Below are 56,971 nucleotides of genomic sequence, written 5' to 3'. Positions count from 1 at the left end.
AGCGCTGTCAGCAATCGTGCCACTTGACCGTGCTGAATGGGACGAGCCAGCTTGTCATTGCGCAGGTCGACATCCCTGATGGTGTGGGTTTCAGCGTTAAGCTCGGCAGTAAACTCGACACGTTGAGATCCGCGTCAGGTCGAGTTCTGCTGGCATTTCGAGATGAGGCCGAGGCTTCGCACTTAATTGCACAGTCGCGCGAAACAACTAATGTCGAAGAATTGAGCTACACCGACGAAGCTCTCGCGTTGATCCGTAGCAGAGGCTTCGAAGATATGAAAAGCAACCAGTTCAGCGGCGTTCGTGCGCTTAGCTATCCGATATTCGACACGAACAGCCATGCAATAGCCGCACTCACCGTACCATACCTCGCGCGCCTGGACGATTTTGAACGCCCGGCGGCATCGGCAGTACAGGCGATCTTGGCTGACGCGGCGGCGCAAATCAATTTGGCGATGGGAACGAACAGCGTTCTTTCATTATAGGGCCCCGCATTCCGCATCCAGTGACGCCAGGCCTTCGCTAATCGTCGCGCGGTTGCGGCGAGGTTGTTTTTATTGCAATAGATCCGGATGGCTGATGTGAATGTTTTGGCTGAACGGATGGGATCATGAAGGCACCCGATAAGATTGCAAAGAGTGACGGCCTCCTTGAAAAAACATCGGGTCCCGCATACTCGGCTCCCGCGCTAGAGAAGGGGCTCGATATTCTCGAGACCCTGTGCAGCAGCAATGTCGGGTTGTCGCAGGTCGAGGTTGCCGAACGCCTCGGACGCAGCGTCAGCGAAATCTATCGAATGATGGCATGTCTGGTGAACCGTAATTACATTGCTAACTCCGGCGAGACCTACGCGATCACCACCAAGCTTTTCGAACTTGCCCACAGCAACCCACCCACGAACCGGTTGCTGTCGGAAGCCGCGCCGATCATGCAGGAGTTGTCCTCAGAGGTCGCACAGGCATGTCATCTGACTGTCTATAACGATGGTCGACAAGTGGTGGTCGCCAAGGTCGATAACCCGAGTTGGGTCGGTTTCAGCATCCGCGTCGGAGCATTTCTTGATGTCCTCGTATCTGCATCAGGTCGGGTTCTTCTTGCGTTTCAGGACGCAGGGATGACGGATCTGCGTGTTCGCGAGGCTTTACGGCAAATGCCCAAAGGCGCTGATGTCGACATCGGTACGGTGCTCGACGATATCCGAAAGCGGGGATATGAATCCGCAGCCAGCATGCAGGTGAGGGGCCTGCACGCGATTAGCTTCCCGATCTTCGACACACGAAATCGCGCGTTAGCCGCTTTGACCGTCCCCTATGCGGAGCGCCTAGACGAGCCGGAGCGGAAAACGATTGCTGATGTCGAACGCGCGCTCGGCCAAGCATCCCGACGTCTTTCCGAACGGATGGGCTGGCGGGAAGGCGCGGCTCAAAGCAATGTCCCGGGTCTGTCAGACCAACGGCCTGTTTCTGATATGCAGCCAAGACGAAGGCGACGTAGCACTCAATCACTCTAAGCCCGTGCATAGCTCCCTTTTTAGAGTGGCCGGGCGCCGTCGATCATGAAAATTGCTTTCGGCGCTTAAGATGCTTCGTCCAGTGCAATCCAAAGCAAGGGGATACGCCAGGTTAGTCCTTTCGGCCCGACGTTTTAACACAGAATTTTAAACCATTTCGGTGACCTGTTCTTTGCCGAAATGGGTGACGTGAACGGCGTACGGGTAGATCAAGGGCAGATCGAATGGCCTGCATACAATTCGCCCCCCTCCCCATACCAGTTTCCCTGTCAAAATTATCGGGGCAATCGCATTATCGGTCGCCGGCCCCTGCTGCCGTAAACGGCATCCCAAATGTGTATTAAGTTCAACTGAAAATTACGCCTGACTGCTGCCAACAGGTTGAGACACCCCAAGGAACGACAGTAAGCCGCGCCTGCTCCCATATCGATATTCTAGACGTGGCTGGGTTGGGCGTCAGAGGAAGGCAGGCCCGAGTGTCGAACTGATTGAAACATGCTGGGTCGGCAGCGCTCTTCAATTTTTCTCGGGCATGGGCTGCGACAGTTTTTAGCATTGGCCATCGGTGGCGATACGACCGCCACCGACATTGATCATTGCCGGCTATAGCTAAGGTTAACCTGCGGCTGCCGTTTTTCTCCGCTTCGAAAGTATCAAAAAGATCGTAGCGGTTATCACGAGCAGGATGCTGATTACGATTACTGGCAGGACGAACGGTTGCGCCTTCGCCAGTAAAGGGATCGGACCACCCGCTCGAGCCACGGCGACGTCCTTGAGTGTTACCTGCGCATCCGAGATGCCGTAGTGCTCAAGCACGTAATTCGAGATATCGACAATCTGTTGGTCGGTCAGAGCCTGAACAAAGGACTGCTTACCAAATGCTGGCATCAGCACTTCGTTACCGCCCGTCTCGCGCTCTACGCCATAGAGAATAGTCGAAATCAGGTTTGCTGTCTGGTTGGCACCGGTGGCGGTGTTATGAAACAGGGATGGATACGCCTGGTTCTCGCTACCGGCACCGTTTGGTTGGTGGCAGCTCGCGCAATAGCCAGCGTAAAGGTCGGCACCTGTTTTCAGGCTATCATGCGCGTTGAACGGTGACGCACCGCGTATCGACGCTTCATCGCTGTGCGGTGTCCCGTAGCCGTGGGCTGGTTGGTTATCCGCTGGATCGCGAATAGGGGGAACGCTCTTCAAATAGGCCGCAAGTGCCTTGAGGTCGGTGTCGGGAAGATATTGGAGGCTATTCTGTACGGCCTCTGCCATGCCGCCTGCTGCCTGGTTTTTACCATCCGCATGGCCTGTGCGAAAATATTGCACCAACTCGTCATTGCTCCAATCGCCGATGCCGCTGATTGGATCAGACGTGATGTTGGGTGCATGCCATGGTCCAACCGGACCGCCGGCCAGATTTCCGGATGAATCCTCACCCATCAGCGGGCCACGGGGCGTGTGGCAGGAGGCGCAATGGCCAAGGGCGCCGGCGACGTATGCGCCGCGATTCAATTCGTCGCTCTTCGAGGGATCAGGCTTGAACGGTTCCTTGTTGGCATAAAGCATGTTCCAGAATGCCATCGAGAAGCGCATGTTGAACGGGAACGGCAGTGAGGTCAGATCTGCCGGCTTGTCGTCGACAGGTGCCACGCCCTTCATGAAATAGGCGTAGAGTGCGTGGACGTCAGAATCCGTCATTTCGGCATATGCGTCATAGGGCATGGCTGGGTATAGGTGACCACCGTCCTTGCGGATGCCCTTGCGTACTGCTTTGCTGAAATCTTCTTCTGTGTAGGTGCCGATGCCTTGAGTTTTTGATGGCGTAATATTGGTGGAGTAGATCGTGCCGAGCGGCGATACGATCGGATAGCCACCGGCAAACGGTTTTCCCTTATGCGGTACCGTATGGCAGGCCATGCAGTCTGCTCCCGTGGCGACTATTTTCCCACGGTCGATGAGCGTCTGCATCTCGTTTGGTGTGGCGGACTGTGCGAGAGCCGAAGAACAAACTCCAAGAAAGCCGGCGGCGAACGTCATGGCGGTCGCAGTAACGCGGTGGAACAAAAAATTCCGCATTGTCTTCAACCCCGCAACGATTTCGAGATGCTGTCGGCAGCCTTGATGCCAAGGGCAGCCATGCTCAAGGTACTGTTAACGACGCTTGCGGAGGGCATCGCAGCTCCACCTGGAATCCACAGATTGCTATGATCATGCGCGCGACAGTCGCCATCAACGACCGAATCTTTTGCGTCGTTGCCCATAATGCAGCCGCCCATGATGTGATTGTTGGCATTGAGCGATGTGGTGATTCGCAGATCGGCAGCATTAAAGAGTGCGGCGATCTGATTGATCTGAACGACAGCCGCGTCATATCCTTTGCGGACGTAGTCGCCGACGTCATAATAAACGTCAGGACAGGGAATGCCGTGTGGATCGACGCGCGTCTTGCTGAGCGTCACGCGATTGTTCGGATCCGGCAATGGCTCGAGGCTGATAGACAGGTCGACACCATGGGTGGCAAGCTTGCGGATCTCGGCATCGAGCTCCGCTCCCACAAGTCCTTTTTTCAGTGCCGTGGTGGTTGCTGATGTCACTTGCGTGATATTGTTCAGGATCATCTTATTGGCCGAGTATTGCGACCGGAAGGCGCCATCGCGTGGCCCGACTATGCAACTGCTCTGCGCTGGGCCCCGGCCGGTCCATAGGGGTTCGTCTGCCTGGAAAAAGGCGTGAAAGCCGGAATGATCCATCATGTTGCGTCCGACCTGGTCAGACGAGTTGGCGATGCCGGCGGGGTTGCGCTCGTTGGCGGCGGCCAGCAAAAGACGCGGGGATTCAAGCGAATTGCAGGCGATCACGAACGCCGCACCCGTTGCCTTATGGGAATTGTGCTCGCTGTCATACCAGTGGATTGCCGTGACGCGGTTGTTCTCGTCGGTATCGATCCGGTAGACCACGGATTCGGCCAGAACAACTGCGCCTTTCTGCTCAGCGGAAATAACCGAGTGAATGCCGTTATACATGGCACCGATTGGACAGATCGGTTGACAGTTGTTGTTGCCGCAACAAGTGGGTCGGCCATTCCAAGGACGCGTGCTGCGTCCCTGCGGGATCGGGACCGATCGGAAACCATGTGGATTGACAATCTCGGCGAAACGCTTGTCGCCGTAGCTCCATGGCACCATATCCATCGGATAAGGCTTGCTCCGTTCGGCTGGCGATTGCAGCGCGGGATCGTTTGGTCCAGCAACGCCCATCGCTTCTTCGGCGCGGCAGTAGTATGGCTCGAACTCGTCGTAGGAAATCGCCCAGTCGCGCCCGACGCCGTAGGCTGAGTGCATCTCCAGGTCGACCGGAAGATGGCGCCAGCTTGACGCCGCCCAGTGCCAGGTTGTGCCGCCGACTGTCTTCAGATAGCCTTGTTTGAAACCCTTGCCATCCGGACCTGATAGCTCAACGAAATTGTTCTCGGGCCAATAGAGTGGGGCAGGCGCCATTTTCGACTGGGGGTAAAGGCCCTGGAAGTCGGACCCGGCGCGGTTTTTGAACGGCATGTTTCGCCAGTTCTCGACAGCTTGGGCGCGTTCGATGCGTAGGCCTGCATCGAGCATCAGAACGGAACGGCCTTCTCCGGCTAGTTGGTCGGCAATCAGCGCACCGACTACACCGGAGCCCACGATAACGACGTCGGCCGTGACGTCGCCGTTTTCAAAGACGGGAGACTTCATATTACAGCACTCTAGGATTGTTGATTGGCATGCGGTTGATTTGTGGTGGGAGACCCGTCCACCACATCGGTCCCTTGTTACAATAGGTCGGCACCGTCATTCCGTCGGCGACAGGGCGATACATGAGCGCCTCCTGGTACGATAGCACCACCGGACCGTTCGGCGTTTCAATCGTACCGGTGTACCAAGCAGTAAGCAGGCGCATGAACTCGGCCTCGAGACCTGCAGCGGAGGCTGCGGCTTTGAGCGAAGCCGGCGTCTGCATCGCGTCAGCCAACGTAACCAGCGCAAACAAACGCTGCTGCCCAGGCTCGTCGTCGCGGCGAAGCACCTCAAACATCCGCTTGGATGTGACAGGCGAAAGATCATCATGACCTGTAAGCGCGACTGATAATCGATGGAACGCCTGCTCATCGGGCGTAACAAGTGTTTCGGCCATCGCTTCATTGTTTGCCGAAAGTCCAAGGATGGCCAGGGCAGTGCCGCCGAGAAGTGCTCTCCGCGTAATCAGAGTGGAATTGGATTTAGCCGCGTCAGGCGGTGAAGTGCTCAAGTGTGTCGACATGGATGTTTCCAAGAGATGGACGTCAGGAAGGGCAATTGCCCGAAGGCGATTGCTGCGGCACTACGCCGCGCCATCGTCTTGAACATGTCTTTAGTCAATTAGATCGATCTAAGTCAACGAGAATTTAGATCGATCTAAATCTTGCCCGCCCTTGGCTAGCCATGACGCTGTACCTGCTGTAAATGGTAGGATCAGGAAGGATCTTGACGTCGATAGGGATTCGATCAAGCGAGAAGGCTGTCGCCGTTGAACCAAGGTTATCCCACCGATAAGCGCGTCACCTTGATTGACGTGGCGAAGAAAGCAGGTGTGTCCCGCGCAACAGCATCCCTCGTGATCCGCGGCAGTCCGCTCGTTTCGGATGCGACGAGACAAAACGTTGAATCGGTGATCGATGAACTGGGTTATGTCCGAAACCTTACCGCAGCACGCTTGAGAGCAGACCAAAGCAGGATTGTGGGTGTTGTCGTTCCGGAGCTTGCCAACCCATTTTTTGCCGAATTCTTGACGGGGATTGAAGCCGTATCAAATGATGCAGGGCTGGCAGTGCTTGTGGCCAACAGTCACGACGATCCCGTACGTCAACTTGACGTCATTACCCGAATGACAGAACATGGCGTCGATGGACTTTTGATTTGCCCGGCGGAGGGAACGAAAGTCGGGACGTTGTCTGCCAAGCAACTGCTCACAACTCCCGTTATCCAGGTTTTGCGTCAAATTCGCTCTGACCTCGATTATGTCGGTCCCGACTATTCAGGCGGTGTTGAAGCAGCGATTGATCATTTGGTCGAACTCGGTCACCGTCACATTGCATTCGCTGTCTACCGTGTGCATCACTCAGCGTATCGAGATCGTCTTGACGGATTTCGAAAAGCTATGACGCGGCATGATTTGGACCCCTCACTCATTTTCGAAGTGCCTCACAACGTATTAAACGTTCCGGCCAGCGCATCTGCAATTCTATCGCTCTCACCAGAACCTACAGCAATCGTATGCTTTAATGATCTCGTTGCTTTGGGAATGTCTGCCGGTTTGTATGACCTTGGCCTCGCGGTTGGACACACCCGCGCTCTAATAGGTTTCGACGATGTCATGAATACCGAAATAACTCGTCCTCGCTTGACGTCGGTAGCTACGCACCCCAACCATGTCGGCGAAACTGCAGCACGCCGACTGCTGCTCAGGCTCCAGGATCGACAGGCGCCTGCAGGTGCTATTATCACCCGCACTAATCTGATCGTGCGCCAATCCAGTGGCCTTCCAAAATTGTAAGGTACAGCACGGCCGGATGTGACAGTTACCTTCCATGCATCCCGCACAATCATCTTTAACTGCGAGAGCTAGAAGAGGAGTTGGCCCACTAGCAGCATGCTTCGCTGGGCCATGTTTCTCGTGAATCGATCGGTTGAATCATAAAAGAACTAAGCTCCTTGCAATGTACAACGATCGTTGTATATGTGCTAGGATGCAAAAACGTGCTAACATCATTAGCGCCGCCGAGCGGGTGTTCGAGGTTCATGGATTTCACCGAGTCGGCGTCGATGCAATCCTTGCTCCCTCCGGCACTTCCACCCGAACCCTTTACAAGCATTTTGGATCACGTGACGGGCTTGTCACCGCCGTTCTTGAAAAGCGCCATTTCGCTTTCATGGCGCGGCTCCAAGAGCAGCGAGCGTTAGAAGACCCTATTGGTCATCTCTTCGACGTCCAAGAGAAGTGGATGGCGGAGCACGGTACGAGAGGCTGCATGCTGCTGCGTGCCTACAGTGAGTATGCTGGTGCGAACGAGGAGATAGCGGCCATCGTCCACCAACATAAACGAGAATTTCGCGAAGAAATAGGTAGACGCGTTGAGGTCTGCGTAGGCCGAGTGGATGCTGAGCTGAGCGTTCAGGTATGGCTTCTATTCGAGGGCGCTACTGCCGCCGCCAGTGTTTATGATAGCACTCCAATCGGCTCTGCCAAGCGAGCGGCGCGTGCTCTAGTGGCATCTGCAAGAGAGCCTTCGTGACGAGGGGACACGTGAACTTTGTTGCCTCGGCCTTTTGTCTGACGGCGCTGAGTTACGGGCTAGCGCGCTTCGCTTACGGTCTTCTACTCCCGTATATCCGTGACGACCTCGACCTTACTGCCGCAGCCGCGGGGTGGATTGGCGGTGGTGCCTTCGCCGCTTACTGTCTCGGAATAGCAGTCGCTCTTCTCTTCGAGGTGCCTATGGGTGAGCGGCGGGTGGCGGGATTGGCAGGCCTGGCGGCCACACTTGGAATGTTCCTGGTGTCGTCGTCTCAGACGACTTGGCAACTTGGTCTAGCGATTGCTGTTGCTGGGCTTAGCACGGGCCTCACGTCACCGCCGCTAGCTGTCGCGGTCGCGAAAGGCTTTGACCAAGGCAACAGGCCGCGTGCGAACGGCGTCATCAACTCAGGCACGGCGGCAGGCATAGTTGTATCCGGTGTCGCTGTCCTAGCGTTTCCGGGAGGATGGAGGGAACTCTATGCGGTCTTCGCCGTATTAGGGGCAGTCGTAACCGTGTGGCTCTGGTTTGTAATGCCCACAACCCCTGCAATCAAGGCCAACGTCTACGACCAGTGGTCGATCAATTATGTGTTTCGCACAGGAGCAGGGCGGCTTTGCACCAGCGCGTTTCTCGCTGGCAGCGCCAGCACTGCGATTTGGACCTTTGGCGCGAATTTTATGCGAGATGAGGTGGGTTTTTCAGACAGGTCGATTGCGTTGGCATGGATAGCGCTTGGCATCGGCGGGTCAGCCGGTGCAGCGACGGGCCTTCTAACTGATTATCTCGGCATACGTTTCGCCCACCGATTGTCAGTGTCGTGCATGGCGCTGATCTTGGTCAGTTTGGTGGGAGCAACGGTTTACCCGCCAGCAGGCTTTGCCATTATGGGATTGTTCGGCGCGGCCTACATCGTCGCTACAGGCACTTTTCTGATGTGGGGGATCGCTTTATACGAAGATCGCCCCGCGCTCGGCCTCGGTATTCCGTTTCTTATTCTGGCGCTTGGCCAAACCGCTGGGGCGCCGTTATTCGGAGCAGTTTTGGACTACGCTGGAAGCGCCACAGCGCTCATCTCATTTGCCATCATCATGGGGGGCGCCGCATTGTGGAGTGCTTCACCTGGAAAGGGCGGCCCTGAGACGATCCTAGACTGAAGCCTTTCAATCCGAAAACAGTAGCGGGTTTAGCGTGTAACGAGAACTAGATGAGCGCTGCAGATTGCGTGACCTCGCAATGGGTAAACGTCATATCGAATATAGGGACGGAATTTTCTCCTGGTTTTAGAAGTATGCCGATTTCAGGACATCCGGGGATGCGCTAAGGCAACCAGTTCCTGCCCGGCGGCCTGAAGCTTGGCTATCCCTGGTAATCCACGGATGGGAAGAGCAGGCTTGGAGCGTGCGGCCCGTGCCTCCACATAATTGTAAGCGGTGTTTTCCTCGCACGTTGACCAGGCGCGGTGTGCCGTCCCGAAAGCTACCGCGGCGACGTGGATGACAAGAATGCGCCAATAGCGCTCATCGAGCGTCCGGCAAGGCGACGAGATTTATTATCCCCGATAGCGAAGCGCGTCGAGGATCAAGGAAAACGCAGGTGTAGGTTGGCGGCGGCTTGGATCGTAGAACGAAAGGCCTAGACATAACGGACGATTCGCTCGAGCGATTGAGGAAAGCCTGCGATAGTTTCTTTCTTTAGCCGCAACAGTCGCTGACGTCGCGTTGTACGGCGGGCGTGGTGTTTTTTCTGAGGCACTTTTCGTTAAGTCAAGCGCTTGAGGTCAAGGTCGATCCGTGCCAACGATATTCCTAAAAAGGAATGCTCGTGGATCGCTTTTCATCGCTCAAGCTGTTCGTTCGGGTGGTCGAACGCGGAAGCTTCACCCATGTCGGGCGAGAGCTCGGTATTGGTCAACCTGCCGTGAGTAAACAGATCGGTGCACTTGAAGCGCATCTCGGTGCGCAACTGCTCAGCAGGACCTCCCGCGGGCTACAGCCGACGGCGGCGGGGCTTGACCTCTACGAGTCGGCGATCCGTATCCTCGAAGAACTAGAAGAAACGGAGGGCCGTATCGGACGGAAAAGTGTCAAGCCGAGCGGTATGGTTCGCCTCGCAACGCCCCCGGCACTGGGAAGGATGTACATCATTCCTAAACTTCCCGACTTCTTTGAGCGCTATCCTGAAATCTCCATCGACATCTCAGCCTCCGAACGCCGCGTCGATCTGGTTCGCGACGGTATTGACGTTGCGCTCCGCGTCGGGGCGTTGCCAGATTCAACTCTGATTGCCCGCAAGATCGGTGATCTGCACATGATGATCGTAGCAACCCAAGCGTATCTTGAGCACCACGGCACCCCCGTCAGTCCCACGGACCTGCGCTCCCACAATCTCATTGTCGGGCAAACTCAAGGTGCTGTGCAGCCGTGGAAGCTGAATGGCCCCGATGGGGTTGTTATGCTGGACCCCGAAGGAAATATCAGGTCGAACGACGTTGAAGACCAGAGAGCGGCCGTCTTGGCAGGACTTGGTATCGGATATGCCGGGCGAGCCATGTTCTCGCAAGATTTAGACGCCGGAACCGTGGTTTCCATCATGGAGGATTACGCGCCCGAACCGTCCCCGATCCATGTCCTGTCCGTGAGCGGAAAAAGAATGCCGCAGCGCTTCCGCGTCGTGATCGATTTTCTCGCAGAGATATGCGCAAGGGAACCCGCCCTGCGTCTCACGCGCTAGTATCATTCTTGCCAGGAATACTTCCTAGTCCCGTCAGCCGTCTCGGCTCATACGCGATCTGCGCTTATTTCCGTTCAACGCTGCACTGATGCAGCTCAGGCGGAAGGAAGTATTAGCATGGGGAAACTGGACGGAAAGATCGCGGTTATCACGGGAGGTAGTACGGGAATGGGCTTGGCCACCGCTAAGCTATTCGTGTTGGAAGGCGCACAGGTCGTTATAACGGGGCGCGATCAGGGTGCTCTGGACGTGGCGGTTCGAGATATCGGAAAAGGCGTCCAGCCATTCTGCGGCGATATTTCCAAGCTTGCTGACCTCGACGCCCTGCGTGCGTTCGTAGAGCATCGATACGGTCGGCTCGACGTCCTGTTTGCCAACGCCGGGGGTGCAAAGCCAGGGATGTTCGAAGACGTCAGCGACGAAGACTTCGATTTCACTGTCGGAACGAACTTCAAAGGCACCTTCTTCAGCGTTCAAAGGCTCATTTCGCTGATGTCTACAGGCGGTTCGATCATCCTCAACACCTCGATTCAGGGAGTCAGAGGCACGGCCGGACTGTCGGTCTATTCGGCTACGAAGGCTGCGTTGCGGTCGCTGGCCCGCTCCCTGACGGCGGAATATGGTTCCCGGGGTATCCGGATCAACGCGATGGCACCCGGCTACATCGATACAGATATCATGCGCAAAACCGGGTTGAGCGAAGAGATGATCCGCGAGATGAACGTTCAGGCCATCGACCACACGCCGCTAGGGCGCAAGGGCACTGGGCACGACATCGCAAAGACGGTGCTTTTCCTGGCATCCGATGATTCTGAATTCATAACAGGCGTGGAGCTGACCGTCGATGGTGGTTGGGCACAGGTCTAACCAGCACTGGGGTCGCCTTGTTGGGCGGCCCTCCCTTCGGTTCTTACCTACAGTCTTAATAACTAACTGGACGAGCGCCGCCGGCTGCGTCAGCAATGAGTTCCAGAGACCGTATCCTAGCTCTATGTTCGAACACGTCGGACACGATCATCAACTCGTCAGCTCCGGTCTCCGCATTCACTGCGTCGATACACCTCCATTGGGCATTGGTTTGACCGACGTTGGCATGACACTCGGACAACCCATCTGATGACTGGCAAAACCCAGAATTTTCGGGCGTTTCGCGTTTTGGGAAATTTAGCCCTTCGTTTTGCAGTTGCTCTTCGGCGAACTGGGAAACTGGCAGGTGCTTTTCACAATCGAGGCTACGCTGCATTCGCTTTAGTTCCATAATAGCACCTTACGCGGACATTGAGCCCCCGGAATTTCAAAAAAGCGTACGTGTTCAGATGCTTATATATTTAAAGTGCGACATGTTGATGGTTCGATTCCGTTCAAGACCGCCGGTCGCTTGTGGCCCTGATCGAACGGACAATGTTGATTACCACTGCGAACTGACCGGCGAGTCCTACTAATTTTCGTTGTGATTTCCACAGCATTCAACAGTTTGGCGCAGGGAAGAGATTGAAGCGACCAGCGGATGCCAATCAGATTTGCGGGGCATGGCAATGAAGGCTGTTCGTCCAGGCCGTGCCGCTTTGGCGAGATTGATTTGTTCGACTCGGTGGGAAACATTGCTGTCCGTAGGACACCGTGGACGTCCTGCGGGTGCTGATTGGAGCGATGCGGCGACGGCATCCCCCGTCGCCGCATCATCAAGTTTGCCTTAGGCGGCGTGATTGGCTTTTTCAGGATTGAACCCGTCGGCGTTGTCAAACACGCCCATGAAACCCGGAACCGTGGCTTCGCGCGCCCAGTCACGCTGGAGTTCGCAATACATCTGAACGCGGCTGATCAATTTGGCTCCAGCCCGTTCGACGCGTCGCAATGCTGCCTCGTGTGCAGCCAGCGAAGTGCCGCCGACCGCATCCACGGGAACATAGACCTCGTAGCCTTCCTGTATAGCATCAAGCGCCGGGAAGGTCAGGCACGCTTCCGTCCAAAGTGCCGTCATGATCAGTTTGCGGCGACCGACCGCCTTGACGGCCTGCTTGAATTCGATGTCCTCCCAGCTGTTGATCGAGGTTCTGTCATATGTCGGCAGATGCCCGATCACATCCTGCAGTTCCTGGATCGGTGGCCTGTTGCGACCGGTTTTGATGTTCACGGTCGAATGGATGATCGGGAGGTTGTAGTTCACTGCTGCCTTGACCGTGCTGACGATATTGAAAACCAGTTCGTCGCGCGGCATCGACCGGATCGACGAAACCTGGATTGGTTGATAGTCGATGATGATGAATGCGGAATTTTCCGGTGTCAGTAGGGTATCGGTGTTCGGGTTGCGGATTGTTTCGCTCGTCATGATAGATCCTCCTTTTATATATTCGCTCTGAAAATGGGCGAGATGCATTATCAAGTGAAAAGGCAAGCGCGTACGTTTCGCGGGAAACGGCGCTGCCGCAAAGATGCCCCAAGCCTCCTCTGCCCGAAAACGGTAGCGCGGCAGCAATGACCGCTGTAGTCGCGAGATCTGGATAACTGTGTAACGTGAACAGGAACGCGCGCAGGGCGTCGCTGCGCTTTGCAAGCCGAGCCTTGCACATCGATCGATATGACGCCGTTGGCATTGCCTGCTAACCCAACAGCTGAGAACGCTTCGATACAGGTTCTGCGTTCCCGGATATGAGACACACTGTTGCCGGGGTCCTCGCTAGCGGGGGCCGGACAGGGATGGCAGTGTCGATTAGATCAGGCAAGCGCGGTCGATCATTGATCGGCGAGATCGAAAACCACGGAGGAATTGGCATGGAAAACAAGGCCGAGGAAAGACAGGTCGATGTCGAGCGGGAAGATGGCACTGCAAAGGGGCGATATCGTGTTGCGATCGGCCACGACGAAGCCGAGATGACCTACAGTCGTGCAGGCAAGGGTCGCATTATCATAGATCATACCTTCGTTCCCGCCGCTCTGCGTGGCCAGAAGGTCGGTGAACAACTGGTTCGCCGGGCGGTGGAGGATGCCCGACTTGAGGAGATTGTCATTATCCCCCTGTGCCCGTTCGCGAAGGCGCAAATGGAGCGCCATCCGGAATGGCAGGACGTCCTTTCGCGATAATCGCAGTCTGGAATGATGAAGTGCAGAGGCACGCGGTCCCATGCCATTGCGCAGCTGCAAGCACCGGATTTTCAGCCTCGGCCCGATAGCGGTGTGGCGTCCGTTTGCGGCTCGAAAACAGATTGGCAATCTATGGTTGCGAGCGCAGTTTTCGCATATGATCGGGAAAACCGGCTTGTATGACTTTGTCCAGGGAGAGGACGTCAGTATTTGGATACCGATGATCTGCGGACATTTCTCGAGGTCGCCGATGCAGGTGGCGTTGCACCTGCGGCCCAGCGGCTCGGCATCTCGAAATCGATGGTGAGCCGCGGGTTAGGCCGACTTGAAACGGCGCTCGGTGCGCCACTTCTGGTGCGCACAACACGTGGCATGTCGCTAACCGATGCCGGTGTGACATTCTACCAGCACGCAACCAAGGTTTGCGACGAAATTGATTTCGCCAAGCAAACCATCCTGCCTGCCGGTGAATTGCGCGGGCTTTTTCGTGTGGCAGCGCCGTTATCGTTTAGTCCAACGCATTTTGCGCCGGTACTGGCGGAGATGGGGCGGAGACATCCGCAGCTCCACATTCACACATCCTATGGTGAGCGGTTCGTGGACTTGGTTGCCGAAGGCTTTGATTGCGGCATCCGTATGGGCTTTCTCGACGACTCGAACCTGATCGCGAGACGCATCGGCCCGCTGCACGGCAAGCTCGTTGCCAGTCCAGATTATATCAGGCGGCATGGATCGCCGGAAACCCTGGAGGAACTTCTCGCGCATCAGGCTCTGATGGGAGGGTCCGAGACATGGAAACTCATGGATGGCGACAAGCTGATCACCGTCAATCCCAAAGGCCGTTTCAAGGTGGATAACGGAACGGTCCTTGCCGACGCCGCCGTCGCCGGTCTGGGGATTGCAGCACTGGCAAACCAGTTTATTCGCGATCACCTTTCTGCTCGCAGGCTGGTCCCGGTCATGACCCGTTACCCGCTGCCGCAAGCGGGAATATATGTTGTCCGGCCTCCCGGTGAGCAACCCAATCGAAAAGTTCGGGTTCTTTGTGAAATGTTGATCGAATATCTTGAGCCAGATTTGAGCCGTGAGGCCGAAGGGCTCTGAGCCGGAAAGCTCGCCTACGTCATTTTTCGGCATCCGGACAGAGCGAGCCGGCTTTCACCCGCCCGATACGGGGCCGGCGTCAAAACGTTTAATCAGCATTTCGGCAAGCATCCGTACCTTGCGGGCAGGATAGGGCGCTTGAGGGCAGACGATATACATGCCCGCGACAGGAACGGGGTGGTCTGTCATGACCGGAACCAGCGCGCCTGATCCAAGGTGTTCCCGAATGAGGCCGGTGGGAAGGAGCGCCACGCCGAGCCCTGCAAGGGCGGCTGAAACAAGCGCTGTTCCATTGTCCGCCTTGAAACGTCCCTTGGGGCTGACGGCAACGATCTTGTCGCCATCCATCAGCTGCCACTTTTCGGTGCCCTGCATCACTGCCTGATGCTCGACCAGTTCCGCCAGCGTTTCAGGCGCGCCGTGTCTTTTGATGTAGTCGGGGCTAGCAACCACCGTGCCAAAAACGGGCGCGATGTGGGTCCATTCGAGATCGGAGTTTTTCAGGTAACCGAGGCGGATGGCACAATCGAAACCTTCGGCAGCCAGGTTGACAGCGTGATCGCTGAAGCTGATATGGACCTTAAGGTGTGGGTGGCGTCTGGCCATTTCGACGAGCACCGGTGCAAAGTGCGTCGGGCCGAAGGAGAGAGGTGCTGCAATTCGCAGTAGACCGCGGAGTTCACCATCCGGCAGGATCGTTTCCTGCGCCACATCGATCTCGGCACACACTCTGGCTGCGTGATCGCGAAATGTTGCTCCAGCTTCGGTAAGTGACGCGCCGCGTGTCGTCCGGGCCAGAAGCTGTACGCCCAGTTCCGATTCCAGTCGGTGCAATTGCCGGCTGACCATCGACTTTGAGATGCCGAGCCGCCGTGCAGCGGAGGTTATTCCTCCCGCATCGGCAACCTCCACGAATGTCCTCATGTCCTCCACTTCCAAGCTGCGTTCCCCATTCCGCGACATTGTTTGGCGTTGCGCAGCACTATCGTATTGCGTGCACGAGTGACAAGCTCTGTATCGAAAGCCGGCATACAAGCATGACCGTGCTTGATCCCGATTTGAGGTTTTACGACACGTTGGTTGTCTGTACGTCTGCCGGCAAGTCCTGAACGGAAAAGGTTATCACCGACCCATGCCCACACTTTATTACGCCGTAGGTGCATGTTCGCTCGCACCCCATATCACGCTCGAATGGATCGGCGCTCCATACGAGGCCATCAAGGTGCAGTATGGCTCTGAAAAACTGCTGGCGATCAATCCTGCCGGCGCAGTCCCGACCTTTCGCGAAGATGATGGCTGGCTTCTGACACAGGCCGGCGCGATCCTCGATTATCTGGCGCACAAACACCCCAAGGCTGCGCTTGGCGGCGGTGATAATTTACGCGCAAAGGCAGAGGCGCACCGTTGGTCGGCCTTTTTTACTTCGGATGTTCACGCTGCATTCTGGCCGATCTTCCTGCCTGATCGTTACACAGCGGACAAAAGCGAGAAAGCTCTGAGATCTGTCGTCGAGGCAGGACACAAGCTGGTGGCCAAGCAGTTTGGTATTCTGGAACGTCATCTGAGCGGCCGTGAATTCATCCTTGATGGCGGGCGCTCGATCATCGATGCCTATTCCTTCCCCATGATCCGGTGGGCGACAAAACTCCTGCCAGGTGGCCTGACGGACTATCCCAACATACAGGCCCTGCACGACAGGCTCAAAGCGGATCCTGCTGTCGCAAGAGTGCTTGAGCGAGAGGCTGGCGACCGTTAAGGCGTGCCGGAAATTTTCCAAACGAGCGCATTCTTTTACTAATGGCGACCCGATATGACCGGCGTCAATCGGACGGTTGGTGAGCGATCGGGTACTCGGTTCCGTCAATGCATCATGCTGTCAGTCCCGTTCTCTCACACATCCAGTGACATTGGTTTCTGTCCGCCTTTGGGAAGGCCGAAAAGACCTCTGACCCAGTTCAGGAACACACCATATGGCGCTCCGAGGACCAGCATCATGATCGCCGCGCCGAGAATTCCGCTCAGCAAGCCGCCGCCTTTCGCACCGCTGACCGCGATGATTGCTGCATAAATCGGCACCTGGAACGTCATAAGCGCGGTACTATCCCAGACCAGCCGGGATAACCGCGTCTCGCTGGCATGCCGCATCAGCCAGTCACGCCAAAGGCCATACGGCCGCGCCACCGGAACCATAAGAGTTGCTCCCAGCAGCCGGGCCTTGAAGACTTCTTCCCACGTCATCCCGGCAATAAAGCGCTCGTTGATGATGCCGGATGCCGTGAAAAACAGGATAAGTGCCAAGGTGTCGGCGATGAAGGCGCGTCGACGGGAAGTCTCCCCGGTGGCTTCGTTGGCCATGATCTGGTTCTCCATGATCGCGCTGTCCCGGCGAATGTCGGGCAGTGCACTATTGTGCGGCATTCTCGATAACATCTGTCACGATCGTCGGTTTCGAGATCGTGGCGACATGTGATGCTCTTTCCACAACGACAGTCCGCTGCGAACCCGCGCGTTGCGCCATGAAACGAGTGCCTCGGCCGGAATATTCTTGTCCCATCGCCATTCTGTTTGCAGACTTTCAGCGCGGCAGCCAGCGATTTGGCGTTCCGCCAACTGCGACAGACTTTTGCAGAACAAGCGACTGTCCGTCTTATGATTGCAACGCTAGCTACGGTCATCGGATACAACGGACGGCGCAACATCCGCGGCTGACTTGGTCCCATCTAACTGGGCCGGATCGTTGGCTGACACCGATCGCATGAAGACAGAAAATCGGAGACGAATGCATGGCCGAAGCGAGTTTGGGGCAGACGATCGGACCGGCGATCGTCCTGATGGGGGCGGCCGTGGTCGCTGTGCCCCTTTTTCGGCGGCTCGGGCTCGGTTCAGTTCTGGGATATTTCGCAGCCGGTGTGCTGGTAGGCCCCTCGGTGCTGGGTCTTTTTACCGATGCTCTGTCCATGCTGCATTTTTCCGAGCTCGGCGTGGTGATGTTCTTGTTCGTCATCGGGCTGGAACTCAGACCGCACAAGCTGTGGGCCATGCGCGGCCAGATTTTTGGGCTTGGCCTTGTGCAAGTGGCGGCAGCGACGGCGGCACTGTCGCTCGCGGGCATGCTCGCCTTCGGCTTGCCGACGACGGTGGCCTTTGTCGCGGGCGCCGGTTTCGTGCTCTCCTCGACCGCCGTCATCATGTCGGTGCTGCAGGATCGCGGCGAAATTTCGAACCCCGAGGGGCAGAAGTCGGTCTCCATCCTGCTGTTTGAGGACCTGATGATCGTGCCGCTTCTGGCGGTGGTCGCCTTCCTGTCGCCGCTGTCGCAGGGACAATCGGGATGGATAGAGGTGCTGATGGCGCTTGGTGCGCTGCTCGTTCTTCTTGGCGTGTCGAAATGGGGGCTGAACCCGTTCTTTGCGCTTCTGGCGCGGGCGAGAACGCGCGAAGTGATGACGGCCGGCGCGCTGCTGGTGGTGCTGGGCGCGGCCTTGCTGATGGCCGGTGCCGGGCTATCCATGGCGATGGGCGCCTTTCTGGCTGGCGTGATGCTGTCGAGTTCCAGCTACCGGCACCAGATCGAAAGCGATATCGAACCGTTTCGCGGCCTGCTGATGGGGCTGTTCTTCATGGCTGTCGGCATGTCTCTCGACCTTTCCGTCGTGGCCGTCGAATGGGGGCTGCTCATCGCCATGCTGGTCGCCTTCACCATTGCGAAAGGCGCGGTGGTCTATGGGGTTGCCCGCCTCTTCGGCGGCTCCAGCCATCAGGCGCTGCACCGAACCTCGATGTTCCTGCAGGGCGGCGAGTTCGCCTTCGTGCTTTATGCCGCAGCAACCGCCGGCGGGGTGATCGATCAACGCGAAAATGCGCTGTTCACCACCGTTGTAATCTTCTCCATGGCGCTGACGCCGCTACTGATGATCGCCGCGGACCGGCTGCTGCGCAGCGATGTTTCGATGGACGGTGTGGAAGCGGCGCGCAACCTGAGCGGCAAGGTGCTCATCATCGGCTTCGGCCGTTTTGGCCAGATCGCCTCGCAACTTCTTTTGTCGAAAGGCGTCAATCTCTCCGTCATTGATATGAACCCCGACCGCATCCGGGAAGCGGAGCGCTTCGGCTTCAAGGTGTTTTTCGGCGATGGCACGCGGCTCGACACACTGCACCACTCCGGCGCCGGTTCGGCCGAGGCCTTGTTGATCTGCATCAACGACCCAAAGGCCGCCCTGCAGATCGTCGAACTGGCGCAGCACGAATTCCCCCAGACGAAGATATTGGTTCGCAGCTATGACCGTGGTCATGCCGTGGACCTGATCCGCGCCGGCGTCGACTACCAGATCCGCGAAACGGTGGAATCCGCCTATATGATGGGTGCGGAAGGCTTGCGTGCCCTTGGCTATGCCGAACTTGACGTGGAGGAGGCAGCAGAAGACGTTCGCCGGCGGGATAATGAACGGCTGTCCGAGCAGGTGCAGGGCGACGTCATGTCGGGTCTCGGCCACCTGCATGTCCGGCCGGCTCCGGAGCCGCTGAGCCCGGTGCCGGCGAAATAACGACGAGAGCGAACGATGACAACATTCAGGGTAGCGATTGCAGGTTTCGGCGGCGTGGGGCGGGCAACGGCAAAACTGCTCCTGTCCCGGCGGGCACGATACCGCGACGTCTATGGCGCGGATGTGCGGCTCGTGGCCGTCTGCGGATCTCGTTCCGGGGCAGCGAGCACGGACGGGTTGGAAGAGGCGCAACTTGCCACGCTTGAGGATGGCTTGTCGGGTCCGGCCTTCATCGAGGACAGCGGCGCCGATATTCTGATCGAGGCGGGGCCGAGCGATTTTCACACCGGGGGGCCGGGGCTTGCCTATCTCCGGGCGTCGCTTTCGGCTGGGCGGGACACGATCGTGATCTCGAAGGGCGCTCTGGTTCATAGCGGGCGGGAACTGCGGTCGCTTGCCGAAGGCTCCGGCGCGATCCTGAAGCTCAGCGGCGCGGCGGCGGCCGCCCTGCCAACGATCGATCTGATCCAGCATAGTCTCAAGGGCTGCGAGGTGCTGGAAGTCGAGGGCATCCTCAATGCCACCACCAATTACCTGCTCGACGCGATGACGACACGTGGTGTGGGCTTCGACGAGGCCTTGCGCGAGGCGCAGCTTGGCGGTTTTGCCGAGGCCGATCCGCACAACGACACGGAAGGCTGGGATACGGCCTGCAAGCTGCTGCTCATCGCCAATTTCGGCCTCGGCGCCGACCTTGCGATGGATGATCTTACCGTCGAGGGCATCCAGTCGGTCACCGCTGAGCGGATCGAGGCATGGCGCGGGCAAGGGCTTATGCCGAAACTCGTCGGCCGCCTGTGGCGCGAGAGCGGCGCAATCCGCGCCGCGGTCGGCATCCGGACCTATCCAGCTGATAATCCGTTCGCCAATATCCGCGGCAAGGACAAGGCGATCCGCATCGTTACCGATGCGATGGGCGAAACGCTCGCGACCGGATCCGGCAAGGAACCACTGGCAACGGCAGCCGCGGCGCTGAAGGATTTGGAACATGTTCTGGCGGCGCGGAGGGGCTGAGGGGCGGTATCGCGCCGACGAGACCTGCCTGTCCGTGGAACGCACATCCTGACCATGCATTCTGCCTGTCGAGCTGAGTAAAAGCCCCACGCATTGCGGAGGAAACGCACATGAAGGCTGCGGTCTATGACAATCCCGGTCCCCCGACAGTCCTGAAATATGCCGAGGTGCCGGATCCGGTTTGCGGGCCGCAGGATGTGCTGATTGCCGTCGAGGCGATCTCGATCGAGGGCGGTGACCTGATCAATCGCCGCTCGACGCAGCAGCGATCCCGGTGGATCGTCGGTTATGCGGCGGCCGGCACCATTGTCGCGGTCGGTGACGAGGTCAGGGACCGCACGGTCGGCCAAAGGGTGACGGCATTCGACATGCAGGGATCGCATGCCGAACTCTGGGCGGCACCAGCCGCGCGCACATGGCTGGTACCCGATGGGCTGGGCATGGCCGAGGCGGCGGTGCTGCCAATCTCGTTCGGGACGGCCTATCACTGCCTTTTCACCAAGGGTGCGCTGCGAGCCGGCGAAACGGTGCTGATCCAGGCTGCCGCCGGTGGCGTTGGCCTGGCGGCGGTGCAACTGGCGCGTAGCGCAGGGGCAAACGTAATCGCCGTCGCGCGCGGACGCGAGCGGCGGGCGCGGTTGACCGGGCTTGGTGCATCTCATGTCATCGACCGCATCGAGAATGATGTCGTTGAAGAGGTGCTGCTGCTGACAGATGGCAGGGGCGTAGATCTGGTGATCGATCCAGTCGGTTCTACCTTGCAGGCCTCCCTGTCGGTTCTCGCCCCTGAAGGACGCCTCGTCTTTGTCGGCAATGTGGGCGGCGGAAGTCTTGCTGTCGATCTGTGGCAGGCGATGCAGAACAACCAGACACTGCATGGTGTGTTCATGGGCGCCCTGTTCGAGCGGCCGGCGGTACACAATACGGTCGACGACCTTCTCAAGGCCGTGCTCGAAAAACGGCTGAAGGTCGTGGTCGACCGGGTGTTTCCGTTGAAGGATGCATCGGCAGCGCATGCACATGCTGAAACCGGAAACCCATTGGGCCGCGTTGTGATGAAGCCCTGACGTTGGGATGCTGAAAACCATTCGAGGATAGGAGGGCAAGCGACATGAAACGCATTTCGTTCAGGAGCAGAGATATCGAAGTTGTCGGCAATCTACATCTGCCTCCCCGTTTCAATGAAAGCCGAGCCTATCCGGCTCTTGTACTCGTCACCCCCGGCAGCAGCGTCAAGGAGCAGATCGGCGCGATTTACGCCGAAAGGCTCGCGGCGAAGGGCTATCTCGCCCTCACATTCGATCCTTCATATCAGGGCGAAAGCGGTGGTGAGCCCAGAGATCTCGAGGACCCGGCTGCCCGCGTTGAAGATGTTCGTTGCGCCGTCGATTATCTCATGACCCTGCCTTATGTGGGCGAAGAACGCATTGGCCTTTTGGGCATCTGTGCTGGTGGTGGCTATGCCATCAATGCGGCCCTCACGGAGCGGCGGTTCAAGGCGGTTGGAACGGTCGTTGCAAACGATATCGGTGAGGCGTTGCGACGATTGCTTCCGGATTATCGCCAAACTCTGGCGGATGTCGCAGCCCAACGAACAGCGGAAGCCCGTGGCAGCACTGCGCGCCGGGATCCGTGGATACCGGACAGTTTGAAGGATGCCGAAGAAGCGAGGATCACGGATGCCGATGTGCTCGAAGCGGTCAAATTTTACCGCGAGTCGCGGTATCGTCACCCGAACTCCACGAACCGCCTGCTCTTCGTCAGCTATGGCAATATCCTGAGTTTCGACGCGTTCGGACTTGTGCCCGATCTTCTGGTGCAGCCGCTTCAGGTGATTGTCGGCGGACGTCGCGGGACGACCGGACAATATGAGGCAGGAGAGCGGCTTTATGAGCGCTCACCGTCAAGCGAGAAGCACTTCCTGGCTGTTGAAGGCGCTGGTCATTATGACATGTATTACAAGCCCGAATATGTGGGGCAGGCCGTCGAGAGTTTAGCGCAATTCTATTCAAGACACCTTGCCGAATAGGCGCACAAAACCCGCTGCCCGTGGTGAGGCATTGCCCTCCACAGAAGAGATTTCTTGCAGTCTGCCATTCATCGTGGTGGGTGACGAAACGATTGAGGACGGTGCGCTGTCGGGCATCGGTTCGCCCGATAGCCTGTGCCGATTTTGTCGTGGACCTTAGCTTTCCGGGGTGACGGCCTGACCAAAACACTCGGTCAGTATGTCGGTGAGAACACGCACTTTTCTGGTCGGATATTGTGCCGGTGGCCGGACAACATAGATACCTGCTGGCGGCGGCGGGTGGTGGGGCATGAGGGTCAAAAGAGCCCCTGAAGCAACGTATTCCTCGGTTACGCCATTGGGAACCAGTGCAATCCCCACACCGGCAACGGCGGCGGCCACGAGAGCGACGGCATTGTCAGCCTTGAAGCGGCCGCGTGGATTGACGGTCACTGTTTTCTCGCCATCCAGAAACTGCCATGTCTCCGTGCCCTGCATCAGTGCCTGATGGTTCATGAGGTCTTCCGGCCTGTCGGGAGCGCCGTGCCTGGCCACATAATCGGGGCTCGCAACCAGTCTGCCGAACAGCGGGCCGATACGCTTCGCGATCAGGTTTGAATCCTGAAGACGTCCCAGCCTTATGGCGCAATCATAGCCTTCCGAGATGAGGTCGACGAGTTGATCACTGTAACAGGTCTGGACCTGCAGCAGCGGATAGCGTTGCGCCATTGTTGCAATTACCGGCGCGAGATGGGTCGGCCCGAATGACAGAGGAGCGGAAATACGCAGGCGTCCGCTTAACTCACCTGCGGGCAGAAGGATCTCTTTGGCGCTCTCGATTTCGCCGCTGATCCTTGCCGCATAATCCCGGAATGTTGTTCCAGCCTCAGTCAGCGAGGCGCCGCGGGTGGTCCTTGCCAAAAGCTGGACGCCAAGCTCCGCCTCAAGCCGGGCCAGTCGACGGCTGACCATGGATTTCGATATGCCGAGCCGCGACGCGGCAGCCGAAACGCCGCCGGCATCTGCCACTTCGACAAATGTCCGCAAGTCTTCGGTGTCCAAGCTGGCGTTCCCTATTTTGCAACACAGCACAACATGGACGAGCACTACCGCATTGCGAGCCGGGATGACAGTCTTTGTGTGCCCGCAGCTCAGCTGTCAGCTGCTGCCTCTGGCAAATCAATCATTTTGACGAAATGACAATGGAGGATTTATTGATGACGTTCCGCAATGGCCTTGACTCGCTTCTTCGCCCGGAGGATTCGGTTCTCGTTCTGATTGACCATCAGCCCTACCAGCTCACCAATGTTAACAGCCATGATCCGCACATGGCGGTGAACAATGCCACGGGCCTCGCGAAAGCGGCCAAAGCCTTTGATGTCCCGACCGTTTTGACCAGTGTCCTCGCCGACCGTGGTGGCCTCATCTTTCCGCAGATTACGAATGTTTTTCCGGGTCAGGAAGTGATCGACCGAACCTGGGTCAATACCTGGGAAGACGAGAAAGTTGTCGATGCTGTCAAAGCCACCGGGCGCAAGCAGCTGATCATCGCGGGCCTCTTTACGGAAATCTGCGTTGCCATGCCGGCAATTCAGGCCGCCGGCGAAGGTTGGGATGTGACCGTCATTACCGATGCCTGCGGTGGTGTGTCACTCGAAGCGCATCAGGTCGCCATTCAGCGCATGATCGCGGCGGGCTGCAACATGATGACCTGGTTTGCACTCGTCGCCGAATGGCAGCGCGACTACCGTCGGACAAAGACGGCTCCCGCTCTCGTCGAACTCCTCAAGGATCATTTGGCCGGCAGCGGCATTGCCTACCTTTGGGAACAGCAGCTGTTGAATACACCCGTGCCCACCTCCAATGCCGTTGGGCACTAAACACAGGACCGGTTGACGGGCTTCCAGGAGCGCGTTTCCGCCACGTGCTCTTGCCGCGCGAACCCGTCATTCCGGTTCCAATGCCGCGCCGGCGATCTTCAGTCGTCGGCGTGGATGAACACTTATTGCGACCATCATTCAAAGGGCCATGCATGGAAATCGGTATCGACAGTTTTGCAGCCATCCTTCCGGATCCAGCCACAGGCAAACCGCCATCGGCGACCGAGCGCATGGCAGAACTGATAGAGGAGGTCGTGACCGCAGATCGCGTCGGACTCGATGTCTTCGGCATTGGAGAGCATCATCGCGGCGAGTTTCTTGATTCCGCGCCAGCGGTCATCCTGGCTGCCGCGGCGGCCCGGACCGAACGGATCAGGTTGACGAGCGCGGTCACCGTCTTGAGCGCGGCGGATCCTGTGCGGGTCTTCCAGGAATTCGCAACGCTTGACCTGATCTCGAAAGGCCGTGCAGAAATTGTCGTCGGTCGTGGTTCTTTCGTTGAAGCTTATCCCCTGTTCGGTCTCGATACGCGCGATTACGACGACCTTTTCGCCGAAAAGCTCGGCCTGTTGCTGGAGCTTGGCGAAACGACGCATGTCACCTGGAAAGGGCGGTTTCGACCGTCATTGGCGGGGCAAGGGGTCTTTCCGCGCCCGCACCAGCAGAAGCTTCCGGTCTGGATCGGGGTCGGCGGCACACCGCAATCCTTTGCCCGCGCCGGTGCACTTGGCCTGCCGCTGATGGTCGCAATCATCGGCGGAAACTTCGAACGGTTCCGTCCGCTGGTCGATCTCTATCATGAAGCCGGCCGACGCGCCGGACACGCTCCGGAGGTATTGAAGGTTGGTGTCCATGCGATGGGTTTTGTCGGCGAAAGCAATGACGCCGCCAGGGACGCCTTCTTTCCGGGATGGGCGCATCTGACAACAAATATCGGGCGCGAACGCGGCTGGTCGCCGCCGTCGCGCCAGCAGTTCGATGCCATGGCTGGGCCTGACGGCGCGTTTCTCGTCGGGGATCCGAAGACCGTTGCGGAGAAAATGCTAAAGGCGACCGAAACACTCGGCGGCATTGCCCGCATCACCTTCCAGATGAGTACGGCCTCCCTGGAAACGTCAGCGATGAAGAGATCGATCGAACTTCTGGGCACGGAAGTAGCCCCGATCGTCAAGGCAGCAGGAAACACCTAGATCCCAGGCTATCGCGCTCAATGGGGCCAGCAATGGACATCGAAGATCTGCACACGTTTGTCGAAGTCGCCGATTCCGGAGGCATTTCCTCTGCAGCGCGACGATTGCGGATTTCCAAGTCGATGGTCAGTCGGCGGCTGGCCCGGCTGGAAGCGGAACTTGGCGTCCGGCTCCTTGCCCGCTCCACCCGTGGCGGAAGTCTGACGGAGGCTGGCGTCACTTTTCGCGAATACGCCGCAAAAACCTGCAAAGAGATAGAGGTCGCTCGCAAGGCAATATTGCCGGGCGAGGAACGGCAATGGCGCACATTGGTCGCCGTGCCGAACAGCTTGAAAATTGAACATATGGTCGGGCAAGGGGGGATGCCGGAGCAGGAGGATAATATGCAGGAAATGAATCAATTGATGAAGGAAGCCGACGCGGCGCTATGGGCAGACGTAAACGAAGCGATCGATCGGGCCGTGAATGCCGCGGGGCATGAGCTTCAATCGCTTGGCCTGGTTAGAACACCGCATGACTACTTTGCAGAAGGCGTCCTTCGCCACCTTTTTCTGCGGCTATGCGGCGCCGACCCCGAAACCTATGCCGGGGGCGATCCTGAAACCGCATGGAAAATGCTTTACGTCGGCCGCAGCATCGCTCGTCGTTGGGAGAGAGAGCTTGGACGTTCTGGCGAAAATCGGAAAAGGAAGGACCGGCGGGAGGACATTGAAAAAGATGAATCCGAACGGCGGGAGTTGATACTTTCCGCGCGGAATTTTGCGCTGAAAACCGCAATCAGCATCCTGGTGGACCATGCACGTGCTTCGGATCCGCAAATCGCTGATCGAATGGAGGCGGCTGTAGAAGCGCGCCATGCGGCGCTCGAAAATGTCTCGGACACGGATCGCGAATTCACAGAGAATGCCCGCCGATACATGTCGCTTCTCACTGTCGTGCCAAGGCAATCGCGATGACGGCAGACATGAAAAAATCAGCTTCACATGAGGTAACACGATGACAGAGGAATGTCCTGTTCTCACGCCGGCACAAAGGCAGATCGCCGATATTATCGGACGTGCGGACGAAGCACTGGCGGCTGCCGTCTCCCGCGCTTTGGAAGAGGCCAGCCGTCAGGCTGCTGACGAGATGAAAGCAATTGGGCAGGAAGAAACCACTCCGCCGCCGCAATATTTTGCGAGCGTCGTTCATCAGCGCATGTATTGCCTGATATGCGGCGCGAACCCGGAGACTTTTGAAGGAGGCGATCCGGATATCGCCTACCATGTCATCCGCAACAGCCAAGGTATTGCCAAAGAATATTGGTCGGCCGATATCGAACCCTACCCACCAAGGTGACTGATGCCGCATCGCGCACGACGCATTCGCTGAAGTATAAGTCCTTAACAGCTGAGCTCAGCGGCGTTGCCAAGGGTCAGCGTTGCAGGTCGGTTACCGGAGCACTGCCGAACACGTTCTTGTACTCTCGGCTGAATTGCGATGGGCTTGCGTAGCCCACCTCATATGCCACATACGATACGTTGGTGTTTCCGGCGGCAAGAAGCTTTCGCGCCTCCAGCAAACGCATCTGGCGCTGAAAGGCGAGCGGGCTGAATCCCGTCACGTCCTTGAAGTGCCGGTGAAACGAGGTGACGCTCATGCCGGATGAGGCCGCCAAATCGGGAATGACGACGGCCTCGCGGTAATTGTTCGCAAGCCAGTCCGCTGCGGCCTTAAGCTGCTGGAACCGCCCGTTGCGCTGGTTGACCTGACTGAGCGTATCGCCCATGGAGCCTTGCAGCAGACGGTAATAAAGCTCGAATTCGTAATGCGGTGCCAGCGCGCTGATGTCGTCGGGTGTGTTTACAAGCCCGACAAGGCGTCCGAATGTTTCGCCGATCTGACCGCTCAGGTCGCCGGCCGCTACCGCACATGTCCAGCGATTGTGGCGTTTGGGCATATCGAGCATGACTCGAGTGAGCAGGTCGACATCAATATGGAGACTGACACCGACATAAGGGAGGTCGGTCTTCGCGCCTGCCAGTTGATGACTGTAGGGTAAGCCGAAGGATGAGGCAGCGCAGTTTCCCGCCAGAAGCTCGAAGCGATTGGCACCCATGGTCAACACCTTGGTGCCGCGTAAAACAGCATAGAACATGGGTTCGAACACTGCCGAGATCGGTGGCGTGTCGACCGTGCTGGTCCAGACTGTCAGGCGCGGAACCGGAGTGGGAATGCCGGTCAGCCTCCTGTCTCCACCGGTGAAGGGCGCCACGTCCTTGAGGAGGATATCTGTCGGGTTCGCAGTCTCTCTCATATCTGATCAGGTAGTGCGTTTGGAAGGATCAGGCAAGTCTTTGGGCAAATCGGGAATGTGACCTCCCGCGTGCCTCCCTACCTTCATGTTCAATGACAGAAACGGCCCGGATCATCGGCGTCGGCAGCAACAGGCTTCCGAGCGACATCAGGGTCACATCAGCTTGAAAGGGTTTGGATCATGCAGGAACTTGCAGGAAAGAGCGCGTTGGTGACAGGCGGATCGCGCGGCATCGGAGCAGCAATCGCGCGCGCACTGGCTGAAAAGGGTGCGAATGTCGCGATTACCTATGACCGGTCTGGCGACAGCGCGCGGCAACTTGTTCGGACAATCGAAGAAAGTGGAGGCAAGGCCGTGGCGATCCAGGCTGACAGTGCCGATCCGGACGCGATCAAGCGATCCGTAGACGAAGCTGTCCGCGCCTTGGGTAGCCTAGATATTCTGGTCAACAATGCCGCGATTGCGCGATACAACACCATAGCCGACTTCAATGTCGACGACTTCGACGCGCTGTTTGCGGTCAACGTGCGTGGGCCGGTGCTTGCGTCCAAGGCTGCCATTCCGCACCTCAAGGAAGGTGGTCGCATCATAACCATCGGCTCGGCGGGTGCAGACCGCAACGTGGGTGAAGGCAGCACGGTCTATTACATGACCAAAGCCGCGCTGCAGGCGTTCAACCGCGGTCTGGCGCGCGAACTGGGGCCGCGTGATATAACGGTCAATCTCGTCCAGCCGGGCTCGACGAATACCGATGCCAATCCAGAAACAAGCGAGTTTGCTGATTTCCAGCGCAGCCTGATCCCTCTTGGTCGTTTTGGCCAGCCGGAAGATGTTGCCGCTGCAGTTGCGTTCCTCGCGACGCCTGCTGCCCGGCAGATCAACGGGACGATCCTGACGGTGGACGGCGGCGCCCTTGCGTGATTGCGGTTTGATATATTGCTCGAAAGCGCGCGTGATAAAATGTGCCGCGGCTCCTTCTGCCGCGGCGGTGAATTGAGCTCACGTGTTCAACCAAAAGCATAAGGTGCGGCGGATGGTTAAGGCATGGTCGGTGGAATGGCCGGAAGGACTGTTGCCGGGCGAGGCGGACTGGGAGGAGATTGCCGGGCACCTCGTCGACGCAAGGAATGACATTCTTGTCACGAATGAAATGCCATTCGGTTTTTGGCAACCGACAAAGCGGCCTTTCGACATTGATGCTGCTCGAGAATGGGCGTCACTTCACGAGCGCGCTTTGGACAGTCTGTCGCGCCTTCCGGTCGCGGCGGTTATCTCATCGCGTCCTGTGTTGTCCGGCAATCGCTTGGTGAACGAGGGGTTCGTGCTGACGGAGGGTCGTTACGAATTCACTCACCAGAAGCACTATTTTCCATCTGAACCAGGGTGGGAGGAAGAGGCGTGGTTCGAGCTTCAGCGTCCCGGTTTTGATGTGGTCAAAGTCGCAGGGCTCACGGTCGGTGTTTTGCTTTGCACGGAACTGATGTTCGTGGAAAAAGCACGCCACCTTGGCAAGCTTGGGGCCGACCTGATCGCCGTGCCGCGAGCAACCGGCACGGATCATCGTTTATGGAAGACTGCGGCGAGCATGGCTGGCATTGCGAGCGGTGCCTGTATTGTCAGTTCCAACCGCGCCGGAAATCGCTCCGGAAGCAGTCTGGTCTTCGGAGGCGGCGGTTTCACCGTCGATGCCGACGGCTTCGAAATCGCTTCGACATCACCCGAAAATCCGGCGATCGCCTTGGAAATCGATACCGCCATTACCTCGGCCGCCAAGGGCAGGTATCCGGTCTATGTGAAAGAACCTCACCTGGCATCGTAGATGCAGTGAGATGATGGACTGCGTGTCTGTCGGCAGCCGCAACACACACATTCGGTGGTTCAGGCGGTGAGGGACCTGATTGGACGGTTTGCCGAAATACGAGTGTCGGCAGTTGTCTTTGTTATCCGGCGAAATTCGCGCGGCAATAGGCGCCGGGAGAGGTGCCGACGTGCCGCCTGAATGCCACGCTGAAGGCACTCGCCGAGCCATAGCCGACACGCCTTGCGACCTCAGCGGTTGCGACGTCGTCGCGCAGCAGCTGTTTCGCCAGCGCCATCCGCCAACTGGTCGAATATTCCATGGGGGCGACGCCAACCTCCCGGCGGAAACGCTGAAAAAAGGACGAGCGCGACATCGCGGCATCCTCGGCAAGGCTCTCCACGCTCATCGCGTGGCTGGGATCCTCGTGTATGCGACGCAATGTCGGCGCCAGTTGTGGATCGGCCATGCCGCGCAGAAGGCCGGGAGGCCCTGCGGTGCCACCGGTCGATCGCAATGCCTCGATCAACAAGACCTCGAGCAGTCTGGTCAGCACGATTTCGCGGGCAGTGCGTTCGTGCCGGGTCTCGTCGTTTATCATCTCGACCAGTCTCGACAGTCGGTCCTCGCCACGAAGATGGATGATTTGCGGCAGGAGCGACACGAGAAGGGCTTTGTCATCGGAGCCGAAGGTGCAATGTCCGACCATTGCCCGGACATCTGCAGATGCATCGGGATCGCCCAGCCGAAACACGCCGGGACTGGTTTCAAGGCGCTGTGCAGGTGTTCCGCGCGGCGGCGGGTCCAGACTGCTCATCGTGAACGAGAAAATCTCCGGGACCAGAACAAAATCGCCTGTGGTAAGCAGTATCGGCTCGCGGCCGCTGATGGTGATCAGGCAGCGACCTTCTACCAGCGCGCAATAAAACGGGCTGCCAAGCTCCTTGCGCTCGACAAGCCACGCCCCCCCGGCCGTCACCAGTTTGCATATGGATGGGCGTGGTTTCAGCAGGGAAACGACTTCAGCAATCGGATCGGTCATGTTTTGGACGAACGCTCAATGAATACGGACAAATGAATATAGATAGTCCTGAGTCAGTCGTCCATCTCTATAGGCCATTCATCAGGAGAACGAACATGCCAAAGATACTTATCACCGGCACTTCCTCCGGTTTCGGGCTTGCCACGGCGCAGGCCTTTCTCGAGGCTGGCTGGGATGTCGTCGCAACCATGCGAACCCCGCGTCCCGAACTGCTGCCGAATACCGAAAAGCTAAAAATTCTGGCGCTGGATGTAACCAGCGAAGAAAGCATAACGAAAGCTGTCGAGGCCGCGGGAGAGATCGACGCTCTGGTCAACAATGCCGGTGTCGGCATGTTGAACGTGCTGGAAGGCTCGGAGATGTCGAAGGTCCGCGATCTCTTCGAGACCAATCTCTTCGGCGCAATTGCCATGACAAAGGCGGTTCTTCCGCAGATGCGCGAACGTGGGGCGGGCGTGATCGTCAACGTCAGTTCCAGCGTGACCATTAAGCCGCTGCCGGCGCTGTCCGTCTATAGCGCCTCCAAGGCGGCATTAAACGCTTTCACCGAAAGCCTCGCGCTTGAAGCCGCTCTTTTCGGCGTGCGCGTCCGGCTCGTTTTGCCCGGCTCGGCTCCCTCAACCGCATTCGGGAAAAACGCAGTGGCGCGCATGGGAATGGATATTCCTGCCCCTTACGAAACATTCGTCCACGGCTATCTCAACAGGTTGCGTGCGGGAACCGAGGTGACGACGGCCGAAGATGTGGTCCAGGCCGTCATGCGCGCGGTAACGGATCCGGACGCGCCGATGAAAATTGCGGCAGGGGCCGATGCGCAGACCTTGTTTCGTGAAGCAGGGCAGTCGGAAAGCCAGTCAGTTGTCGGACCCTCTGGACATGAATAATCTCATCAATCTCGCCCGGCACATTCCATCGCCCGAGGCGGGGCTGACGGTGGCCTATACGCCCGTCCGCCTGCCGATGGAGGGGCGGACACCGCTTGAGCTGCGCGTTACCGCACCCGCCGTCGGTGAAAACCTGCCCATTATACTGCTGTCGCACGGTTTCGGTCCGTCCAGCTATATCCCCTCGAAGGATGGCTATGCGCCTCTCGCGCAGTTCTGGGCGGAGCGCGGTTTTGTTGTAATCCAGCCGACGCATGCCAGTTCTCGTGTCGGCGGACTGCCTGCTGACGCGGTCGGCGCGCCTTTTTTCTGGCGCGAGCGCGTGGCGGAATTGCGGGTCATTATCGATTGGATCGGCGAGGTGGAGGGGCAGGCGCCCGCCATCGCCGGCCGGCTGGATCATGCCCGGATCGCGGCTGCCGGTCATTCCTTCGGAGGGCACACGGTCGGGCTCCTTCTGGGCGTGCGCCTGAATGGGGAGGATTTTTCGGACAGCCGGATTTCGGCGGGTATTCTGCTGGCGGCTCCAGGCCGTGGTGGAAAGGACCTGACCGCAGAGAATGCAACCCGGTTTCCTTTTTTCGACGTGGATTTTTCCGGCCTGACCACCCGCAGCCTCGTCGTCTGTGGTGATGCGGATGATCCGCATTTTACCACGCGCGGCCCGCAATGGCATGCCGATGCCTTTCATGATGGGCAGGGTGCTGACGCACTGGTGATGCTGCGCGGCGTTGGACATGGGCTTGGCGGCATTGCCGGGCTGGACGCGCGCGAAACCGAAATAGAGGAGCCGGACGTTCTGGAGGCAACCAAGCGACTGACGCTTGCCTGGCTGCAGACGGCATTGGCGGTGGATGTCCATGCGTGGTCCGAGACGTGTGCTGCCCTTCGGGGTGAGGCTGCTGCGCTGGCAACCGTCATGACTCGTGCCGGCGGTTCAGTTGAACGTTGCAAATCGACAGATGCAACTTGAAGCGTCTCAATGTTTTTGTGACATGGCGCATGTGCCGACCGAACGTCCGTTCCAAGGACGGCTCTTGCCGTCTGATGACGCTCACAGTTGTCCATGCCGGAGTGCTGAGACAGTCTGCATATTGACATATCGAAAAATATCGATATATAGGGCGCATGGAATTGCTCGAGATATTCAAAGCCCTCTCAAACCAGACACGCCTTGAGATTCTGAAAGGCTTGAAAGATCCTGCGAAGAATTTTCCTCCACAGGATGAAGGTGACGTTGATGTCGTTGGGGTCTGTGTCAGCAGCATCCAGGAAGGCGTCGGGCTGTCACAGTCGACAGTGTCCGGTTATCTTGCCACCCTCCAGCGAGCCGGGCTTGTCGAAGTCCGGCGCATCGGTCAGTGGACCTACTACAAGCGGAACGAAGCAACCATCAGTGCGCTGGCCGAGATCATAGGCAAGGACCTGTGATTTTTAACTAATTATATCGAGATTTCTCGATATCCATTTTTCTCGAAGTGAGGATGTGTGATGAAAGCGATGACCCTTAAATCTTTCGGCGGCCCGGAAGCCTTCGAACTTCAGGATATGCCAAAACCCGTTGCGCAGGCCGGACAAGTTCTGGTGCGCGTCCATGCAACCTCGATCAACCCCTTGGATTACCAGGTGCGGCGTGGCGACTACCTCGATCTGGTGTCTTTGCCGGCCATTACCGGTCATGACGTTTCCGGCGTTGTCGAAGCCGTCGGTGCGGGTGTCACGACATTCTCTCCCGGAGACGAGGTCTGGTACACCCCACAGATATTCGACGGTCCGGGAAGTTATGCCGAATATCACGTCGCGAATGAATCCATCATCGCAAGGAAACCCGCCAACCTGAGCCATCTCGAAGCGGCGAGCCTGAGCCTTGTCGGCGGCACGGTATGGGAGGCGCTGGTCGGGCGTGTCGCTCTGAGGGTTGGAGAGAGCATCCTGATCCATGGCGGTGCGGGAGGTGTCGGACATGTGGCGATCCAGGTTGCGAAAGCCATCGGTGCGAAAGTGTTCACGACCATTCGCGAGGATAATTTCGACTTTGCACGGAGTATGGGGGCGGATGTCGTCATCGACTATCGGAAGCAAGATTATGTCGATGCCATCATGCGGGAAACCGGTGGTCGCGGTGTTGATGTGGTTTTCGACACGATTGGAGGAGATGCCTTGTCTCGCAGCCCACACGCACTCGCGCAACTTGGTCGTGTCGTTTCGATCGTCGATATCGCGCAGCCGCAAAACCTCATTGAAGCATGGGGCAAGAACGCAAGTTTTCACTTCGTCTTTACACGGCAGAACCGCGGCAAGCTTGATGAGTTGAGCGCATTGGTCGAGCGGGGGCAGTTGCGGCCACATGTGGGTGCAGTCTTTTCTCTCGCCGACCTTCCGCTTGCCCACGCGCTCCTCGAGAAGCCCAACAACGGTGTTCGAGGGAAGATCGCCATAACAATCGAACCGTCGGCTCATTTTGAAAATGAGACTTCCTGACCGTCGGGTTCCTTAAAGCAACGTCATGATATGCGAGATGCGCAACTCCTCGGTCGCCGGGAGTTGCGCACCAGCCGGTAAGCGCACTTGGAATTGTGGGAGCCCGATCACGGTCCGCCTATTACGACCGAGCAGTGCGGCAGTATACCGAACCCATAGATGGCTTCTCCCCTCTCGCGTAGCCTCTGGAAAGAGGCGTGCATTCACGCAAATCCTGCAGAATTTTTATGTGTTCCCACACAGGCCTCCGGTCTGAACTCTGCTTTTTCCAGTGTTCGACCGTCTGTGGCGATTGCTGTACCAGGCGAAATTTCGATCCAGCCGGTTTCATCCTCATCCAGTGGCTCGGAACACACGACAATGCCGTCGTCCTGAAGACGATAGAATAAGCTTGGAACGAAACGATCTGAAGCATAGCGAGCCGCATACACTTTCTCTCCGTCGCTCCAGCATGCCGAAAAGCGCATGTGTGGGGTGTGCCCGCCTTCCCGAGCCAGCATTTCAACCTGTCCGACGGCCTGCTCCATCGCAGCTATGGGAGCCCGATCCAATCCCAGGCCGACTGCAATCAGGAATATCGCCTCGCTGTCGGTGGCGCCATATCGCTGATCGTAACACTCCACGGGTATCATGACATCAAGCTTCTGGCGCAGTTTCAAATGCCCGCCCAACTGGCCGTTATGCATAAAGCTCCAGCGCCCCTTGCTGAACGGGTGGCAGTTATTTCGTGAAATTGCCGTCGATGTTGATGCACGCACATGTGCCAGAAACAATCTCGCCTTTGTATGGGATGCGATTTGTTTCAGGTTTTCGTCTGACCATGCAGGATGCACATCCTTGTAGACGCACGGCAGATCTCGATCTCCATACCACGCAAGACCAAAGCCATCCGCATTGAGGGATGTTTTCCCGATCAAAGCGGAACGGCTTTGGGTCACAAGGGATTGGCCGGCATTGAGTACGAAATCATCGAGAAAGCGCGGGTCTCCAATCCAGGCAAGGAAGCGGCACATCAGATGATCATCCTTATGGTGCGAGCGGTGGAAGCGGCGCGGTGTATTCAGTTGGCCACAACGGAAACCCTTCCAGGGTCAGGCGTCATTCTCAATGAAGACGTAAAGCGACTGAATACGTCCTTTGATGAAATGGGCTATATCCATCCCCTTAACCACGGCTGGGCCGTTCGGCGGACCGGACTGCCACCGCAAGCGCCCTAAAGAATGATGGCCGATGGCTGGTCCAATAGCGGTAAATGCAATTTCTGGCGGCAGGCTACCAAGAAGCTCGGTTACAGCGTTCGAGATCGCCTCGTGCCCGGTTGCGGACGCTTCTGGTTCGTTTAACACGGCATCCGAATTGTAAAGCTCACGGATGACTTCCAGACGTTTTTGCGGATCACGCTCGTTGAAAACATGCGTGAGATTCCGTTGCATAAGTTTGTTATAGTCTGAGGCCTGCATCAACTCGCTCCGCTGCTGATAAACATAATTCTCGTTATCGTCCGCGCCGTAATGGTCGGCATTCAGGTTTGCTGCGGCTTTAAGGCTGCACTGCTGATTTGATTAGAGGCGATCGCCACTGGACACATCGTGAAGGCCGATGTCTCCAGCCGCGTGGAAATCTGCAATGCGCGTGGCCGTCAGCTCCACAAAAGGCCAGAGACAGTGATTGGTAGCGAGGCAAAGAGCGACCGAATAGCCGCAGCGCCTGCAAAACAGTGTCGCAAAAACCGCAACGCCATAGCCATGCTAGAGCGTGTCGCAGCTAATCTGCGTCATTCTGCCGGAGCAGGTTTTCGTCAGGGCAGAGGCGATCGGCGAAGGGCATACCCGAAGGTACGGTCGAGCCGATCGCCTCTGATCCTGGCGCAAAGATGCCCGGCCCCTTCGGGGTTGGCTGATACGGGCCGCCTATTCGTTCGGCCGGCTTGGCCGTATGCTGTGGCTACGACGCGCGCCGGCCGAACGAATATCCGACTCCGTCTAAGCCAACAGAATGGCGCAGATTAGCTGCGACACGCTCTAAATCTTGTGGATCAAGCTTCGAGCGTCCGGAGCAGCTCTTCGAGCCGTCGTTCGCCGTCCTTGGTCTGCGCGCCGGCAGCAAGACCGCCTCTGATGAGCCTTTCGGCGGCGGGGCGCGCGAACAGTCCTGCCCAGGCATCATGTTCGCGGCGAAAACCTTCTCGCAAATCCGTTTTCGGAAACGCACTTTTTGCTGCGGCAATGACACCTTCCGGTAATGCGGCGATGTTGCGCGCCAGCCTGTCGACAAAACTGTCGAGCTCGTCAGCCGGCAATGCCCGGTTGATCCATCCGTAGCGTTCCGCGGTCGTGGCATCCATCAGATCAGCGCCGAGGATCACTTCAAGTGCCCGACCAGGTGTCATGCGGCTGGACAGATATTGCGTTGCGCCACCGCCGGGGGTGATCCCCATCAATGCTTCGCATTGGGCAAGTCCTGCCCTGCCTTCTGCCGCAAACGCCATGTCGGCTGCCGCGACGAATTCCGCGCCACCGCCGCGCGCCAGGCCCGCAAGCTTGACGATCGTCACCTGAGGTTGTTCCCGTATAAGCTCACCAAAAGCCTGAAATGGATTGAGGCCCTCTGGAGCCTCGCGGGCAAGCGCATCAAAGGCGTGCGGCTCGTCGATCAAGGCCATGTCGACATGGGCGATAAAGAATTCGGGGTCAGCGCTCTCGAAAATCAGGACGCGTGTATCCGGATCGTCACGAACTGAAATCAGGAACTGGCGTATTTCGCGCATCAGCGGCACGTCGAGGACGTTTACTGGTGGGTTTTCGATCCTGATTGTTGCAACGGCGTTTACCCTTGAAATCCGAAGCCGTCGAAAGTCTGCATTTGTCATAGCTAAACTCCATGCTTTGAGCTGTCAGTGATGATGTCGCGCATCGTTGACGGTAAGGTATTCATCGAATACCTAGCGTCAATTACGCACCGCAAGCATCCCAGGGATGCTGGAGGATACCGATGGATGAGCAGGTCACTGAACATGATCCGATCTACAGGGCCGATTGTCCAAGCCGGGTAATCCTCGACCAGATTGCCGACAAGTGGTCGATGATGGTGCTGGCAGTGTTGAGCGAACCAAGGCGGTTTAATGCAATCAAGCGTCGCCTTGACGGTGTCACGCAACGTGTATTGACGCAGACTTTACGAAAGCTGGAGCGTAACGGCATGGTGACGCGCAGAGTTCTGCATGGTCGCGTGCTCGGTGTCGAATACGCGCTGACGTCGCTCGGCCGATCGTTGCAGGGGCCATTCTCGATCTTGTTCGATTGGACCTTAGAGAATATCGACGAAATCCAACACTGCCAGGGCAGTTACGATGCTCGCCAGGATCAGGAGGCAGCCATATCTACCGCTGAGAGGGGAGCAAGCTAAATCCCGTCGCGTCGGCGAAACGAGAGATGCTCAAGACGGATTGGCAGCCGAAACGCCAATGACTGTGGCATCACTATAATTGTAAGCGAGCCAGTCCGCTGCCGTCTTGAGTTACTGAAATCACCCGCTGCGTGGGCTGACCTGATAGAGCGGATCGCCCATCGAGCTTTCCAGCAGGCGGTAATAGATTCGTACTCGTAACGCGGTGCTACGCTGATGTCTTCGGGCGTGTTCAGCGGCCCGACTAGGGGCCAGAATGTTGGCGGACGGGCGACTCAGGCCTATTTTCGCGCCAGTCAACTCATGGACTTAACGTCATCAAAAGAAGGTTACGCAGCTTTCTTGTTACTGTCCCAAAAGCGCCGATTGCTGGTGAAATATCTGCTGAACATTAGAGAGCGAATTCGGGTTCTGTGTAGAGCTAACAACTGGGTCGTCGGTTCGTGTCCCATCAAGGCGAATGTCCCCACCATTGCAAAGACCTAAACCGAAAAACTTCTGATAAAGCTCTCGATGCCTGCCTGAGCACATTCGGTATCCTGCGCCGGTGTGCCGGAGCTGACGCCGATCGCGCCGATTACCTCGCCCTCCGCGATCACGGGAAGACCGCCTGCGACGACGAGCAGGCGCCCACCGATTGCGGAGTTGATGCCATAGGCCGGGTTGCCCGGTTGACTGGCCACACCATAGCTCTCGGTCGTGCGCTTCGCACCGGCGGCCGTATAGGCCTTGTCCTGGGCGATGATCGTACTGGTGATCTTCCCGCCATCCATCCGCTCGAACGCGATCAGCTGACCGGACTCGTCCGAAATCGCGATGCACATCGGCACGCCGATTTCGACGGCCTTGGCGCTGGCACCTTCGATCAGGATACGGGCGTCGGTCAGGCTGAGCCTCTTGATCGTCAACATAGTGGAACCTCTGATTTCAATTCGACTGGGTATGGTGAGTGCTTTGGTCATCGGGCGCTGGCGCCAGAATGCCCTGCTCGATCGCGCTCGCGACGAGCTGTTTACAAAGCTCGCCGAGACTATCTGACGAAACGGCGATCGGGGCTGTGCGGCGCTGAACATCGGCCGACGTCACGCCCTTCGTATTCCAGGTGCCGCCCTCGGTGAAGAAATTGTGCAGTGTCGGCTGCAACCGGTCCATCGCATTGGCAAACCGGGATTCCGCCGTCGCTTTGAGCTCGAACTCGTCCCAGAGCGCACGGAATTCGGCCGCCTGGTCCTGTGGCAGGATCGCAAAGATACGATCGGCAGCCTTGAGCTCACGTTCGGCCTGGCTGACGCGGGCGACATGATCGTAGGCAAAAGTGTCGCCGGCATCGATCTCGACGATGTCGTGGATCAGCAGCATCTTGATCACGCGAAGAAGGTCGACCGGCTCGCGCGAATGCTCCGACAACACCATCGCCATCAATGCCAGCTGCCAGGTATGCTCAGCGTCGTTCTCAACGCGGGAGCGATCGAGGAGCGGCGTCTTCCTCAAAATTGTCTTCAGCTTTTCGACTTCGAGGATGAAGGCCAGCTGCTCCATCAGTCGCCGGCTTCCGAACTGGCCTTCCAATGCGTCCGCGGTGATCGGTTCCGGCATATCAGGCCTTCCTGTTCGACTGATTGATGACGGCTTTCGGGATCATCACATGGGCGCCCTTCTTGATGTTGACGACCTGCGTGATGGAGGCATCGGTCGCCATGCTGCATAGGCTATAAGCCTGCGGCTCTGTAAGCCCGGTTCGATCAACGATCATCCGGATTGCCGCGCGAAGGGCCGACTGCATCGCCCGTTCCAGATCTTCGTCGAAACCCATCGTGATCAAGTGATCTGGCGTTTCCGCGTAGGGCACCGACAGAGTGGCGCCCTTGATCACGTCGATCCTGAACGTGCCGCTCAGCCCGGTCTCTACTGCGGTAAGGCATACCTCGCCGTCGCCTTGCGATGCGTGACCGTCGCCGGCGGAGAACAGGGCGCCTTCGACCGATACGGGGAGGTAGAGAACTGCACCGGCGCCAAGATGGCGATTATCCATATTCCCCCCGAAATATCCCGGTACGATCGAGGTCAGGCGTCCGTCTTGTGGCCTTGGTGCGGTCGCCATGATCCCGAAGAACGGGCGGGCGGGAAGCACCATGCCCCACGGGGTGGTGATGGTCCTTGCCTGCCGATCGATCGTCAAATGCATCATGTGATCGTCGGTAAAATCGTCCGGCAGGGCGCCCTTGCCGGGTCGGATGATATTAAAACCCCAATCGTCACGCAGCTGGATGTCGACGATCTCGACGCGCAACGTATCGCCGGGTTCTGCTCCACGAATGTAGACCGGTCCCGTCAGAATATGGGGGCCGGGTGAAGGCGATAGCGCCTGATGGATTGCGCTGAGCTCCGGGCGCACGACATGCGCCGGGTCGCGCGAGACCTCTGCCGGCGAGCCGCTCACGCTATGGATGGTGACGGTGTCGCCGGAACCAATCTCGACGACTGGTTTCAGGGAGGCATCGAGACTGCCCCAGTGCACGGTCTCAGGGGAGGGAAAGACGTCGTGATGGGGCATGTCGATCAGACCAGTTCGAAACGGATATTCTGGGCACCTTCCCAGAGCGTCAGGTTGCCGAGGGTTTTAAGGTTCTCGAGCCCCGACGTCAGGGTGATGAAGTGATTGCCGGCAAGCTGCCCCATTTTCGAGGAGAAGTCGACGCCGCCATAGGCCAGCAGGATTTCCGTCTCGCTGATGCCGCCCGGATAAAGAATGATGTGGCCGGGGGCCGGGTGGCTCGTGTGGTTCTCGTATGTGACCCCGAAATCCTCGTCACCCAAGGGAACCCAGACACCTTCACCGCTCCAGCGCACATGGACGATCTTGCTCTCATAGGGCAGGCGCTTGAGGAAGGCGGCGCAGGTTTTTGGGGCATCTTCGGTCTCCAGCCGGGCATCGAAGGTAAATGGGCCGGCGGTGATTTTGAGCTTGGTCATGGTATTTCCTCTGTCTGATGGAAGAGTAGTGGCAACGGCTTCAGCCGCCCGCCGAAAAATTGTCGCCGCGCCTGGCCCAACCGGTCACACGCCCTTCGATGACGGAGAAGATCACATAAAGGGCGACACCCAAGGCGGCGAGAATGAATAGGCCGGCAAACACCAGCGGCACGTCGAAGCTGGAACTTGCGATCATCATCACGTTGCCGATGCCCCGATTGGAGGCGACGGTTTCCGAGATGACCGTCCCGACAAAGGCCAGCGTGGCCGCGACCTTCAAGGAGGCGAAAAAGTACGGCATGGTCCGCGGCAAGCCGATGTTCCAGAGGATTTCCAGCTTCGTCGCCTTCAGGGTCCGCATCACATCCTGCAGTTCCGGTTCTGTCGAGGCGAGACCGGCGGCGACGTTGACGACGATCGGGAAGATGCACATGACCATAGCGGTCAGGACGGCAGGTACCGTGCCGGAGCCGAACCAGAGGACCAGGATGGGCACGATCGCCACCTTCGGAATGGACGAGAAACCGACGAGCAGCGGATAGGCCACATCATAGGCAAGCCGCGATGATCCAATCAGCATGCCGAGTGCCAGCCCGAAGACGATACCGAGGCCAAGGCCGAGCAGTGTCGTATAGACCGTCTGAACCGTATGCGGCCAGATCGCCGGAAACTGGGTCCAGAGCGTCACGAGCACCTGGCTCGGGCGCGGCAGGACGAGATCCGAGACGTGGAAGGCCACGCAGATGATTTCCCAGAGGACGAAAAAGCCGAGAATGCAAATGGCGGACAGGATCTGGCGTTTGGCGGCTGCACTCATGGCTGCACCTCATGAACGGCCCGTGCCGCAACGATGCGCTCGCGCAGCCTTTGGGTAAGGGAGACAAATTCGGGTTGGAAAGAGACGTCGATCGTCCGCGGGCGGGCGAAAGGCACGACACTGTCATCGATGATCCGGCCCGGCCGCGCCTGCATCACGCAGATGCGGGTCGCCAGATAGGCCGCTTCTTTCAGATCGTGGGTGACGAGCAGCACCGTCGGCCGCCGCTCGATCCACAGCGTCTGCATGATTTCCCAAAGTTCCTCGCGGGTGAACTGATCGAGCGCTCCAAATGGCTCGTCGAGCAGGAGCAGGGTCGGATCGTGGATCAGCGCCCGGCAGAGTGAGGCGCGCTGCTGCATGCCGCCGGAAAGCTGCCAGGGGAACTTGTCGCCGAAGCCGGAGAGGCCGACCTTGGCAAGAAGCGCCTCGGCGCGGTCCCGGTATTCGCCGCTCTTCTTTCTGGCAAAATCCCGCTTGAACGGAGGCACGATCTTCAGCGGCATCATGACGTTGTCGCGGATATTCAGCCAGGGCAGCAGCGTCGGGTTCTGGAAGGCCATGCCGATCCGCACGTCATTGGCGCCGATCTCGCGGCCGGTGACGAAGATATGGCCCTCGGAGGGCGACAGGGTGCCGGCGACCAGCTTGAGGATCGTCGACTTGCCGCAACCCGACGGGCCGACAAGGGCTACGAATTCGCCGTTCTCGATGCGAAGCGATGTCTCGGCGAGAGCCACGGTCTTGTTCTTCTCGCCACCGAAGGTGACGTTCACCCGTTCCAGATCGATAATAGCATTACGGATTGCGATGTCGGTGGCGAGAGCCTGGTTCATGGGGATCAGCCCTTTCTCGGCGCGGTCACGGCAGCCATCGTTTGGTCGGCATGGCGCACGTCCGGTGTCGGCATTTCTTGGATCGCATGAACCGAGCGGCCCCAACCCTTGGCATTGTCCTGCAATGTGCGGTCCTTCATGGCGAAGCGGCCGCGAACAATGGTGTGGATCGGCAGCGCCGTCGCTTTCATGCCATGCCAGGGTGAGATTTTTGCCGTCGACTGGATCTTCGCATCGTCAATCGTCCATTCGCGGTTGGTATCAACGATGGCGAGATCGGCGTCCGATCCGACCATTAGGGCGCCCTTGGTCGGGTAGAGACCCCAGCATTTGGCTGGTTTCTCGGCGCTCCAGCGGACGTAGTCCGACAGGCTTGCCTGCCGGCGCGCCACTTCAGTTAACATCAGTGGCATCTGGGTTTCGACACCGGGAAAACCGCAATCGACAGTCCAGATATCCTCGCGGGTCTTTTCCTCGATAGAATGGGGTGCGTGGTCGGTGGCGATCATATCGATCGTGCCGTCGACCAGCGCCTGCCAGATCGGGTCCTGGTTTTCGGTCTCTCTGACCGGCGGATTGACGCGGATGACACCGCGTTTCGCCTCATAGTCGTCAGCAGAGAGCAGCAGGTACTGCGGGCAGGTCTCGCCGGTAATGTCGACGCCGCGAGCCTTCGCCTCCGCCAGAGGCCGGAGCTCGGCCGTAGACGAGATGTGCAGGATATGGATGCGGGCGCCGGTCCATTCGGCAAGGATTGCGGCTCGGGCGACGGCTTCCGTCGCAACCACCGCCGGCCGGGCGGCAAGATGGGCGAGCGGATCGGTGCGCCCCATGGCGCGCAGACGTGCCTCGCGACGCTCCATGATAGAGTTGGTCTCGGCATGCAACGAGATGCGCTTGCCGGTCGGCGCGACGATCTCGAACAGTTCCAGCATGGCGCCCGTCGTCGGCGATGGGATGCGGCCGAACGTATTGCCCATGTAGCATTTGAAGCCGATCACGCCAGCGTCGATCAGCGCGCCGATATTCGGCAGGCTGTCTTCGCCGAGCACGGCATAGAGGCCGTAATCGACATGGGCCTTGGCGCCGGCAATCGCATGCTTTTCAGCGAGCGATTTTGCATCGGCGATCGCCGGGAGCGTGTTCGGCATGTCGAAGACAGTGGTCACGCCGCCGAAGGCTGCGGCAGCCGTGCCACTGGCAAAATCTTCTTTCTGCGGATAGCCGGGGTCGCGGAAATGGACATGCACGTCAATGGCGCCCGGCAGAATGTGGAGGCCAGTGGCGTCGAGCGTTTCCTGTGCTGCGGGCATGGCGTCCTGCTCGCCGATCGCAAGGATCTTGCCGTCCTTGATGGCGATACTGGCTTCATACTGTGCATCCGGCGTAACGATGGTGCCGCCGTTGACGGCGAGGTCTGCCATGATCTCTGTGGTGGTCATCTTCAAATCTCCTTAAAGGGCAGCCCAGCCGCCATCGACCGGGATGTCGGCGCCAGTGATCTGGCGCGACACGTCGCTGGCGAAGAACAGGCAGGCATTGGCGACGTCCTCATCGACGGTAATGCGCTTCAGCGCATAGTCTTCGGCGTGGCGGATCGCGGCTTCTTCCTCTGATATCCCGAGCTTCTGAGCCATCGTCTTGCAGACCTTGTCACGGAAGCGCGGACCGTCGACCATGCCGGGAGCAACGTTGTTGACGTTGATGTTGTGCTGCCCGACTTCGAGGGCAAAGCTCTTGGTGATGCCACGCAGGCCCCATTTGGAGGCGGAATAGGCAAGGCGCCCGGCGCGCCCCTTCATCCCGAACGTACCGCCGACATTGACGACCTTGCCGTAGCGGTTTTCGATCATCGACGGCAGGACCGAGCGGATCGTATGGAAGCAGCCGTTCATGTTGAGCGTGACGATCTCGTCGAACTCTTCCGGCGTGGTTTCCACACCGGTCTTGCCCATCGGGCCGGATCCGCCGGCGACATTCACGAGCACGTCGATCCGTCCGAATTCCTCAACCGTTTTTGCGGCCGCCGCATCGCACTGTGCAGCGTCGGTCAGGTCGCAGGCGATGACGACAACAGGAGAGCCTGCGGCCCGGGCTGCCTCTGCAACAGGTTCAATGGCCGCCGTATCACGGCCGACGAGGGCGAGCTTTGCGCCTTCATTGGCAAAGGCGAGCGTGACAGCCGCGCCCATGCCTTTGGCAGGGCCTGTGATGAACACGACTTTATCCTTCAGCATCAGGTCCATGATGATGTTCCGTTCGAATAGTGATGGTGGGGGGAGGCGGCGGCGCGGGGCCGCCGCAGTGTGTGATCAGTCGACGACTGTCAGTTCATGACCGTCAGGCGGTCGGCCTTGGCCGGCAGGAAGCTCCGATCGAATACTTCGGCAACCGGGGGCGTGCGCTGTAGATCCTTGGCCTTAACGATGATGTCGATCGACTTTTTCAGGCGTGTTTCGTCAACGTCGCCGAAGCCGATCCTGGCAATCTCGTCATGGTTCATTTCGTCACGGATGGTGGCGTCGAAGCGCTGACGTTCCACCGCGGGCTTGATCAGCGGTTCGCGCTTTTGCACGGCTGCGATCGCTGCATCCGGGTCTTTGATCGCATCCTTGATGCTCTTGTTGATGGCGCGCAGGAAGCCCTTCACGGCGTCCGGATGGTCCTTGATCAGCGCCTTCGATGCGATGATGGTGTTGGAGTAGAGGTCCATGCCGTAATCGCCATACTTGATGAAGCGAAGCTGCTTGTCGGGATCGACGCCAATCAGCTTGGCGCTGAAACGGATCGTGTTGACGTAACCAAAGACGCCGTCGACCTGGCCCTGCATCAGCATCTGCTCGCGAAGGTTCGGCTGCATATTGGTGATCTCCACCTTTTTGCAGTCGGTCTTGGTGATCGAGCAAAGCGCCGGGAAGAGTTTCAGCGCGCCATCGTTTGCAGCGCCGCCGATTGTATGGCCGGGAAAGTCTGCCGGCGACTTGATTGGGCTGTCGGCCTTGACCGCGACCGCGAAGGGGGGCTGGGTATACATGGTGAAGACGCCGACGGGTGCATCCTCCGGCTTCTTGGCGGCAAGCTCGATCAGTGCGTTGATATCTCCAAACGCCATGTCATAGGCGCCGTTGGCAACAAGCGGCACACCGGCTCCCGAGCCATTGCCTTGGTCAAAGGTGACGTCGAGGCCTTCCTGCTTGAAATAGCCCTTGTCCTCGGCAAGGAAGAGGAGGCCCTGCGGGCCTTCGTATTTCCAGTTCAGGATCATTTTGATGCTGGTTTCGGCATGGGCTGCGGTACCGGCGGCAATTGCAGACAGTGCAGTTGCAGCGGCAAGCGCCAGCATCCGGGCGCGCGTCTTCATCTGGTGGTGAGCCATTCTTCGTTCCCTTGATCGTTCCGGAGGAGAGGGGCTCTTGTTTCGCCGCTCTGTTTTCTTTTTGCAGGGGAAAGATGACGCTATTCAGTGGATACTTCTACCGCTATTTTCGTGCAAGAGCGGTGCTAAAAAGGCCTCACTGGAGAAGCGGATGCGTCATCTCAAATTGCTGGAACAGGTTTCCGAGATCGCAAGATCTGGCTCCATCCGCCAGGCGGCGGAAAAGATGAACATCACGGCCTCGGCGATGAACCGGAAAATCCAGGATCTGGAGATCGAACTTGGGGCGCCCATATTCGAACGTCGTCCGCGTGGCGTAAAACTGACGACCGCCGGAGAAATGTTCGTGCGCTACGCACGAAGCCAGATCGCCGACGCGGAGCGCCTCAGCTCGCAGGTCGAGGATCTGCGTGGTCTGCGGCGTGGTCCGATCAAGATTGCCTGCAGCCAGGCGCTCGCCTATGATTTCCTACCATCCCAGATCGGCGTCTTTCGCAAAGATAATCCGCGGTTGGTGTTCGACGTCAAGGTGATGGACCACGAGGCGGCAATCAATGCACTGATCGAATACGATGCTGATCTTGCGATCGTTTACCGCGCAACGGTGCGTCCGGCGGTCCGCATTATAAAATCTATCCCGCAGCGATTGGTGGCCATCCTGCGTCAGGATCATCCGCTGGCACAAAAGCCTGCGTTGCGTCTGTCCGACTTTGTCGGTCATCCCTTGGCTTTGCCGGACGCAAGTCTTGGAGGGCGACAGGTGCTGGATCAGGTGGTCGCGAAAAAAGACCTCTCGTTCAAAATCATGGCGGAGTCGAACTCGTTCGAAATGCTGCGTGGGCTGGTGCTTCGTTGCGATATGATCTCATTCCAGGTCGAGATAGGGGCGCCTGTTCCAGAGCCGGGGACTGAGCTCGTCAGCCGTCCCGTTGATGAGCGTGACATCCCATCGTCCGATCTTGTCGTGTGTCAGCTGCGTGGCCGCATTCTGCCGGTCGCAGCAGCATCGTTTGCGGATAGGCTTGTAAAGGCAATGAGTTAGGCGTTCGTCGCCGGCGTCGTAAGTTCGAGCCCTTTCAAAGCGTCGGTACATTTATAAATTAGATCCCGCTAGCGCGCCACTTGCGGGCGTAAGGCCCACAGTCGCTGTCATCGACGGCTATGTACTTGCCAGCAAATTGCGGAGGGGGGCTTAGACAAGGAAGCAATGCTGCCAATGTCGAGAAGCTGTCCTCGACTAGTCGAAGCGGGTGGCGAAGTACGGCGCATTGGGTTAATGTCAATCGACAGCGCGTGCTGCGGTGCTGCGGGTTCCCCCGAAATCCACGGAGACTTCGATCAACCTTCCAACCAAGGGAGCGCGAACCCATGTCTTCGACAACTTCAAAGGGCCGCATTCAATCCACCCTCCGCCACTTTCTCGACAACGAGGCATCTGGCGGTATTGTTCTCATGATCGTCGCTGTCCTGGCGATCATCACCGCGAACTCGCCGGTCGCTGAGGATTATTTCCACGCACTGCACGTTTATATCGGGCCGCTCAGCCTGCAGCACTGGATCAATGACGCGTTGATGGCCGTCTTCTTTCTGCTCGTTGGGCTTGAGATCAAGCGCGAGATGCTGGACGGTCAGCTTTCCTCCTGGAGCCGACGCATCCTCCCCGGCGCGGCAGCAGCAGGCGGCATGCTGTTTCCGGCGCTGTTTTATGTCTTCTTCAATCGGCATGATCCTTCAGCGCTGAGAGGATGGGCAATCCCGACCGCCACCGATATCGCCTTCGCGCTGGGTGTGATCTCGCTGTTCGGATCGCGCGTACCGGCATCGCTCAAGATCTTCCTCGCGGCACTGGCAATCATCGACGATCTCTGCGCCGTTATCGTCATTGCCTTGTTTTACACCGAAGATCTCAACCTTATGGCGCTTGCCGGCGCTGCAATCGTGCTCGGCAACCTGATCATCTTCAATCGCATGAAGGTGACGGCGCTTTGGCCCTATCTGGTTCTCGGGGCAGCGTTGTGGGTTCTGGTTTTTGCGTCAGGTGTTCACGCGACGCTGGCTGGCGTGATGCTTGCCCTGACGATCCCGCTGAAGCTGACGCCTGGCTTGCCGGAAGCCACTCATGCCGAATCCCCGCTCCACAAGCTCGAGCATAGTCTGCACAAGCCGGTGGCTTTCATCGTCGTGCCCGTCTTCGGTTTTGCCAATGCTGGTGTCTCGTTTGCTGGAGTGACGGCAGATGTTTTCGCTGAGCCTTTGACCATGGGCGTAGCGGCCGGCCTGCTGGTCGGCAAACTGGTCGGCGTTCTCGGGACGGTCGCGCTTCTCGTCAAGCTGGGACTGGCCGACCTGCCGGCTAGAGCAAGCTGGGGTCAGATGATGGGAACTGCTTTCCTGTGCGGGATCGGCTTCACGATGAGCCTGTTCATCGGCCTGCTCGCTTTCAATGATCCTGTCGTTCAGGATCATGTCAAAATCGGCATCCTCATGGGTTCTGTCGTCGCCGGAATTCTCGGCTCCATCTGCCTGATGGTATTCAGTCGTCCGAGGCGAATAGCCGAAGGGCAGTGACATCTTTGCGCTGGCCGAGGATAGCTCTTTGAATTGCTGTCGGTTAGCATCGGCACTTCGGGCGTCCATTATCGTCCCCTATGACAGTCAGCGGATCGCCCAGGTTCGGAGGATGTAGGAGACATCAGGCCGATCGAATGCCCTCTCGTGCCGATAGGCTTGCTCCTCATACGGAGCAAGCCTATCAACTGGCTAAATATCTGTCCTCGCCTTGGCTATGCCAAGAAATCGAGCAGATCCTTGTTCAGCCGATCGGGTGCGGTGGCAAACAGACCGTGCGGCTCCCCTTCGTATTCGATGAGTTTTGCGCCGGGGATAGCAGCTGCCGCGGTCCGGCTGGATGGATCAATCGGCACTGTCTTGTCCGCCGTTCCGTGGATGATGAGGGTCGGGATGGTGAACGCCGAGAAATCGCCTCGAAAGTCAGTCTTTCCGAAGGCGTCCACGCAATCGATTGTCGCTTTCGGACTGGCCATGATGCCGAGTGTAAACGACCAGTCGAGAATGCCGTCGCTGACCGGGCTTGTGACCCATCCAACACCATAGAACGTCTTCGCGAAATCCTGAAGGAACGCGAACCGGTCCTTGCGGATCTGGGATTTCATGTCCTCGAAGACGCTGACGTCCACGCCATCCGGGTTACTTTGGTCCTTTAGCAGGTAGCCCGCAACCGATGCGACCAGGATTGTCTTGGAGACACGCGATGCCCCATGACGGCTCAGGTAGCGGGCGATTTCACCACCGCCCATCGAAAAGCCGACAAGTGCGACGTCCTGTAGGTCGAGCTCCTCAAGAACGCTTGCCAGGTCATCGGCAAACGTATCGTAGTCGTAACCAGTCGCAGGATGACCGGACTGACCAAATCCGCGGCGGTCATAGGTCACGACCCTGTATCCGGCTTCGAGAAGCGCGAGAGTCTGATATTCGAACATGTCGCCGGTCAGTGGCCATCCATGGATAAGAATCACCGGGCGGCCCTTTCCCATGTCCTTTACATGCAGTTGCGTTCCGTCTTTTGCCTCGACAAATGCCATCGGTATCTCCTCTTGCGTGACGGGGAGTAAACACGTCGGCAGGGCGGGTGTTCCACGCAATATGCGCGCCCATGCTGCACAAAAACGGATAGTCCGGTGGCTCGACACGGATGCGATTTTGTCTCGGATTTCGCGTCCAACGGCTTAAGTACTTTCAAAGCTTTACCGCTACACCATCTATGCTGAACTATGGCATGGGACCATGGCGCGTCAGACAGGAGCAGCGTTTTGAACTACTGGGGAGGCTTCGACTGGGCGAGTACGCCATAGGCCCAAAAGAAACATGGTCGTCAGCGTTGCGCACGACCTACGACATTATGTCTTCCACCAGCTTTGGCATGTGTGCGACCTGGGGACCGGAAAAAACCTTCATCTACAACGAGGCTTATGCGCCGTTCCTCGGAGATCGGCATCCATGGGCATTGGGGCAACCTATCGACCAGGTCTGGCCGGAAGTTTGGCAGGACATCGAGCCGTTGATTGCGCGGGCGATGGCTGGCGAAACCGTTTATCTGGAAAACCTTCACCTGGTGATGACCCGCAAGGGTTATCCGGAAGATACCTACTGGACATTTTCCTACAGCCCCTTGCGCGACGGAGACACCATCAAGGGATTTCTGGATGTCGCCTATGAGACGACAGAATTGCTCGCTGCGCAGTCACGCGACCGCGCCAACGCCGAGCGTGTCCAACTGGCGTTGAGCGCCGGGGCGATCATCGGCACTTGGGTCTGGGATATTTTGACGGACCAGTTCACCATTGATTCGGCCTTCGCGGATAGTTTTGGTCTCGATCCGGCGTTTGGTCGCAGCGGGGTTCCCCTGGACCAGATCATTTCCACGGTTCACCCGGAAGATCGCGATGGGCTCCTCGCCGCCATCAATGATGCAATCGAACAGCGAGGGCATTACGCCCACCAATATCGCGTTCGGCGTCAAGACGGCAATTACTACTGGATCGAAGCGAACGGTCGTGTCGATTGCGATGCCGATGGGAAGCCGTTTCGTTTTCCCGGTGTGCTCATCGATGTTGACGATCGCCGTGCCGTCGAGGCCGAGCGCGACCGGGCGATCGCCATGCTGCAGGTTTTGAACGACGACCTGGAGCATCGGGTTGCCGAGCGCACAGCAGAACTCCTCAAGGCGGAGGAAGCGTTGCGCCAAGCGCAAAAAATGGAGGCCGTGGGCCAGTTGACCGGCGGCCTTGCTCACGACTTCAACAACCTGCTCGCCGGCATATCCGGAAGCCTGCAACTCGTGACACGCCGCCTGACCCAAGGTCGCACGGCAGACGTCGAACGATATCTCTCGGCAGCCCAGGGTGCCGTTCAGCGCGCAGCGGCGTTGACGCACCGACTGTTGGCCTTCTCGCGCCGCCAGACGCTCGATCCGAAGCCGACCAGTGTCAATCGGCTGATCAACGAACTGGAGGATTTGATCCGTCGCACTGTTGGCCCGTCGATCGAGCTCGATGTGATCGGGACGACCGGCCTTTGGCCGGCACTGGTGGACTCATCTCAGCTGGAAAACGCACTTCTCAACCTGTGCATCAACGCCCGTGACGCCATGCCGAATGGTGGACGAATTACCATCAACACAGAAAACATCGCGCTGGATCAGGCTGCGGCTTCGGCGCATGACTTGCCCAAGGGTGAATATCTCCTGATCTGCGTGAGCGATAGCGGTACGGGTATCCCCGAAGACATCCGCGAGAAGGTTTTCGAGCCGTTCTTCACAACCAAGCCGCTCGGCGAGGGAACTGGGCTCGGCCTATCGATGATCTATGGCTTCGCAAAGCAGTCCGGCGGACAGGTGACGATCTCATCAGACGAAGGACAGGGCACGACCGTCTGCATATATCTGCCCCGACATGTGTTGGATGGTATTGTGAACGACGAACAGGCCGAGCAGCGAGTGCTTACTCGCTCTGAGCAGGGCGAAACCATTCTGGTGGTCGATGACGAGCCGACAGTACGAATGCTGATCTCGGATATCCTGCATGAACTCGATTACACGGTCATTGAAGCGGGTGATAGCGTTGCTGGCATGAAGATACTGCAATCGGACGTCAGGATTGACCTCCTCGTCAGTGACGTCGGTCTTCCGGGAGGTATGAATGGCCGGCAGATGGCGGACGCTGCACGCCAGTCACGCCCGGATCTCAAAGTACTCTTCATAACCGGATACGCGGAGAGTTCGACTGTCCGCGATGGTCACCTCGATCAAGGAATGTCCGTCATGAGCAAGCCGTTCCCGGTGGAGGTCTTAGCCGCCCGCGTGCGGGAGATGATTTCTCAGAACTGACGGAGGCGTTCATCTCGGTCTAACAGCCATCCGTCCAAACCTGCACGCAAGAGTTCAAGTCCGGCATTGACCTAGTGCCGGCGACTCGTCGGCAGGCATCTTCACTCCGGTAGGAGCGCCATTGGAATTCGCAGGGTAAATCGCGTCTCTTGCGGGGTGGAGACAACATCGATCCGGCCGCCATGCGCTTCGGCGATCCTGGAGGCGATGTAAAGTCCAAGGCCCAGACCTTCGGTGCGTTCCTGACCGTGATGCCGGCTGAACGGCTGGAACAGCTTCTCCAGTGCGCTATCCGGTATTGGTTTGCCGCCATTGGATACCGAAAGCTCCAGCCCGGTGTCCGATGTGGCCGCGATGACGAGCACAGGACGATCGGCAGACCCATGGGTCAGAGCGTTGCCAAGCAGGTTGGAGAAGAGCTGTGCAATCCGTTTGTGGTCGACCGACAGCGTTCGCTCAAGCGCAAAATGAGTAACGATCTCTCGTTCTGTCCAGACGCTCCGTAGTTCTCCCACAACCTGTTCAAGGGCCGGCTGGAGTGGCTCATTCGACAGCTGAAGGGTGATGCCGCCGCCAAGGCGGCCGCGGGCAAAGTCCATGACGTTATCGACCAGGTTCCCCATTCGATCAACGCTCTTCAGCATCATCGCGACCACCGTTCTGGCGCGATCGTCCAGAGGAGACTTGGTCAGAAGCCGGGCGCCAGCTCCGATCGAGGCAAGAGGGTTGCGCAGGTCATGCCCGAGCACGGCGATGAACTGTTCGCGGATTTCCGCGACCTCAATCGGTCAAACAGTTTATTTTGGGCAACATCACACGCCGTTTGCGGAATGATTCATTCAAACCACATCTGTACGATCGGAACTGCAAGCAGCAATCCGAGCGTGATGTTCAGCACTCGCCACTGGCCGTCAGTCTTTAGAAGTCTTGCGAGCAGCAGCCCGGCTAGGCACCAGAGCGAGAGCGATACGACCGCGCCAACGGTGAAAGAGACGCCGAGCAGGACACCCAGATGCACGGGACTAGCGGCGAGCATGGCAAAGGATGCCGCCGCGCCGATTGTCACCGCCCAGGCCTTCGTGTTGTACCAGACCAACCAGACCGCCCCGACAAACCCGGTCGGTCGTAGGGGACCGGAATTCAGATGCGGCGGGCCGCTCCGGGCAATCGTCGTGGCGAGCCACAACAGATACAATGTCCCACCGCTTTCATTGCGACCTGCAGTGACGGCAAGGCCTGGATAACGCCGCCAAGGCCTGCGGCGGTCGACACTCCCATCGATCCGAGGCCGAACGCGATCCCGCCAATCAGAGGCAGGGAGCGACGGTATCCAAAGTGAGCGCCCGAAGTCATCGCCAGTGTGGTCGCGCCGCCCGAGTGATGATGGATACGACGACAAAAAGAGCGAGTGCAATGAATTCGCCGGCAGTCATTATGATCTCCAGCGGTATCCGCCATCATGGCAGCGGGGCTGCGGCTCCTCTTGTGAGTTTAGCATGCCCTCCAGAAGGTGACTGACAGGCTGGGTCGGATCCATCAGAAAGCCTTTGCGCAAAAGTGCGATCTCTAGAAAATCAGATCAGTATGATGTGATGAAGTTGTTTCCAAAATCAGGTTGCACGCCTAACATGGCAGCAGACCTGGCGACGATGTCCCTCACCATTGGGGCCGCATTGTTCGTTGCAAATGTCATCCCATGGTCGCCTTTTCTGGGCTCGTCGCAGAAGGAAAGGATCACATATTTTGGGTGATCGATTGGAAATGCAGCGAGGTAGGCGTTGAAACTCAATACGTGAGAATAGTGGCCGTTGATCACCTTATTGGCGGTTCCCGTCTTTCCTCCGACATGGAACCCGGGAACGTCCGCGCTGCGGCCCGATCCTTGTTCGCCGTTGAGTTTGAAGAGCGCCCGGATCGTGTCGCTCGTTCCCGGCTTAACGACAGTGCGCGCCACTTCGTTGGCTGCCGCCGCCGTCCGCGGCAGAAAGGTCGGTTCTATCAGTCGGCCGCCATCGACGAGGGCAGCTCCCGCGACCGCGGTCTGCAGCGGCGTCGTCGCCACGCCGTGTCCGAATGAAACCGTTATCGAATTGATCTTCTTCCATACCTTGGGTTGGCTTGGAGCTTTGACCTCCGGAAGCTCCGTCTGCATCCTTGTCAGAAGACCGAAACGTTCGAGATAGGCCCGTTGTGTGTCCATGCCGATGATGTCGACCATCTTGGCCGTGCCGATATTGGACGAATGTCGAAAAATTTCCGGGACGGTCAGCCATTTCCTGGGAACATACGCATCATCGTGGATGGTGAATCCGCCAATGCGGATGGGATTTCTCGCATCGAAGGTGTCGGTAAGTTTGACGAGGCCACTGTCGAGCGCCATCGCCATCGAAAATGTCTTGAACGTCGATCCCATCTCAAAGGTGCCGTTCGACATCCGGTTCAGCCATCCATCGCCGCCAGTATTTTGAGGATCGTTTGGATCGAAGTCAGGCGCGGATGCCATCGCGAGGACTTCGCCCGTACGGATATCGAGGATCACGGCTCCAGCCGCCTTGCTCTCATAACGCGTCAGAGCATCAACAACCACGTCATGGACGACGTTCTGGACCCGCAAGTCGATGGAGAGTTGCAGGGGCTCCAGGTTTTTCCCGTCGAGCAATCCGGCGGAAGCAAGGTCCGACAGCCCTTGCTGGTCGAGATACTTTTCCATTCCGCTGACGCCGCGGTTATCAATATCGACATATCCGAGAATGTGCGCCGCCGTGCGGCCGCCGGGATAGAACCGCCTCACTTCAGGGCGGAACCCAAGTGCCGGAATACCAAGATCGAGAACTTGGCTCTGCTGCTTGGGACTGAGTTGGCGCTGCAGCCAGGCGAAATGAGATCGCTTGTTTGTCAGCTTGTCATAGACCCCTTTGCGATCCAGGTCCGGAAAGACCGTTGTCAGCTTTTCCACCGCCTCGTCTGCATCGACAATCTTCATCGGCTCCGCGAAGAGGGACATCGTCTGGATGTCCGTCGCCAGCAGTTGCCCGTTGCGATCGACGATTTCAGGACGGGATGCGGTCATCTGGGGCGCTCTGGATATGCCAGAAGACTCCGGCTCGGCCTGATTTCCGAGCACGATCAATTTGCCGAAGATGACCGCGTACGCCATCAGCAGGGCGATCATCAGGACCCGAAGTCTCGACTTTGCCTGCAGAGAGCGGGAACGAGTGCCGTGCGGACGGCGGAGCACGATACGTGTCGCGCCTACGGTTTTCAGGCGGTTCGACCTCGCAAGCAGGAAATGAACCATCGACATCAGGTCGCAGCCTCGCATCCCGCACGTCCATTGGCTGCGGCATGATTTCGACGGTGCAGTGAAATGATCAACGAGCGAATCCGACCCTGCGCTCTCATATGCGGCGCATTCTAAGAAACGACTACCGCCGCAATCCTTATCTGTCTAAGACAGTTTGAGTGTGGACATTATACCCATTAGGTATTGAGATGGATTTTAGACTGCTTCGGTATTTTGTCGCGGTAGCTGCCGAACGCAGCTTCTCGAAAGCTGCCGATCGTCTGAATATGGCGCAGCCACCCCTGAGCCGCCAGATCCAGAACCTCGAAGCCGAGGTCGGGGCTCAGCTCATTGATCGGAGCGCGCGACCGTTGTCCCTGACCCCGATCGGCGAGCTATTCTTCGAAGAAGCGACGGCTGTGCTCGATCGCGCGGAGAAGATGCGCGTGAGGGTTTCCGATGCGATCAAGAGCGAACGGCGCAAATTCAGGATCGGTTTTGTGTCGCCAGCAATTCACGCTTCGATATCGTCGGTTGTGCGCGAATTCAGAGCCACCAACCCGCTCCTTGATGTCGAACTCATGGAGATATCGAGCGTCGAGCAGTACGTGGCCCTCAACAGTCAGAAGATCGACGCTGGTTTCAACCGCATCCACGTCGATGATCCTGCCATCAGCCGGACAGTCCTTCAGGAGGAGGAATTGCTCGCCGTATTGCCGTTCGCACATGCGCTGGCACTTCGCGAGGGGCCGGTTTCCATGGCGGAGCTTTCACGATATCCGCTCATACTTTATCCCAAGCACCCGAGGCCGAGTTTCGTTGACTTCGTGCAGCGGCTCTTCGAGGACCGTGGCTTGCCTACAGAGGTAGCCTTCGAGACGCTTTCGAAGGTCACGGCGCTCGAGCTGGTTGCGGCCGGGGAGGGCTTGTCGATAGTACCTGCCTCAGTCGGGCGGACAGTAATGGACTCGGTCACGTACAAGCCGATATCGGATAAAGTCACATCCCCGGTCATTTTTGTGACACGCCTGGGGGACGGTCGCCAGGAGTTGATGGATTTCGAGACGCTCGTCCGGAAGTCATTGTTGGCTTCGATCTCACCATAATCAATCGAAGCTGGGACAGCACGAAGCGGTCCATAACCGTCCCTTTTTATAGGCGAAAAAGTGCTTGGAAATTTACCGGGTCACAGGTTCGATCCCGTTCAAGACCAAGCCGTTCTTACTTGGATTGCGCGCGAACCATGATCACCGATACGCCCGTCAGGATGAGCGCGATCCCGACCAATGGAATCAGTTCGGGCTTTTCGCCAAGAAACGCCCATCCAAGGACCACACCGACGAGCGGATTTACATAGGCGAAGGTCGACGCGATCACTGGCGGATAGATCTTCATGACAGTGATGTAGGCCAGCAGGCTGACGACTGAGCCAAAGATCACAAGGTAAAGAAAAGCGATGAGCTGAAGCGGGGCAAATTCAGCCTGTGGCAGGACTGCGGTCCCACTCGTCCAGCACAGGGCGGTCAGAACGACCGCTGCAGACAGCGTCTGTAGTCCGGCAGCCCAGACCTGCGACGTCGCCGCAAATAAGGGCTTCTGGATCAGGCTGCCGATCGACCATGTCAGACCTGCGGCGCAGAGAACGAATGCCAGCCAGACCGCGTACCCCGTCTCGACCGATGCTGAACCGGCCAGGAAGACCGGCGGTCCGACGATCAGAAACAGGCCGCAAAGGCCGATGGCGAGCCCCGCAACGACACTTCGGGAAGGACGCGTGCGATCGATGACGCCGGAGAACTGCCAGAGGTGAAAACGCCAAGTCAGCCCAAGCTCTGGAAGAAGATCAACTCGATCACCGTTTCCTTCGGGCACGGGGTAGCCACGACACCGCTTCAGACTGCGGTTGCCGGTGCAGCTCTTGTCGATGGCGGACGACTGATCTCGCCCACCTTCCTACCGCGCACAGTCGAAGCGGCAAATAGGGTTGCAACGACGGTCGTGAAGGCGAGCACGAGCGACACTATCCGCGCACTCTTCAAGCTTAACGGCGAACAAGGGTCCGGCCGCAGCGCTGACGTACCGGGTTTTCATGTCGGCGGGAAAACCGGTACGGCAAACAAGGTCATCAACGGCCGCTACTCGCATGTCCTGAGCTTCAACGCCTACCTTGCTGCGTTCCCGATAGACGACCCGAAATACGTCGTCCTTTCGTTCTGCGACGAACCCCGCAAAGGCGATAAGGGTATGACGTTTGCAACGAACAACGCAGCACCCATGGTTCGCGACATTGTCAGCAGGTCTGCTTCGATACTGAATGTCCGTGCAGAGTTTGGTGATGGCCTTATAACTTCATATTGATAATGGCTTCGCGACCACGCCAGTGATTGTCGCGCGGCGGCATCCGTCAGACTGTTGGGTAATCCCCCCGTTTTTAACGGGGCTCCGCAGTAGAATTCACGCGGCCATTTTCAGTTTCTGTGCGGGCGTTATGCCGCCGATGCCCATATTGG

The 56,971-nt window shown here is 58.2% G+C and carries 55 protein-coding genes and 2 pseudogenes (1 of these 57 cut by a window edge); 30 read left to right on the top strand and 27 right to left on the bottom strand.

Annotated elements, in window-relative coordinates:
- Both EDF70_RS27340 and EDF70_RS27335 read left to right on the top strand, forming a co-directional pair.
- On the top strand, positions 1–485 hold the 3' portion of the coding sequence (locus EDF70_RS27340) for an IclR family transcriptional regulator (protein WP_132280648.1). Its footprint begins 340 nt before the window's first position; only the last 485 of its 825 coding nucleotides appear in the window; its start codon lies off the left edge, out of view; the stop codon is at positions 483–485.
- Positions 486–610: 125 nt separating this feature from the next.
- A complete protein-coding gene (locus EDF70_RS27335) occupies positions 611–1,510 on the top strand; it encodes an IclR family transcriptional regulator (RefSeq protein WP_132280645.1) in 900 nt (299 codons plus the stop codon).
- A 615-nt stretch (positions 1,511–2,125) separates the two neighbouring features.
- Here the strand turns inward: EDF70_RS27335 and EDF70_RS27330 are convergent.
- Genes EDF70_RS27330 through EDF70_RS27320 form a run of 3 tightly spaced genes read right to left on the bottom strand, consistent with a single transcriptional unit; the run spans position 2,126 to position 5,797 of the window.
- Positions 2,126–3,541, bottom strand: a complete 1,416-nt coding sequence (locus tag EDF70_RS27330; protein ID WP_132280642.1) for a cytochrome c — start codon at positions 3,539–3,541, stop codon at positions 2,126–2,128.
- 44 nt (positions 3,542–3,585) lie between these two features.
- Positions 3,586–5,232, bottom strand: a complete 1,647-nt coding sequence (locus EDF70_RS27325) for a GMC family oxidoreductase (RefSeq protein WP_132280639.1) — start codon at positions 5,230–5,232, stop codon at positions 3,586–3,588.
- Position 5,233: 1 nt separating this feature from the next.
- Entirely contained in the window at positions 5,234–5,797 is a 564-nt protein-coding gene (locus tag EDF70_RS27320) for a sugar dehydrogenase complex small subunit (RefSeq protein ID WP_132280636.1), read from the bottom strand.
- Positions 5,798–6,043: 246 nt separating this feature from the next.
- On the opposite strand from EDF70_RS27320, the gene EDF70_RS27315 reads away from it, so the two are divergent.
- The 5 genes from EDF70_RS27315 (at position 6,044) to EDF70_RS27295 (ending at position 11,411) form a co-directional block, all read left to right on the top strand.
- Positions 6,044–7,069, top strand: a complete 1,026-nt coding sequence (locus EDF70_RS27315) for a LacI family DNA-binding transcriptional regulator (RefSeq protein WP_245519396.1) — start codon at positions 6,044–6,046, stop codon at positions 7,067–7,069.
- A 193-nt stretch (positions 7,070–7,262) separates the two neighbouring features.
- Positions 7,263–7,808: a TetR/AcrR family transcriptional regulator gene (locus EDF70_RS27310; RefSeq protein WP_132280633.1), complete on the top strand. Its 546-nt coding sequence runs from the start codon at positions 7,263–7,265 to the stop codon at positions 7,806–7,808.
- Positions 7,809–7,819: 11 nt separating this feature from the next.
- Positions 7,820–8,968 carry an MFS transporter gene (locus tag EDF70_RS27305; RefSeq protein WP_165932161.1) on the top strand — a complete coding sequence of 383 codons (1,149 nt, stop codon included), beginning with the start codon at positions 7,820–7,822 and terminating at the stop codon, positions 8,966–8,968.
- Positions 8,969–9,635: 667 nt separating this feature from the next.
- The gene (locus EDF70_RS27300; RefSeq protein ID WP_132280627.1) at positions 9,636–10,544 is read left to right on the top strand and encodes a LysR family transcriptional regulator; all 909 of its coding nucleotides are present in this window, start codon (positions 9,636–9,638) and stop codon (positions 10,542–10,544) included.
- 117 nt (positions 10,545–10,661) lie between these two features.
- Positions 10,662–11,411, top strand: a complete 750-nt coding sequence (locus EDF70_RS27295) for an SDR family oxidoreductase (protein ID WP_132280624.1) — start codon at positions 10,662–10,664, stop codon at positions 11,409–11,411.
- 826 nt (positions 11,412–12,237) lie between these two features.
- Here the strand turns inward: EDF70_RS27295 and EDF70_RS27285 are convergent.
- Positions 12,238–12,873: a hydrolase gene (locus EDF70_RS27285; protein WP_132280621.1), complete on the bottom strand. Its 636-nt coding sequence runs from the start codon at positions 12,871–12,873 to the stop codon at positions 12,238–12,240.
- A gap of 443 nt (positions 12,874–13,316) precedes the next feature.
- Here EDF70_RS27285 and EDF70_RS27280 point away from each other — a divergent pair, with 443 nt between their 5' ends.
- Positions 13,317–13,625 (top strand): GNAT family N-acetyltransferase, encoded by a 309-nt coding sequence (locus EDF70_RS27280; RefSeq protein WP_132280618.1) that lies wholly within the window; start codon positions 13,317–13,319, stop codon positions 13,623–13,625.
- Positions 13,626–13,835: 210 nt separating this feature from the next.
- Entirely contained in the window at positions 13,836–14,729 is an 894-nt protein-coding gene (locus tag EDF70_RS27275; RefSeq protein ID WP_132280615.1) for a LysR family transcriptional regulator, read from the top strand.
- Between the two features lie 54 nt (positions 14,730–14,783).
- On the opposite strand, the gene EDF70_RS27270 is transcribed toward EDF70_RS27275, so the two are convergent.
- Positions 14,784–15,668 carry a LysR family transcriptional regulator gene (locus tag EDF70_RS27270; RefSeq protein ID WP_132280612.1) on the bottom strand — a complete coding sequence of 295 codons (885 nt, stop codon included), beginning with the start codon at positions 15,666–15,668 and terminating at the stop codon, positions 14,784–14,786.
- A 193-nt stretch (positions 15,669–15,861) separates the two neighbouring features.
- Between EDF70_RS27270 and EDF70_RS27265 the strand changes: the two genes are divergently transcribed.
- Positions 15,862–16,485, top strand: coding sequence for a glutathione S-transferase family protein (locus EDF70_RS27265; RefSeq protein WP_132280609.1), 624 nt, complete (start codon positions 15,862–15,864; stop codon positions 16,483–16,485).
- Positions 16,486–16,619: 134 nt separating this feature from the next.
- Here EDF70_RS27265 and alaE read toward each other — a convergent pair whose 3' ends face one another.
- Together alaE and EDF70_RS30765 are read right to left on the bottom strand one after the other, a co-directional pair.
- Entirely contained in the window at positions 16,620–17,099 is a 480-nt protein-coding gene (alaE, locus tag EDF70_RS27260) for an L-alanine exporter AlaE (RefSeq protein ID WP_245519395.1), read from the bottom strand.
- Positions 17,100–17,133: 34 nt separating this feature from the next.
- Positions 17,134–17,279 (bottom strand): annotated as a pseudogene (locus tag EDF70_RS30765) (alpha/beta hydrolase); the annotation flags it as partial.
- A 233-nt stretch (positions 17,280–17,512) separates the two neighbouring features.
- Here EDF70_RS30765 and EDF70_RS27255 point away from each other — a divergent pair.
- The 4 genes from EDF70_RS27255 to EDF70_RS27240 all read left to right on the top strand — a co-directional run bounded on the left by EDF70_RS27255 (position 17,513) and on the right by EDF70_RS27240 (position 22,316).
- Positions 17,513–19,273 carry a monovalent cation:proton antiporter-2 (CPA2) family protein gene (locus tag EDF70_RS27255; protein WP_132280606.1) on the top strand — a complete coding sequence of 587 codons (1,761 nt, stop codon included), beginning with the start codon at positions 17,513–17,515 and terminating at the stop codon, positions 19,271–19,273.
- Positions 19,274–19,288: 15 nt separating this feature from the next.
- Positions 19,289–20,287, top strand: coding sequence for a homoserine dehydrogenase (locus EDF70_RS27250; protein WP_132280603.1), 999 nt, complete (start codon positions 19,289–19,291; stop codon positions 20,285–20,287).
- A 110-nt stretch (positions 20,288–20,397) separates the two neighbouring features.
- Positions 20,398–21,354, top strand: a complete 957-nt coding sequence (locus EDF70_RS27245; protein WP_132280600.1) for a zinc-binding alcohol dehydrogenase family protein — start codon at positions 20,398–20,400, stop codon at positions 21,352–21,354.
- Positions 21,355–21,398: 44 nt separating this feature from the next.
- Complete coding sequence (locus tag EDF70_RS27240) at positions 21,399–22,316, top strand: alpha/beta hydrolase (protein WP_132280597.1); 918 nt, start codon at positions 21,399–21,401, stop codon at positions 22,314–22,316.
- A 156-nt stretch (positions 22,317–22,472) separates the two neighbouring features.
- On the opposite strand, the gene EDF70_RS27235 is transcribed toward EDF70_RS27240, so the two are convergent.
- Positions 22,473–23,357, bottom strand: coding sequence for a LysR family transcriptional regulator (locus EDF70_RS27235; protein ID WP_132280594.1), 885 nt, complete (start codon positions 23,355–23,357; stop codon positions 22,473–22,475).
- A 155-nt stretch (positions 23,358–23,512) separates the two neighbouring features.
- Between EDF70_RS27235 and EDF70_RS27230 the strand changes: the two genes are divergently transcribed.
- From EDF70_RS27230 to EDF70_RS27210, 4 genes are all read left to right on the top strand, one after another.
- Entirely contained in the window at positions 23,513–24,175 is a 663-nt protein-coding gene (locus EDF70_RS27230) for a hydrolase (protein ID WP_132280757.1), read from the top strand.
- 152 nt (positions 24,176–24,327) lie between these two features.
- Complete coding sequence (locus EDF70_RS27225) at positions 24,328–25,365, top strand: LLM class flavin-dependent oxidoreductase (protein WP_132280591.1); 1,038 nt, start codon at positions 24,328–24,330, stop codon at positions 25,363–25,365.
- Between the two features lie 32 nt (positions 25,366–25,397).
- Positions 25,398–26,321, top strand: a complete 924-nt coding sequence (locus EDF70_RS30505) for a LysR family transcriptional regulator (RefSeq protein WP_245519394.1) — start codon at positions 25,398–25,400, stop codon at positions 26,319–26,321.
- A 40-nt stretch (positions 26,322–26,361) separates the two neighbouring features.
- Positions 26,362–26,703, top strand: a complete 342-nt coding sequence (locus tag EDF70_RS27210) for a hypothetical protein (RefSeq protein ID WP_132280588.1) — start codon at positions 26,362–26,364, stop codon at positions 26,701–26,703.
- Between the two features lie 76 nt (positions 26,704–26,779).
- Here the strand turns inward: EDF70_RS27210 and EDF70_RS27205 are convergent, their stop codons facing one another.
- Positions 26,780–27,661 (bottom strand): AraC family transcriptional regulator, encoded by an 882-nt coding sequence (locus tag EDF70_RS27205; protein WP_132280585.1) that lies wholly within the window; start codon positions 27,659–27,661, stop codon positions 26,780–26,782.
- 180 nt (positions 27,662–27,841) lie between these two features.
- Between EDF70_RS27205 and EDF70_RS27200 the strand changes: the two genes are divergently transcribed.
- Positions 27,842–28,582 carry a 3-oxoacyl-ACP reductase family protein gene (locus tag EDF70_RS27200; protein ID WP_132280582.1) on the top strand — a complete coding sequence of 247 codons (741 nt, stop codon included), beginning with the start codon at positions 27,842–27,844 and terminating at the stop codon, positions 28,580–28,582.
- Between the two features lie 82 nt (positions 28,583–28,664).
- Complete coding sequence (locus EDF70_RS27195; RefSeq protein ID WP_245519393.1) at positions 28,665–29,480, top strand: carbon-nitrogen hydrolase family protein; 816 nt, start codon at positions 28,665–28,667, stop codon at positions 29,478–29,480.
- Positions 29,481–29,601: 121 nt separating this feature from the next.
- On the opposite strand, the gene EDF70_RS27190 is transcribed toward EDF70_RS27195, so the two are convergent.
- Entirely contained in the window at positions 29,602–30,501 is a 900-nt protein-coding gene (locus EDF70_RS27190; protein ID WP_132280579.1) for an AraC family transcriptional regulator, read from the bottom strand.
- A 95-nt stretch (positions 30,502–30,596) separates the two neighbouring features.
- Here EDF70_RS27190 and EDF70_RS27185 point away from each other — a divergent pair, with 95 nt between their 5' ends.
- The 4 genes from EDF70_RS27185 to EDF70_RS27170 all read left to right on the top strand — a co-directional run bounded on the left by EDF70_RS27185 (position 30,597) and on the right by EDF70_RS27170 (position 33,866).
- On the top strand, positions 30,597–31,385 hold the full coding sequence (locus EDF70_RS27185) for an SDR family oxidoreductase (RefSeq protein ID WP_132280576.1): 789 nt from the start codon (positions 30,597–30,599) through the stop codon (positions 31,383–31,385).
- The gene (locus EDF70_RS27180; RefSeq protein WP_132280573.1) at positions 31,378–32,358 is read left to right on the top strand and encodes a dienelactone hydrolase; all 981 of its coding nucleotides are present in this window, start codon (positions 31,378–31,380) and stop codon (positions 32,356–32,358) included. Before EDF70_RS27185 ends, EDF70_RS27180 begins: the two co-directional genes overlap by 8 nt.
- A gap of 155 nt (positions 32,359–32,513) precedes the next feature.
- The gene (locus EDF70_RS27175) at positions 32,514–32,816 is read left to right on the top strand and encodes a metalloregulator ArsR/SmtB family transcription factor (RefSeq protein ID WP_132280570.1); all 303 of its coding nucleotides are present in this window, start codon (positions 32,514–32,516) and stop codon (positions 32,814–32,816) included.
- Between the two features lie 60 nt (positions 32,817–32,876).
- Entirely contained in the window at positions 32,877–33,866 is a 990-nt protein-coding gene (locus EDF70_RS27170; protein ID WP_132280567.1) for a zinc-dependent alcohol dehydrogenase family protein, read from the top strand.
- A 203-nt stretch (positions 33,867–34,069) separates the two neighbouring features.
- On the opposite strand, the gene EDF70_RS27165 is transcribed toward EDF70_RS27170, so the two are convergent.
- From EDF70_RS27165 to EDF70_RS27150, 3 genes are all read right to left on the bottom strand, one after another.
- On the bottom strand, positions 34,070–34,879 hold the full coding sequence (locus tag EDF70_RS27165; RefSeq protein WP_132280564.1) for a class II glutamine amidotransferase: 810 nt from the start codon (positions 34,877–34,879) through the stop codon (positions 34,070–34,072).
- Positions 34,880–34,957: 78 nt separating this feature from the next.
- Positions 34,958–35,326, bottom strand: a complete 369-nt coding sequence (locus EDF70_RS27160) for a nuclear transport factor 2 family protein (protein ID WP_132280561.1) — start codon at positions 35,324–35,326, stop codon at positions 34,958–34,960.
- Positions 35,327–35,901: 575 nt separating this feature from the next.
- Positions 35,902–36,735, bottom strand: a complete 834-nt coding sequence (locus tag EDF70_RS27150) for an enoyl-CoA hydratase/isomerase family protein (protein WP_132280558.1) — start codon at positions 36,733–36,735, stop codon at positions 35,902–35,904.
- A gap of 122 nt (positions 36,736–36,857) precedes the next feature.
- Between EDF70_RS27150 and EDF70_RS27145 the strand changes: the two genes are divergently transcribed.
- Positions 36,858–37,271, top strand: coding sequence for a helix-turn-helix domain-containing protein (locus tag EDF70_RS27145; protein ID WP_132280555.1), 414 nt, complete (start codon positions 36,858–36,860; stop codon positions 37,269–37,271).
- A 482-nt stretch (positions 37,272–37,753) separates the two neighbouring features.
- Here EDF70_RS27145 and EDF70_RS27140 read toward each other — a convergent pair whose 3' ends face one another.
- From EDF70_RS27140 to EDF70_RS27100, 9 genes are all read right to left on the bottom strand, one after another.
- Positions 37,754–38,182 carry a heme-binding protein gene (locus tag EDF70_RS27140; RefSeq protein WP_132280552.1) on the bottom strand — a complete coding sequence of 143 codons (429 nt, stop codon included), beginning with the start codon at positions 38,180–38,182 and terminating at the stop codon, positions 37,754–37,756.
- A gap of 16 nt (positions 38,183–38,198) precedes the next feature.
- Entirely contained in the window at positions 38,199–38,867 is a 669-nt protein-coding gene (locus EDF70_RS27135; RefSeq protein ID WP_132280549.1) for an HD domain-containing protein, read from the bottom strand.
- Position 38,868: 1 nt separating this feature from the next.
- On the bottom strand, positions 38,869–39,825 hold the full coding sequence (locus tag EDF70_RS27130) for an acetamidase/formamidase family protein (protein ID WP_132280546.1): 957 nt from the start codon (positions 39,823–39,825) through the stop codon (positions 38,869–38,871).
- A gap of 5 nt (positions 39,826–39,830) precedes the next feature.
- Entirely contained in the window at positions 39,831–40,244 is a 414-nt protein-coding gene (locus tag EDF70_RS27125; protein ID WP_132280543.1) for a DUF3830 family protein, read from the bottom strand.
- A gap of 40 nt (positions 40,245–40,284) precedes the next feature.
- Complete coding sequence (locus EDF70_RS27120; protein WP_132280540.1) at positions 40,285–41,061, bottom strand: ABC transporter permease; 777 nt, start codon at positions 41,059–41,061, stop codon at positions 40,285–40,287.
- On the bottom strand, positions 41,058–41,897 hold the full coding sequence (locus tag EDF70_RS27115; RefSeq protein ID WP_132280537.1) for an ABC transporter ATP-binding protein: 840 nt from the start codon (positions 41,895–41,897) through the stop codon (positions 41,058–41,060). The genes EDF70_RS27120 and EDF70_RS27115 overlap by 4 nt, the downstream gene beginning before the upstream one ends.
- A 5-nt stretch (positions 41,898–41,902) precedes the next feature.
- Positions 41,903–43,339, bottom strand: coding sequence for an allantoinase AllB (allB, locus tag EDF70_RS27110; protein WP_132280533.1), 1,437 nt, complete (start codon positions 43,337–43,339; stop codon positions 41,903–41,905).
- A gap of 12 nt (positions 43,340–43,351) precedes the next feature.
- A complete protein-coding gene (locus tag EDF70_RS27105) occupies positions 43,352–44,143 on the bottom strand; it encodes an SDR family NAD(P)-dependent oxidoreductase (RefSeq protein WP_132280530.1) in 792 nt (263 codons plus the stop codon).
- An 80-nt stretch (positions 44,144–44,223) separates the two neighbouring features.
- Positions 44,224–45,273, bottom strand: a complete 1,050-nt coding sequence (locus EDF70_RS27100; protein ID WP_245519392.1) for an ABC transporter substrate-binding protein — start codon at positions 45,271–45,273, stop codon at positions 44,224–44,226.
- 37 nt (positions 45,274–45,310) lie between these two features.
- On the opposite strand from EDF70_RS27100, the gene EDF70_RS27095 reads away from it, so the two are divergent.
- Entirely contained in the window at positions 45,311–46,315 is a 1,005-nt protein-coding gene (locus EDF70_RS27095; protein WP_132280527.1) for a LysR family transcriptional regulator, read from the top strand.
- A 326-nt stretch (positions 46,316–46,641) separates the two neighbouring features.
- The gene (gene nhaA / locus EDF70_RS27090; protein ID WP_132280504.1) at positions 46,642–47,841 is read left to right on the top strand and encodes a Na+/H+ antiporter NhaA; all 1,200 of its coding nucleotides are present in this window, start codon (positions 46,642–46,644) and stop codon (positions 47,839–47,841) included.
- 215 nt (positions 47,842–48,056) lie between these two features.
- Here nhaA and EDF70_RS27085 read toward each other — a convergent pair whose 3' ends face one another.
- Positions 48,057–48,875, bottom strand: coding sequence for an alpha/beta hydrolase (locus EDF70_RS27085; RefSeq protein WP_132280501.1), 819 nt, complete (start codon positions 48,873–48,875; stop codon positions 48,057–48,059).
- Positions 48,876–49,192: 317 nt separating this feature from the next.
- Here EDF70_RS27085 and EDF70_RS27080 point away from each other — a divergent pair, with 317 nt between their 5' ends.
- Positions 49,193–51,178 carry an ATP-binding protein gene (locus EDF70_RS27080; RefSeq protein ID WP_132280745.1) on the top strand — a complete coding sequence of 662 codons (1,986 nt, stop codon included), beginning with the start codon at positions 49,193–49,195 and terminating at the stop codon, positions 51,176–51,178.
- Positions 51,179–51,279: 101 nt separating this feature from the next.
- Here the strand turns inward: EDF70_RS27080 and EDF70_RS27075 are convergent, their stop codons facing one another.
- The 3 genes from EDF70_RS27075 to EDF70_RS27065 form a co-directional block, all read right to left on the bottom strand.
- A complete protein-coding gene (locus tag EDF70_RS27075) occupies positions 51,280–51,933 on the bottom strand; it encodes a HAMP domain-containing sensor histidine kinase (RefSeq protein WP_281033637.1) in 654 nt (217 codons plus the stop codon).
- Between the two features lie 80 nt (positions 51,934–52,013).
- Positions 52,014–52,373, bottom strand: coding sequence for a hypothetical protein (locus tag EDF70_RS30760; protein ID WP_348639743.1), 360 nt, complete (start codon positions 52,371–52,373; stop codon positions 52,014–52,016).
- 384 nt (positions 52,374–52,757) lie between these two features.
- Positions 52,758–54,482, bottom strand: coding sequence for a penicillin-binding protein 2 (locus tag EDF70_RS27065; protein ID WP_132280498.1), 1,725 nt, complete (start codon positions 54,480–54,482; stop codon positions 52,758–52,760).
- A gap of 188 nt (positions 54,483–54,670) precedes the next feature.
- Here EDF70_RS27065 and EDF70_RS27060 point away from each other — a divergent pair, with 188 nt between their 5' ends.
- Positions 54,671–55,567, top strand: coding sequence for a LysR family transcriptional regulator (locus tag EDF70_RS27060; protein ID WP_132280495.1), 897 nt, complete (start codon positions 54,671–54,673; stop codon positions 55,565–55,567).
- A gap of 115 nt (positions 55,568–55,682) precedes the next feature.
- Here EDF70_RS27060 and EDF70_RS27055 read toward each other — a convergent pair whose 3' ends face one another.
- On the bottom strand, positions 55,683–56,333 hold the full coding sequence (locus EDF70_RS27055; protein WP_165932158.1) for an EamA family transporter: 651 nt from the start codon (positions 56,331–56,333) through the stop codon (positions 55,683–55,685).
- Between EDF70_RS27055 and EDF70_RS27050 the strand changes: the two are divergent.
- A pseudogene (locus tag EDF70_RS27050) lies at positions 56,256–56,819 on the top strand (penicillin-binding transpeptidase domain-containing protein); the annotation flags it as partial. The gene EDF70_RS27055 and the pseudogene EDF70_RS27050 overlap by 78 nt on opposite strands.
- Positions 56,820–56,971: the final 152 nt, after the last annotated feature.

The organism is Neorhizobium sp. JUb45 (assembly GCF_004343585.1).
Taxonomy (GTDB): Bacteria; Pseudomonadota; Alphaproteobacteria; order Rhizobiales; family Rhizobiaceae; genus Neorhizobium.
This window is presented reverse-complemented; position numbering and strand designations above follow the sequence as displayed.

Bases quoted from the DNA above. Each gene is read 5' to 3' on its own strand.
- EDF70_RS27295 (WP_132280624.1), top strand. From the start codon at position 10,662: ATGGGGAAACTGGACGGAAAGATCGCGGTTATCACGGGAGGTAGTACG.
- EDF70_RS27065 (WP_132280498.1), bottom strand. From the start codon at position 54,482: ATGTCGATGGTTCATTTCCTGCTTGCGAGGTCGAACCGCCTGAAAACC.
- EDF70_RS27240 (WP_132280597.1), top strand. From the start codon at position 21,399: ATGAAACGCATTTCGTTCAGGAGCAGAGATATCGAAGTTGTCGGCAAT.
- EDF70_RS27115 (WP_132280537.1), bottom strand. From the start codon at position 41,897: ATGAACCAGGCTCTCGCCACCGACATCGCAATCCGTAATGCTATTATC.
- EDF70_RS27145 (WP_132280555.1), top strand. From the start codon at position 36,858: ATGGATGAGCAGGTCACTGAACATGATCCGATCTACAGGGCCGATTGT.
- EDF70_RS27250 (WP_132280603.1), top strand. From the start codon at position 19,289: ATGACAACATTCAGGGTAGCGATTGCAGGTTTCGGCGGCGTGGGGCGG.
- EDF70_RS30505 (WP_245519394.1), top strand. From the start codon at position 25,398: ATGGACATCGAAGATCTGCACACGTTTGTCGAAGTCGCCGATTCCGGA.
- EDF70_RS27320 (WP_132280636.1), bottom strand. From the start codon at position 5,797: ATGTCGACACACTTGAGCACTTCACCGCCTGACGCGGCTAAATCCAAT.
- EDF70_RS27100 (WP_245519392.1), bottom strand. From the start codon at position 45,273: ATGGCTCACCACCAGATGAAGACGCGCGCCCGGATGCTGGCGCTTGCC.
- EDF70_RS27255 (WP_132280606.1), top strand. From the start codon at position 17,513: ATGGCCGAAGCGAGTTTGGGGCAGACGATCGGACCGGCGATCGTCCTG.
- EDF70_RS27335 (WP_132280645.1), top strand. From the start codon at position 611: ATGAAGGCACCCGATAAGATTGCAAAGAGTGACGGCCTCCTTGAAAAA.
- EDF70_RS27225 (WP_132280591.1), top strand. From the start codon at position 24,328: ATGGAAATCGGTATCGACAGTTTTGCAGCCATCCTTCCGGATCCAGCC.
- EDF70_RS27265 (WP_132280609.1), top strand. From the start codon at position 15,862: ATGCCCACACTTTATTACGCCGTAGGTGCATGTTCGCTCGCACCCCAT.
- EDF70_RS27200 (WP_132280582.1), top strand. From the start codon at position 27,842: ATGCAGGAACTTGCAGGAAAGAGCGCGTTGGTGACAGGCGGATCGCGC.
- EDF70_RS27105 (WP_132280530.1), bottom strand. From the start codon at position 44,143: ATGGACCTGATGCTGAAGGATAAAGTCGTGTTCATCACAGGCCCTGCC.
- EDF70_RS27160 (WP_132280561.1), bottom strand. From the start codon at position 35,326: ATGCAGGCCTCAGACTATAACAAACTTATGCAACGGAATCTCACGCAT.
- EDF70_RS27210 (WP_132280588.1), top strand. From the start codon at position 26,362: ATGACAGAGGAATGTCCTGTTCTCACGCCGGCACAAAGGCAGATCGCC.
- EDF70_RS27175 (WP_132280570.1), top strand. From the start codon at position 32,514: ATGGAATTGCTCGAGATATTCAAAGCCCTCTCAAACCAGACACGCCTT.
- EDF70_RS27130 (WP_132280546.1), bottom strand. From the start codon at position 39,825: ATGCCCCATCACGACGTCTTTCCCTCCCCTGAGACCGTGCACTGGGGC.
- EDF70_RS27280 (WP_132280618.1), top strand. From the start codon at position 13,317: ATGGAAAACAAGGCCGAGGAAAGACAGGTCGATGTCGAGCGGGAAGAT.
- EDF70_RS27205 (WP_132280585.1), bottom strand. From the start codon at position 27,661: ATGAGAGAGACTGCGAACCCGACAGATATCCTCCTCAAGGACGTGGCG.
- EDF70_RS27190 (WP_132280579.1), bottom strand. From the start codon at position 30,501: ATGACCGATCCGATTGCTGAAGTCGTTTCCCTGCTGAAACCACGCCCA.
- EDF70_RS27120 (WP_132280540.1), bottom strand. From the start codon at position 41,061: ATGAGTGCAGCCGCCAAACGCCAGATCCTGTCCGCCATTTGCATTCTC.
- EDF70_RS27085 (WP_132280501.1), bottom strand. From the start codon at position 48,875: ATGGCATTTGTCGAGGCAAAAGACGGAACGCAACTGCATGTAAAGGAC.
- EDF70_RS27165 (WP_132280564.1), bottom strand. From the start codon at position 34,879: ATGTGCCGCTTCCTTGCCTGGATTGGAGACCCGCGCTTTCTCGATGAT.
- allB (WP_132280533.1), bottom strand. From the start codon at position 43,339: ATGACCACCACAGAGATCATGGCAGACCTCGCCGTCAACGGCGGCACC.
- EDF70_RS27325 (WP_132280639.1), bottom strand. From the start codon at position 5,232: ATGAAGTCTCCCGTCTTTGAAAACGGCGACGTCACGGCCGACGTCGTT.
- alaE (WP_245519395.1), bottom strand. From the start codon at position 17,099: ATGGAGAACCAGATCATGGCCAACGAAGCCACCGGGGAGACTTCCCGT.
- EDF70_RS27170 (WP_132280567.1), top strand. From the start codon at position 32,877: ATGAAAGCGATGACCCTTAAATCTTTCGGCGGCCCGGAAGCCTTCGAA.
- EDF70_RS27285 (WP_132280621.1), bottom strand. From the start codon at position 12,873: ATGACGAGCGAAACAATCCGCAACCCGAACACCGATACCCTACTGACA.
- EDF70_RS27180 (WP_132280573.1), top strand. From the start codon at position 31,378: ATGAATAATCTCATCAATCTCGCCCGGCACATTCCATCGCCCGAGGCG.
- EDF70_RS27060 (WP_132280495.1), top strand. From the start codon at position 54,671: ATGGATTTTAGACTGCTTCGGTATTTTGTCGCGGTAGCTGCCGAACGC.
- EDF70_RS27140 (WP_132280552.1), bottom strand. From the start codon at position 38,182: ATGTTGACGATCAAGAGGCTCAGCCTGACCGACGCCCGTATCCTGATC.
- nhaA (WP_132280504.1), top strand. From the start codon at position 46,642: ATGTCTTCGACAACTTCAAAGGGCCGCATTCAATCCACCCTCCGCCAC.
- EDF70_RS27185 (WP_132280576.1), top strand. From the start codon at position 30,597: ATGCCAAAGATACTTATCACCGGCACTTCCTCCGGTTTCGGGCTTGCC.
- EDF70_RS27330 (WP_132280642.1), bottom strand. From the start codon at position 3,541: ATGACGTTCGCCGCCGGCTTTCTTGGAGTTTGTTCTTCGGCTCTCGCA.
- EDF70_RS27150 (WP_132280558.1), bottom strand. From the start codon at position 36,735: ATGACAAATGCAGACTTTCGACGGCTTCGGATTTCAAGGGTAAACGCC.
- EDF70_RS27125 (WP_132280543.1), bottom strand. From the start codon at position 40,244: ATGACCAAGCTCAAAATCACCGCCGGCCCATTTACCTTCGATGCCCGG.
- EDF70_RS27230 (WP_132280757.1), top strand. From the start codon at position 23,513: ATGACGTTCCGCAATGGCCTTGACTCGCTTCTTCGCCCGGAGGATTCG.
- EDF70_RS27080 (WP_132280745.1), top strand. From the start codon at position 49,193: ATGTCTTCCACCAGCTTTGGCATGTGTGCGACCTGGGGACCGGAAAAA.
- EDF70_RS27245 (WP_132280600.1), top strand. From the start codon at position 20,398: ATGAAGGCTGCGGTCTATGACAATCCCGGTCCCCCGACAGTCCTGAAA.
- EDF70_RS27310 (WP_132280633.1), top strand. From the start codon at position 7,263: ATGCAAAAACGTGCTAACATCATTAGCGCCGCCGAGCGGGTGTTCGAG.
- EDF70_RS27135 (WP_132280549.1), bottom strand. From the start codon at position 38,867: ATGCCGGAACCGATCACCGCGGACGCATTGGAAGGCCAGTTCGGAAGC.